Consider the following 57,671-nt stretch of genomic DNA (forward strand, 5'->3'; position numbering starts at 1 on the left):
CGAAGTATTCGGCTTCGTTGGCGTGAGCGGCGAAGGGCAGCAACAGGCACAGGCAAAGCATGAGACGGTAGAGGGCCTTGGGCATGGCGCGGGGGTCCCTTTGGAGGATTTGAGGTTTTTGGGGCCGCTCTGCGGCCCTTCGCGAGCAAGCTCGCTCCTACGGATAAGGCGTGGCGAGTGTAGGAGCGAGCTTGCTCGCGATGGGGGCTGTATCAGTTGCCCTTCACCGCATAATCCGGCCGCTTGTCGTTACCCGGAATGAACGGGCTCCACGGCTGCGCCCGCAGCGGCTGCTCGGTCTGCCAGACCACGTTGAACTGACCGTCGTCCTGGATTTCGCCGATCATCACCGGCTTGTGCAGGTGGTGGTTGGTCTTGTCCATGGTCAGGGTGAAGCCGGACGGCGCCTTGAAGCTCTGGTCGGCCAGGGCTGCGCGGACTTTGTCGACATCGGTGGACTTGGCCTTCTCGGCTGCCTGCGCCCACATGTGGATGCCGACGTAGGTGGCTTCCATCGGGTCGTTGGTCACCGCCTTGTCCGCGCCCGGCAGGTTCTTGGCCTTGGCGTAGGCTTTCCAGTCGGACACGAACTGGGTGTTGACCGGGTTCTCCACCGACTCGAAGTAGTTCCACGCCGCCAGATGGCCGACCAGCGGCTTGGTGTCGATGCCGCGCAGTTCTTCCTCGCCCACCGAGAACGCCACCACCGGAACGTCTGTGGCTTTCAGGCCCTGGTTGGCCAGCTCTTTGTAGAAGGGCACGTTGGAGTCGCCGTTGACCGTGGAGATGACCGCGGTCTTGCCGCCGGCGGAGAACTTCTTGATGTTCGCGACGATGGTCTGGTAATCGGCGTGACCGAACGGGGTGTAGACCTCTTCGATGTCCTTGTCGGCCACGCCTTTGGAATGCAGGAAGGCGCGCAGGATCTTGTTGGTGGTGCGCGGGTAGACGTAGTCGGTGCCGAGCAGGAAGTAGCGCTTGGCCGCGCCGCCTTCTTCGCTCATCAGGTATTCCACCGCCGGAATGGCCTGCTGGTTCGGCGCCGCGCCGGTGTAGAACACGTTCGGCGACATCTCTTCACCTTCGTACTGCACCGGGTAGAACAGCAGCCCGTTGAGTTCTTCGAACACTGGCAGCACCGACTTGCGCGACACCGAGGTCCAGCAGCCGAACACCACGGCCACTTTGTCCTGGGTCAGCAATTGCCGGCTCTTCTCGGCGAACAGCGGCCAGTTCGACGCCGGGTCCACCACCACCGCTTCCAGCATCTTGCCGTTGACGCCGCCCTTGGCGTTGATCTGCTCGATGGTCATGAGGGCCATGTCCTTGAGCGAGGTTTCGGAGATCGCCATGGTGCCCGACAGCGAATGCAGGATGCCGACCTTGATGGTCTCGGCGGCCTGCAGGGTCCAGCTCATGCCCATCGCGGCAATGGATGCACTGAGGGTAAAGGCCTTGATCAGACTACGACGCTTCATGGTGCTCTCTCTCCGTTGAGTTCTTGGGTGTTGGCGACTCGCGGAAAGGGCTTTTGCAAGTGGTGTGCCGTCTTGTGTACAAGACGGAGACGGTGGGGTTTTGGGGGCATCGCGAGCAAGTTCGCTCCTACAGGGAAGGCGCTAGACCGTGGGTTGGGGGGTGCCCTGTAGGAGCGAGCTTGCTCGCGAAGGACCGCAGCGCGGTCCCAGGGACAGGAGCCAGACTGGTGCCACGCATCAATTCGATGCACAGCAATGAGGCGAAAAAAAGGGGCCGGCTGGCCCCTTCGATAACGTTATCAGTTGCCTCGCACGGCAGTGCGCGGATGGCGCCTGTTGCGCACGAACTGGTAGGTCACGGTCAGCAACACGAACCACAACGGCGTGACGATCAGCGCCTGGCGGGTGTCGCTCTCGAAGCTCAACAGCACCAGGATCGCGGCGAAGAACACCAGGCACGCCCAGCACATGAAGCGACCGCCAGGCATCTTGTACTTCGACGCCGCATGCAGCGCGGCGCGGTGCGTGCGGTACTTCAGGTACGACAGCAGGATCAGCGACCAGACGAACATGAACAGGATCGCCGAGACGGTGGTGACCAGGGTAAAGGCCTCCACCAGGTCCGGGATCACGTACATCAGCGCGGCGCCGAGCAGCAGGCAGGTGCAGGAGAAATACAGGCCGTTTGCCGGCACGTCACGGCTGGAGAGCTTTTCGAACGCCTTGGGCGCGTCGCCTTCCTGGGCCAGGCCGAACAGCATGCGGCTGGTGGAAAACACGCCGCTGTTGGCCGACGAGGCGGCGGACGTCAGCACCACGAAGTTGATCACCGCCGCGGCGGCCGGCAGGCCCGCGAGGATGAACAGTTCCACGAACGGGCTCTTGCCCGGCACCACGTCACGCCATGGGGTCACCGCCATGATGGCGATCAGGGCGAAAACGTAGAACATGATGATCCGCAGCGGGATGGAGTTGATCGCCCGTGGCAGGGTGCGCTCCGGGTCCTTGGCTTCGGCGGCGGTGGTGCCGACCAGCTCGATGCCGACAAAGGCGAACACGGCGATCTGGAACCCGGCGAAGAAGCCCATCAGTCCGTGGGGGAACATGCCCTCGTCATTCCACAGGTGGGCGAAGCTGGCGGTGTTCCCGGTGGGCGACTGGAAGCCGCTGAACACCATGTACAGGCCGGTGCCGATCAGGCCGAGGATGGCGACGATCTTGATCATCGCGAACCAGAACTCGATCTCGCCGAACAGCTTCACGGTGATCAGGTTCAGCGACAGCAGCACGCCGACACAGGCCAGCGCCGGTATCCATTGCGGCAGGTCGGGGAACCAGAACTGTGAGTACGCGGCGATCGCGATCACATCGGCGATGCCGGTGATGATCCAGCAGAACCAGTAGGTCCAGCCCGTGAAGTAGCCGGCCCAGGGGCCGAGCAGGTCGGCGGAGAAATCGATGAAGGATTTGTAGTTGAGGTTCGACAGCAGTAGCTCGCCCATCGCCCGCATGACGAAGAACAGCATGAAGCCGATGATCATGTAGACGAAAATGATCGACGGGCCGGCGAGGCTGATGGTCTTGCCCGAACCCATGAACAGACCGGTGCCGATGGCACCGCCGATGGCGATCAACTGGATGTGGCGGTTGGTGAGGTTGCGTTGCAGGTGGTGTTCCTGCGAGTCCTTTGTGAGGTCTTGATTCATTGCATGCATTCCATAAATTGCAGTCTTCTTGTGCGTGAAGCGGCGGGTAGGCTAACACGCAAACCCGCAACCTAGACGCGGCAAAGTGACTCGACTTTAGGGGCATGCGCTTGAGCGAAGATGAAGCTGGCGTCTTGCGGACGCCTCGGTTTTCTTATGGCTTGAGCCCGAAACTAGACGACAGGCGCTCGATATGATCCCCGATTGCCCCTTTTAGACCGATCGCCTTGAGGTCAGGTGCTTCTTCCGCCAATCGATGAAGAAATGCCCTCATATCGTTCTTGATCCGGGCTGGCAATTCGATGGGCTCATCCGTCAATTGACCGCTTAACAGCAGTACATCGTTGCGGTGTTTGCGGATGGTCTTGCTGTCGATCTGTACACCGTCTTGCCTTCGTGCCGAGAGGATGAGCCAGGCATGTGCCTTGAGCGGGATAAGCCTGTCAGCGCCAATGAAAGTCACCTCCTCATTGTGTTGCCGACCCTCCAGGAGGAATGCGTAGTAGGGCTCTTCAAGAAGGATCGCGGACAGGCTTGATACCGATTCGTCTGTCGGTATCGGTGTCAGCGTGGCGTTCTGTGGGTGTTCCAGGCCTTCAGGTGCGCGGGAAAACAATTCCAGTTGTACCGGGTAGGCGTCGTTACCGGGATTTTGAAACCGATAAAAGACGGGGCGTTCGCCACCGATCTGACGTATCTGGTAATCACCGGCCTTGATGAAGTCCCAGAAGTGGCCAACGAATTCTGCGTTCAGTGCCTCGATGACCAGAACGATGTCCAGGTCCTTGGTCGCCCGGAATGGCAGACCGGCTTCATCCATCGTCAGCCAGGAAGCAACACCGCCAATCAAGACGTATTGGTCGCGCCAGGCCCTGAAATGCTGTCCGAAAATGTCTAACCCTCTGATCCCAGCCATGCGACCTCTTCCCTGATTGCATCCAGCGCTATTTGCACACGCTCATCCGGACTGTCCTCCAGGCTGAGTAACAAGGAGGCCTGGTCCGCGATCTCGTTTTCTATCGTGAGGCTTCGGTAGGACCAGATTTCCACCCATGCTCTGACGTCGTCCACCGAGTCGGCTACCTTGAATGCCTTCTCTTTCAGCATCAAATCGAAGGTGTTTCGGATCATGCCGTACACCGGCTGTGCCGGCCCGGCCAGTAGCGTGTAGCTGGCCAGTGCCGTTTCACCCGCCAGAAACAAGCCGTCGCTGATATGAAGCGGTCTGTCGATCGGGATTGTTCGTTTTACCGGCGAGCGCATCCATTGGCGGGTACTTTTGAACACCGTGGCCGGGTCGGCGGTGAACGAGTAGACGTTGGTTACTCCGCGGCGTTGAGCGGCCTCAATGATGTTCAGTGCCAGTAGTTGATCGATCACTTTGGAAAGCGTGACTCGGCTGTACTCGAAATTGCCCATGATTGCGCTGGAGGTGTAGAGGCTGTCACTGTCCCATCCCTCATACAGACGGCCCAGCAGCATCGCTTGAGTCGCCGGAAGCAGGGTGGACACCTCTTGCTCGTTTCTGCGTTTGCGAACGTGCTCGCGCAGATCCATTGCCAGTTCCGGGATGAACATCTGTGAGCCGGGCTGGATGAAGTTGAGGTGGTGAGTAATCAGGCTTCGTCGGTCAGCGGACGAGAGCGATTTACAGGCGTAGACGACCACCTTGTCGGTGGCTTTCTGGACCTGCTGGATGTGTTTGCGCAGCGTCACTGCGCCAGGGTATGCATCTTCGCGGGACAGCAGCAGAAGCATCGATAGCGAGGGGCCCGATTTGCTGCCTAGCCATAAGGTCAGGTCAGCCAGCGTGTAGGTATCCCTGATGTGAAAGGGAAGCTTGGCTACTGAAGCGGTTTTCAACTGGACTTCCGCATTCAGCAAGGAGCCAACGTAGAGTCTGATGTCGTCACGAAGAGCTGGCATATTGAATGACCTTGTAAACCCGTTTTTGCAATGTAATCCAAGATGGTTAACAGATCAAAAAACAGGTTTACAAGGTTTTCAGCGGTCGGGATCTCAAACCCGCGCCGTCAACAACCGCCTCCCGAACACTTTGTCCAACCCCCACACCACCAGCATCGACACCCCCACCAGCGGAAACGCTACGCCCAGCACCAGCATGACCACAGTGGCGGTCTTCCAGCGTGGCAGGTCGTGACGCAGCGGCGGTACGCCGAGGCCGCCTTCGGGGCGGCGTTTCCACCACATCACCAGGCCGCTGACCGAGCCCAGCAATACCATCAGGCAGATCAGCAGGATCAGCATCTGGTTGAACCAGCCGAACATCTTGCCTTCATGCAGCATGACCCCCAGTTCCGTGGCCCGGGCCACCGGGCTGTAGTCTTTCCAGCGCACGTCCACCAGAACCTTGCCGGTGTATTGGTCGACATGCAGGGTGGCGTCGTTGCGCGGGTCGTCGGCGAATACGGCGATGGTGAACACGCCGCTGGCCGTGGTAGGCGGGGTGATGCTGTAGCCGGGTTCGACGCCGCGTTGGTTGGCCAGCTCCTCGACCTGTTGCAGGCTGACCTGCGGCGCAGCCGGGGCGTTGTCCATCGCCATGTGCCCCTGGTGCTCGGCATGGGCACCGGACGACTGCGGCATCGGCGTGTTTTCCACCGCCCAGGGCACGGTCTGGCGGGCGGCGGTGTTGAGGGTGCGGGCTTCCTGGTCGGAGGTCGGCACCTCGTTCCACATCGCTGCCGGAAAGCGGTTCCACAGGTCGGCGTATTGCTTGCCCCAGAAGCCGGTCCAGGTCATGCCGCTGAGCAGCATCAGCAGCAGGACCAGCGAACCCCAGAATCCGCTGACCGCGTGCAGGTCACGCCAGAGCAGACGCCCGCGGGCGCTCAGGCGCGGCCACAACACGCCGGCCATTCGCCCGCCCCGCGGCCACCACAGATACAGGCCGGACACCACCAGGACGATGCCCCAGCCCGCGGCCAGTTCCACCAGGCGGTCGCCCGTGGTGCCGATCATCAGTTCGCCGTGCAGCGCGCGAGCCACGGCTTGCAGGTTGCTCTTGGCATCCTGCGCGCCGAGCAGCGTGCCGGTGTACGGATCGACGAATACGTTGAGTTCCTGCTCGCCGTTCTTGACCACGAACTGTGCGCTGCGGTCGGCGGCCGGCGCCGGCAGGTACTGGCTGACCTGGCCCTGTGGATAAGCGGCCTTCACGGTGTGCAGCAGGTGGTCGGCGCCATGCCGGTGGTGACCGGCCTCGACCACCATCAGCGAGCGGTACATCAGCGGATCGAGCTGTGGCTTGAACAGGTAGATGATCCCGGTGATGGCCAGCAGGATCATGAACGGCGCCACGAACAACCCGGCATAGAAATGCCAGCGCCAGGCCAGGTTGTAGAAGGAAAACGAAGGTTTGCTCATGGAGCGCTCCCAGGTGGTGGGCGCGGCGACTGGCCGCGCCCGGGTTAGATCAGAAACTCAGGTCGACCTTGGTCCAGAGCGTACGCCCCGGCTCGCTGACCGGTTCAAAGCCCGAGTAGCCGAAGCCGGCGTTGCCCGCCAGGTTCAGGTGCTCGGCGTAGGCTTTGTCGAACAGGTTGTCGACGCCGGCGCTGAGCTTGAGGTTCTTGCTCACACGATAGGCGCCGTTGAGCGAGAACACGCCGAAACCGCCGGTTTTCTCGAAGTCCTTGCCGACGATGTTGCCGTAGTTTTCCGAGATGCGATTCTGCGCCGAGACCAGTCGCCACAGGGCGCCGGCACTCCAGTCGGATTCGCTGTAGGTCAGGCCGAGGCGGCTTTCCAGCGGCGGCATCTGCGGCAGGGCCGAGCCGTCGCTGCTGTTCTTGCCCCAGGCGTAGGCCAGGGTCGCATCGGCTTTCCAGTTGCTGGTCAGTTGATAGGCGACACCCAGTTCGCCGCCCATGATCCGCGCGTCGACGTTGCCGGCGCGGGAGACGCTGGTGCCAGCGGTGTAGTCGTAGAGGATGAAGTCGCGGACCTGGCCGATATAGCCCGAGGCCCAGGCTTCCAGGTCTTCGGTCTTGTACTGGATGCCGAAGTCCAGTTGCGTGGTCTTCTCTGGCTTGATCGCATCGAAGGCATTGACCGAGCCGGCCGGGCCGAACGTGGGCGAGAACAGCTCCCAGTAATCGGGGAAACGCTGCACATGGCCGATCCCGACGTAGGCGGTGGCCGGCGCGTCGACCAGATCGTGCTCGTAGCGCAGGAAGCCGCTGGGCAGGGTGTCGGCGCGGGTGTTGCCGGCGGTGCGGTTGGGCACGGTCATCATTCCGGACGTGACGGTCTTGCGGAAATCCCTGGCCGAGGCGCGGTCCAGGCGGGCGCCGCTGACCAGGCGATCCTGGCTGTCCAGCTCCCAGGTCAGCTCGCCGAACGCGCCGTAGTTATGGAAATCCGCGTCCTTGGTCCACGGCTGCTGCTTGTGCACGTCGATGCCCATGCCACCGCGCTTGCGGTGTTCGTTGGTCTGGGCGTCGATGCCGGCGACCAGACTGACGTCTTCCCAGCGCCAGGTGCCCTTGATGCGCGCGCCCATGGTGCGGCGGTCGACGTTGCTGGCCATGGGGCCGGCCATCATCCCGGTGCCGGAGGTGGTGCGCAGGCTGTAGTTGTCCATCACATGGTCGGCGTAGTTGTAGTAGACCTGCGCTTCGAGCTTGTCGAAGACCTCGCCGATATTGGACTTCTCGAAACGCAGGCCGAGGCTTTCGCGCTTGAACTGCGAACCGTCCATGCCACGCCCGGCGTAGCGTGCTTCACCGTCGCCGCGGCCAGCGGTCAGCTCCAGCAGGGTGTCGCTGTCCGGGGTCCAGCCAACGGCGACGTCGCCGTTCCACTTGTCCCATTTCGACGGCACGGTGTCGCCATGGCCGTCTTCATAGTCGTCGGAGCGCGACTGGTTGCCGACGAAGCGCACGTAGCCCTGGCTGCCACCGGCGGCGGCATCCAGCACCTTGTCGAAACGGCCATTGGAGCCGGCCAGTAGGCTGGCGTTGACCCGGGTGCCCAGCTCGCCGAATTTCTCCGGCTCGCGGTCGAAGAGGATGGTTCCGGCGGACGCGCCCGGGCCCCACTGCACGCTTTGCGGGCCCTTGATCACGGTGAGGCGGTCGTAGGTTTCCGGGGAAATGTAGGAGGTCGGCGCGTCCATCCGGTTCGGGCAGGCGCCGAGCATCAGGCCGCCGTTGGTGAGGATGTTCAGCCGCGAGCCGAACATGCCGCGCAGCACCGGGTCACCGTTGGTGCCGCCGGAGCGGATCGCCGAGAAACCGGGGATGGTCTTCAGGTAGTCGGCACCGTCGCTGGCCGGGACGGGCTGGCGCGGGTCCTTGGGGTTGGTGACCACGGTCAGCGGCGAACTGGGCGCCACGGCGGTGATGACCGTGGGGCTGAGTTCCGGCTGGCCGTGGTCATGGCCTTCGTGGCCGGTTTCCGCGGCCAGGGCCGCGGGAACGAAGAGGCTGCCGCACAGCAGCGCAATGGTCCCGCGCAGGGACAAACGATAGACAGGGGTGGAGCTGGACATAGGTCTTCCAACATCGATCAGTCATGAAGGTGCGCACGCACGCGGCGATAGGCCGGTGACGAGCGCTGTTTCGGAATGTTCAGACGACGTTGCGGGAAGGTGGCGCGCGGCTGCGGGCGCCGGGGAAGAACGCCGGGCGCGGATGGCCCTGGCGGGGTAGAACGACAAGACGGTGGCTGGCCGGGACGGCCTCGCTGTTGAGCAGGCTCAGTTGCTGCGGCAGTGCCGGGCAATGGAAGAACAGGCTGCAATAGCCGCACTTCTCCCACATGACGTGCAGCGACGAATCGCCGCCACCATGGTGCGCCTCGCCGTGATGGCCCGCCGCGTCGTCCGTGCCTGCGCCCATGTCCATGTTCATCGACATGGAGGTGCTGTGATCCATCGGCATCGACTGGGAAACCAGCGGTCCGATGAAGATCATCAGCATGGCGAACAGGCTCAGCCAGCCCGCGCGCAGTGTCCTGTGGTCAGGGCGCGGGGGCCGGTGGCGTCCGGTGCGGGCGAGGCTCATGGCGAGCGGCGCTCAGGGATCAGTGCTGGTGCTGGTGCTCGTCGCTGCCTTCAGGCGGCTGCTTCTGCACCGCGACGTCCACGGTGATATCGCCGGCCTTTTCGAAGTGCAGGGTCAGCGGGAAGCGCTTGCCGTCGACGAGCAGGCTGCGGTCCTTGGGCTGCATGATCATCACGTGGTAGGCGCTCGGGCTGAACACCACTTTGCCGCCCGCCGGCACGGCGACGTTGGCGACTTGCTGCATGCGCATCACGTCGCCGGTCATCACGTGTTCGTGCAACTCGGAACGGTCGCTGATTGGGGTGTCGACGCTGAGCAGGCGGTCGTCCTCCTTGCCCTTGTTGTCGATGATGAAATAGGCCGCCACGTTGGGTGCGTTCGGTGGCAGTTGCAGCGACCACGGGTGGGCGATATGCAGGTCACCCTTGGTGTATTCGTGGGCACTGGCGAAGCTGGCGGGCAGCAGCAGGGCAGCCAGCATCAGGACGTTCTTGAGCATGAAAAATCTCCGGTCGATTCAGATTGTTCGCAGGTATCAGCGTAGTGAATCAAACGGCGGGAGAGGCGCGGGGATTGAGCGAGGGCCACAGTTCACGGGGCGTGGGCTGGGTGGGCTGGGCGATGGCCAGCGGGGTGGCGAAGGCGTATGTCGGCAGGACCAGTTGCGGCGCCTGGCCCGGCAGCGCCAGCAACGGCGCGGCACCGGAGCAGCACCAGCAATGCTGCATCACGGCGTGATCGTCGTTTTGCGGGTCGGCTTGGCCGAGGGAAACGGCGATCAGCTTGGTGCCGCCGGTGGAACAGAAGGCGCCCCACAGCAGTTGCTCGGCGGGCGCCCTGGCGGCGTTGGCGGACAACGGCATCGCCAGCAGATTGAACAGCACTGCGAAGCAGGCGATCCAGGCAAGGGCGGGCCGGTGTGCGGGCATGGGTTGATCCGGTGGGATTCGAATGATGGCTATTTAGCCTGAAACTCCCGGGGATGTAAAAAATGGGGGTGTGATGAAGTGTCGCAGTCGATTCGCAAGGTGTGGGAGCAACTGCGCAGACCATCGCGCCGAACCGTCGCGATGGCCTGCACAGCAGGTCAGGCCTTCGCCCGACCCAGCATGCCCCTGACCGCCTCTTGCAGGTCCGCCGGCAACACCACCAGCTTGGCGTTGTTGCTGGCCGCGAGGCTTTCCATGGCGCTGATGTAGCGTTCGCCCAGCAGGTACATGGCCGGGGTCACGTCATTGCCCACGGCGTTCTTGACCAGGGTGATGGCCTGGGCCGAAGCCTCGGCCAGGTTGACCTGGGCGGCGGCATCGAGCTTGGCCGATTCCTGACGCGCCTGGGCTTCGAGGATCGCCGCCTGCTTGGCGCCTTCGGCGCGGGTCACGTCGGCTTTACGCTCACGCTCGGCCGCGGCCTGGCGTTCCATGGCCGACTGCATGCTCGGCGAGGGCTTGATGTCCTGGATTTCCACCGAACGCACGGTGATGCCCCAGTCTTCGGTCTGCTCCGACATCGCGTCGCGCAGGCGCGCCTTGATCTGCTCGCGGCTGGACAGCGCTTCGTCCAGTTCCATGGCGCCGACGATGGCGCGCAGCGAGGTCATGGTCAGGCTGGTAACCGCGTAGGCGTAGTTCACCACGCCGTAGGCGGCTTTCTGCGGGTCCACCACCTTGGCGAAGCACAGGGCGTTGGCGACGATCACCGCGTTGTCCTTGGTGATGATTTCCTGCTGCTGCACGTCGAGGATGATGTCCTTGGTCGGCAGGCGGTAGGCCACCACGTCCATGTACGGGATGAGGATGTTCAGGCCCGGCTTGAGGGTGTTGTGGTAGCGCCCCAGGCGCTCGACGATCCATTCCTCGCCCTGCGGCACGATGCGTACGCCCTTGAACACCGTGATGAGGACGAACAGGGCGATGGTGGCGGTAATGATCAGACTGGTCATGACATTTCTCTTCCTTTGATGGTGTCTTGAAACGCTTTCAGGCCTTGCCGACCCGGACAATGTTGCCTTCGATTGCGAGGATGCGGACCCGCTCGCCGGAGGCGATGTCGCTGTTGGCGATGCAGACCCACTCTTCATTGCCGAGGATCGGCTTCTGGAAACGGACGCGGCCTTTCTGGAATTCCGAGACGGGCGCGGTCAGCAGGCCGACTTCGCCGATCACTTCGTCGGCGGTCCAGCGGTTGTCCGCCTTGCGGGGTTTGAACACCTTGAACCAGAGGGCGACGGTGAGGGACGAGAGCACCACCCAGATCATCAGCTCGCTGGCCAGGGACAGGCCCGGCACCAGCCCGGCGATCACGCCGACCGCCACGGCGCCGATGCCGAACCAGATGATGAAGAAGGTGGGCAGTACCAGTTCCAGCAAGATCAGGCCAAAGCCCAGAACGAGCCAGATCCACCATTGCAGTTCCATAGTCGAAGCCTTGCGTAGGGAAAAGGATGAGGCATTGGAATCGCTTGCTGGTGTGTTGGCAATACCCGAGTGGTGCACTGGCCTATTACAGGAGGTGTCCGTCAGCCAGCGCGGCGAGCAGCGCGGCCGGGTCGGTGAAGTGACGGTCGACCTCGGGCAGTGCCGGACGGCCGAGAATCAGCACCGGCACGCCGCGCTCGCGGGCCACCTGCAACTTCGGTTCGGTGGCGCCGCTGCCGCTGTTCTTGCTGATCAGCACGTCGATCTGGCGGCGTTCGAACAGCTGCCGCTCGTCGTCCAGCAGGAACGGTCCACGGGCGCCGATTACTTCGCAGCGGTCGTTGCCGGGGCAGGCGTCGAGGGCGCGCAGGGTCCAGAACTGATGGTCGGGTATTTCATCCAGATGTTGCAGCGGTTCGCGGCCGAGGGTGAACAGCGGGCGGCGGAAGGTGTGCAGTGCGGCGATCAGTTCGGCCCAGTCGGCGACCTCGCGCCAATCGTCGCCGGCCTGGGCCTGCCACGCGGGACGGCGCAGGGCCCAGCAGGGAATGCCGGCGAGGGTCGCGGCGCGGGCGGCGTTGGCGCTGATTTGCGCGGCGTAGGGGTGGGTGGCGTCGATCAGCAGGTCGATGCCTTCGGCGCGCAGGTAGGCGGCCAGGCCGTCCGCGCCGCCATAACCGCCGACGCGCACCTGGCACGTCAGGTCATCCGGCACCCGGCCGATCCCGGCCAGGCTGTAGACGTGCTCGGGCCCCAACTGACGGGCGATGCGCAGGGCCTCGGTGACGCCGCCGAGCAGCAGGATGCGCCGGCTCATTGCACACCCGCCTTGCCGACGATGCCGCCCTGGCGGTCGATGGCGAACACTTCGACCTGCACCTGCGCCGGCACCACGCTGCGGGCGAAAGCCAGGGCATGGGCGCAGACCGCATCGCCCAGCGGCACGCCGGCGGCATGGGCCAGGGCCAATGCCTGCTGGCTGGTGTTGGCCTGGACGATGGTCGCTTGCAGCGCCGCATCGGCGCCGACCGCCGCGGCCCATTGCGCCAATTGCGGCAGGTCGATGCTGGAATGGCGGCTGTGCAGGTCCATGTGCCCGGCGGCCAGTTTGCTGATCTTGCCGAAGCCTCCGCACAGGCTCAGGCGCGCCACCGGCACCTTGCGCAGGTGCTTGAGCACCGCGCCGACGAAGTCGCCCATCTCGATCAGGGCGATTTCCGGCATGCCGTAGACCCGGCGCATGGTGTCTTCGCTGGCGTTGCCGGTGCAGGCGGCGATGTGTTCGTAGCCGTTGGTCTTGGCGACGTCGATGCCTTGGTGGATCGAAGCGATGTAGGCCGAGCAGGAGAAGGGCCGGACGATGCCGCTGGTGCCGAGGATCGACAGCCCGCCGAGAATGCCCAGGCGCGGGTTCATGGTTTTCAGCGCGAGGTTTTCGCCGTCTTGCACGTTCACCGTGACCTCGAAACCGCCCGTGTAGCCGCAGCTTGCGGCGAGGTTCAGCAGGTGCTCGGTCATCATCCGCCGCGGCACCGGGTTGATCGCCGGTTCGCCCACCGTCAGCACCAGTCCGGGCCGGGTCACGGTGCCGACGCCTTGGCCGGCGACGAAGCGCACGCCGGGTTCGTCCAGCAGGCGCACGCGGCTATAGAGCAGGGCGCCGTGGGTCACGTCGGGGTCGTCGCCCGCATCCTTGAGCGTGCCGGCCTCGGCGCCCGCCGCGTGCAGGCGGCAGAACTCCAGGCGCATCTGCACCTGCTTGCCCTTGGGCAGGGTGATTTCCACTGCGTCGTGCGCTTGCCCGGTCAACAGCAGGCGCGCGGCGGCGAGGCTGGTGGCGGTGGCGCAACTGCCGGTGGTCAGGCCGCTGCGCAGCGGCGCCGGCTGTTCGGCGGTTTCGTCACGCATGCTTGATGGCGTCTAGCAGGGTGATCGGCAGCGCCTGGCGCCAGGTGTCGAAGCCGCCCAGCGGCTGGGCGTGGGCGACATGAATGCGGGTCAGTTCACCGCCGTGGCGTTCGCGCCAGTCCATCAGGCGTACTTCGCTTTGCAGGGTCACCGCGTTGGCGACCAGCCGGCCGCCGGGGCGCAACTGCTCCCAGCAGTGTTCCAGCACGCCGGGCACGGTGACGCCGCCGCCGATGAAGATCGCGTCCGGGCGTTCCAGGCCGTGCAGCGCGTCCGGCGCGCGTCCGCGCACCAGTTGCAGACCCGGTACGCCGAGGGCGTCGCGGTTGAGTTCGATCAGTTGCTGGCGGCCGTCGTCGGCTTCGATCGCCAGGGCGCGGCACGCCGGGTGCGCGCGCATCCACTCGATGCCGATCGAGCCGCTGCCGGCGCCGACATCCCAGAGCAACTCGCCCGGTTGCGGGGCGAGGCGGGCGAGGGTGATGGCGCGGACATCGCGCTTGGTGATCTGTCCGTCATGCTGGAAGGCGTTGTCCGGCAGCCCGGCGAGGGGCGACAGGCGCGGCGCGTTGGCGTCGGCGCGGCATTCGATGGCGACCAGATTAAGGTCGGCGATAGCGTGCTCATTCCAGTCGCTGGCGCTACCTTGCCGGTGACGTTCGGCGCTGCCGCCCAGGTGTTCCAGCACCTGCAACTGGCTCGGGCCGAAGCCGCGTTCGCGCAGCAATGCGGCGATCGCGGCGGGGCTGTCGCCATCGTTGCTCAGCACCAGCAGGCGCTGACCGCTGTAGAGGTGGGCGTTGAGTTGCGCCAGCGGACGGGCGACCACGGAAACAATGACCACGTCCTGCAACGGCCAGCCGAGGCGGGCGGCGGCGAGGGCGCAGGAGGAGGGCGCGGAAATCACGTTCAGCTCATCGGCCGGGACTTGCCGCGCGAGGCTGGCGCCAACGCCGTAGAACATCGGGTCGCCGCTGGCCAGCACGCACACCGGCTCGCCGCGCAGGGCCAGCACCGGCGCCAGCGAGAACGGGCTCGGCCAGGTCAGGCGCTCGGCCTTCAGGCAATGGGGCAGCAGGTCGAGCTGGCGTGGGCTGCCGAACACCCTGGCGGCGTGCAGCAGGGCGCGCCGGGCTTGCTTGCCGAGGCCGCTGAAGCCGTCTTCGCCGATTCCTACTATGGTCAACCAGGGCGCCATGCCGTTCCTCTTTTCCGGGCCTATCCGACCGGCAGGCTTGGCCCGCCGCCGGGCAAAGCAGGCATAATACCGCGCCTTCCGATGCCCAGCCCCATTTCACGATTGACGGGTGAACCCTTGAATCAGTCCCAGCCCGCTCCTGCCATTCGCCCCTCGGCCTGCCCGGGGCTGTGGCGCATTGTCCAGGCACGCGACGGTGGCATCTCGCGGATCAAGCTCGATGCCGGGCACCTGGATGCCGACCAGGCCGAAGCGGTGGCCGAGGCCGCCGAGCGTTTCGCCGGTGGCGTGATCGAGGTGACCAACCGCAGCAACCTGCAGATTCGTGGCGTTGGTAACGACCCGCAGGGTCTGATCGCGCACCTGCTGGCGGCTGGCCTGGGCCCGCGGGTCGCCGCCGGTGACGACGTGCGCAACCTGATGCTCAGCCCCGCCGCGGGCCTCGACCCGGCCCTGCTGTTCGACACCCGCGCGCTGGGCGCGCAGATACTCGACCTGCTGCAGACCACGCCGCGCTTCCATGCGCTGTCGGCCAAGTTCGCCGTGCAGCTCGATGGCGGCGAAGACCTGGCGATGCTCTGGCACCCCCATGACCTCTGGCTGTCGCCGCTGCGCCTGGATGGCGAGCTATGGCTGGGCTTCGGCCTGGCGGGTTGTCCGGGTCAGGATGCGCCGGTGGCCGCCGTGCCGCTGGCGGCGGGGCTGGCGCTGGTGCGGGCGGTGCTGGAGCGGTTTCTCGATCTGGCCGATGCCGGTCAATCGCGGATGCGCCAGTTACTGGAGGCGCTGTCCACCGACGCCTTTCTCGCCGGCCTGCCGTTGGCGCTGCGCCGCGACGCCGCGGTGCTCGACTGGCGCCGCCCCAGACGTGACCTCGCGCGCCACCTGGGTGTCTATCCCCAGCAGCAGGCCGAGCGGGTCGCGGTGGGCGCGATGGCGCCGCTGGGTCGCCTGAGCGCGGCGCAATTGCGCGGCGTCGGCGGGCTGGCCCGAGAATTGGGCGACGGCAGCCTGCGCATGACCCCCTGGCAGAGCGTGCTGCTGCCGAACATTGCCGTTGGCCGCGCCGAACGGGTGCTGGCCGCCTTGCTTCACCTTGGTTTGATCACCGACGCCGCCGAGCCGCTGGCCGGCGTGGTCGCCTGCACCGGCTCGGCCGGCTGCGCCAAGGCCCTCGCCGACACCAAGGGCGATGCGCTGCAACTGGCCTTCAGCCTGCGCCAGCCCGTTCCGGTGGCCGGCATTCACTTGAGCGGCTGCGGCCGCTCCTGCGCCATGGCGCATACCGCGCCGGTCACCTTGCTGGCGGTCGGCCCCGGTCGTTACGACCTGTATTTTCACGACCCGGCCCTGCCGGGCCCCGGCGCTGTCGCCGGGCGCAACCTGACACTGGAAGAAGCGGGCGCCACGCTGGACGCCCGCCCACGGAGCAACCCTCGATGATTGATTACATCCGCGACGGCCAGGAGATTTATCGCAACTCCTTCGCCATCATTCGCCAGGAGGCCCGCCTGGAGCGGATTCCGGCCGACCTGGAAAAGCTCGCGGTACGGGTGATCCATGCCTGCGGCATGGTCGAGGTGGTCGATGCCCTGCGCTTTTCCGAAGGCGCCGGCAAGGCCGGGCGTGAAGCCCTGGCCGCTGGCGCGCCGATTCTCTGCGACGCGCGGATGGTCGCCGAAGGCATCACCCGCGCCCGCCTGCCGGCCAACAACGAGGTGATTTGCACCTTGCGCGACGACAGCGTTCCGGACCTCGCCAAGGAACTGGGCAACACCCGTTCGGCGGTAGCCCTGGAGCTGTGGCGCCCGCACCTGGAAGGCAGCGTCGTGGTGATCGGCAACGCGCCGACCGCGCTGTTCTACCTGCTGGAAATGATCGACGCCGGCGCACCGAAACCGGCGCTGATCCTCGGCTTCCCGGTGGGCTTCGTCGGCGCGGCGGAGTCCAAGGCGATGCTGGCGGCGGACAGCCGTGGCGTGCCGTTCGTGATCGTCGAAGGGCGTCTGGGCGGCAGCGCCATGGCTGCCGCCGCGGTCAACGCCCTCGCCACGGAGGTTGAATGATGCAGGCCCGCGGACGTTTGCTCGGCCTGGGCGTGGGCCCCGGCGATCCCGAGCTGATCACCCTCAAGGCCCTGCGTCTGCTGCGTGAAGCGCCGGTGGTGGCGTACTTCGTCGCCAAGGGCAAGCGCGGCAATGCCTTCGGCATCATCGAGCAGTACCTGCAAAGCGAGCAGACCCTGCTGCCGCTGGTTTATCCGGTGACCACCGAGGCGCTGCCGGCGCCGCTGTCCTACGAGCAGGTCATCAGCGATTTCTACGATGCCGCCAGCATCGAGGTTGCCGCGCACCTGGACGCGGGCCGCGACGTGGCGGTGATCTGCGAGGGCGATCCGTTCTTTTACGGCTCCTACATGTACCTTCACGATCGCCTGGCCGAACGCTATGACGCCCAGGTGATCCCGGGTGTCTGCTCGATGCTCGGTGGTGCTTCGGTGCTCGGCGCGCCGCTGGTGTACCGCAACCAGAGCCTGTCGGTGTTGTCCGGCGTGCTGCCCCATGACGAACTCAAGCGCCGCCTGGCCGATGCCGACGCGGCGGTGATCATGAAGCTCGGGCGCAACTTCCCCAAGGTCCGCCAGGTGCTGGCCGAACTGGGTCTTGATGGCCGCGCGCTGTATGTGGAGCGGGCGACCATGGGCAACCAGAAGATCGTCGCGCTGGATGAGGTCGACCCGGCGTCGTCGCCGTACTTCTCGCTGATCATCGTTCCCGGCGAAAGGTGGCAAGGCTGATGACCCGACGCGCACCGGCCATTGTCATCCTCGGCAAAGGCAGCCTGGCCACGGCCCGCAAGATCCAGCAGCTTTATCCCGATGCCCTGATCCACGGCCTGGCTGGCCGGGTCGAGGGCGTCGATGTCAGCTATCAGGAGTTCGGCGCGAGCTTGCGCCAGCTCTATCAACAGGACACGCCGATCATCGCCTTGTGCGCCGCCGGCATCGTGATCCGCAGCCTCGCCGGCGTATTGCTGGAGAAGGGCGCGGAGCCGCCGGTGCTGGCCGTGGCCGAGGACGGTAGCGCGGTCGTGCCGCTGCTGGGCGGGCTGGGCGGGGTGAATGTCATGGCCCGGGAAATCGGCGCCGGACTGGGCGTTGCCGCGGCGATCACCACCAGCGGCGAACTGCGCTTCGGCACCTGCCTGCTCAACCCGCCCAGCGGCTATGCCCTGGCGGACCTGGAGCTGGGCAAGCGCTTCGTCTCCGACTTGCTGGCCGGCGAGCGCGTGCGCATCGAGGGCGCCGCGCCGTGGCTCGACGAAGCGCGCTTGCCGCAGGACGAGCAGGCGTCGCTGACCATCCATGTTGGCTGCGCCGAGCGTGAGGCGGCGGCCAACGAATTGCTGATCCACCCGCGCTGTGTGCTGGTGGCGGTTTCCACCTCGGTCGCGGCACCGGCCGAAGCGGTTCGCGCAGCCCTGCACGAGGCGAAGATCGCCGAGGCGTCGCTGGCGTGCCTGCTCGCCAATGACGACGAGATGGCCGCGCCGGCCTTGCACGACGCGGCGCGGGAGTTAGGTGTGCCGCTGCGTTTCGCCCCGGCACAAGCCTCGGTCAGCGCCCTGGCGGCGCGGGCATTGCCGCAGTTGCTGGCACCGCAGGCGGTGGGCGAGGGCCTGGCGATTGCCGTGGCCAACGCGCCGATCGATCCGCAACGCATTGGCCAGGGCCGAGGCCGCGTCGCGGTGATCGGCCTCGGTCCGGGTTCCGCCGAACTCATGGCGCCAGCGGTCAAGGCCGAGTTGGCGCGGGCCAACGATGTGCTCGGCTACGAAACCTATGTGCGCATGGCTGGGCCATTCCGTGCCGATCAGGTGCTGCACTGCACCGACAACCGCGAAGAATTGCAACGCGCCCGTCACGCTTTCGAGCTGGCGGCGCAAGGGCGTTCGGTGGTGGTGGTGTCGTCCGGCGATCCTGGCGTGTTCGCCATGGCCGCGGCAGTGCTGGAAGCGCTGGAAGCCTCCGATGATCCGGCTTGGCACCGGGTCGAGCTGGAAATGCTGCCGGGCATTTCCGCCTCGCTGGCCACCGCGGCCCAGGCCGGGGCGCCGCTGGGGCACGACTTCTGCGTGATCTCGCTGTCGGACAACCTCAAGCCGTGGTCGATCATCGAGAAGCGTCTGGACCTGGCCGCCGAGGCGGACCTGGCCCTGGCCTTCTACAACCCGATCTCGCGCTCGCGGCCCTGGCAACTGGGGCAGGCGCTGGACATCGTCCGTCGCCATCGCGGACCGCAAACGCCCGTGGTGCTCGGCCGCGACATCGCCCGGCCGGGGCAATCGCTCAAGGCCATTCGGTTGGGCGAGTTGCAGCCGGAGATGGTCGACATGCGCACCATGGTGCTGATCGGTTCCAGCACCACCCGCACCTTCGCCCGCGCCGATGGCGGCGAGTGGGTCTACACGCCGCGCTGGTATCCCCAGGCGGACTGAGCACTGCGGGGAAAGGCTTCGTTCCTGACCCTGCTGTCGTCGCAACGTACCTTGGCGTTCCCTCCCCGAGAGGGAACACCTCAAAAAGGACTTTGCCATGACCAACGACAGCAACCCATCTTCGAACACCAGTTCCGCCGCCGTGGTGGAAAACTCCCTTGTGGCCTTCGGCGCCGGCATGTCCGCGCAAAGCCGCATCGACGTGAAAAACAGCTTCCTGTTCGCCACCCTGGTCGCCAATAAACTCCACGACCAGACCGCCATGAGCGAATCCTGGTTCAAGTCCTTCCTCCAGGTCATGGGGGATTGCGGCTGGGTCGTGGCGCACCGCACCCATGAAAAGGAAAGCACCACCGGCCAGTCGCTCAAGGTCGCCAACGTCGCGGTCAAGGCTGTGCAGTCGGCGGCCAGCAGCCTGCTGCTGGGTGGGCCGGTGACCGCCGCGATCAAGGCGCTCGCCGAGGCGGCGATCACCGGCCTTGAGAGCAACGAAAAGGCCTTGACCGTGTTCAAGCGCAATCTGGAAAAACGCACCCATGTCGTCATCGGCCTGGCCTCCTGCACTGAAACCGAGAGCGGCGAAGTGGTGATGGCGCTCGGCGCGGTCCAGCGCTCGGTGCGCAAGGAGGACATCGATGCCCTGGTGTTCGATTGGGACAGCTCCACGTCGGCGACCTACAAGAGCACCGCGGCCCTGTCGTTCAACAGCCAGGTGTATGCCAGCGTGCGCACGGGCGTGGAGCAGCGCCTGGGTGAGCGGGCCGTGGCCAGGATCATGGACTACGACATCTGACCGACGCTGAAGCAGCGGGCCATTGGCATTTTTCTGGAGATGACCGACGTGGATATCGACGGCTACACGATGTGGACCAGCGAGGGCAGCCTGATGCTGGTTGCCCCTCAGGTCGGGGATGTGGAGCGCCAGAATGTGCTGGGCTCGCTGCGTTATGCCCAACGGTCGGCGGACAGTCTGATGACCTCGCGGTTCGGCGAGCACCGGCAATGGTATCGCGCCTATCGCAGTGCCCTCGGCCAACGCGGCTGGCGGGTGACCCACAGTTGCCAGAGCGTCGACGCCGCGCAGTGCCGGACGGTGTTGGCGCCGATGCAGCCGCTGGTGTTGTGGCTGAGTTGCCAGCACCCGGAACTGGGCGCAGTGCTGGAGCGTTGCATCGATGCGCTGGACCCGCTGCAGGCGGGCATCGAGCGACTGAGCGGCGCGGCGCTGCGGCGCTCACCACAAGGTGGCGCCCGTCTGGTGCTGGAAATGGGCGTACTGCGGCCCGGGTTGCGACTCAGCCTGTGCAGCCTCGCCCTGGAAACCAGCGAGACGCCTGGCCGCGACTGGCTGGTGGCCGCGCTGGATGGCGCTGCGTTGCGTGGCGATCTGTCGTTCCAGAGCCTGATGGCCGGGCCCGCCCCGGAACTGCTTGAGACCGGACACGACCGCTTCGCCCGCCTGATGCTCGATGCGGCAACCAGTTGCACCCTTCACTGAGGCAAGAATGCTATGACCGATCAACCGCGGGCAGCCGTCGTCGGTAATGCCCTGATGTCCTTTTTTCCCGATATTCACAAAGACGTCCGCGAGCGTGTGCAGATGGCGATGCTCTTTGCCCAGCGCGCGACGCAGGACGCCCTGGATAACCAGTTGGTGAGCGACGGCTACAGCTTTTACCGACGACAACTGATGTTTCTCGGCTGGGACGCCAGGTCGCCGAGGGAATCCTTCGCCCCCAATCAACAGCGACGCAGAGTGCTGAACGACGTTTTGGGGCAGATCAACGCTACCGCCGACAGCCAGTATTCCGAGATGACCCGTTGGTCCCTCGACGCGCTGCAGGCCAGTGAGGCTGCGCTCTACCGTTTCGAGGCCCGCTCGCTGGCGTTGGAGTCTTTTCAGTTGTTGCCCTGCCGGATCATCAAGCCAGGTTACGTGGATCTGGTGCTGTACCACGAAACCCTGGAGCGCGAGGAGCGACTCAACGGGTTTCTCTACCGAGAACGGGTGGTGACCGGGTCACGCATCGAGCTGGTGCGTTTCAACGTGCGTCTGTTCGAGCAGAAGTTTGGTGCGCGGGTCGGGAAGAGCCTGGAGCAGGCTCTTCAGCAGGATGTCTACGAGCTTTGAGGGGGCGGCTCAGGAAATCAGGTAGCCCTTGATCCCGGTGAAAATGATCTGCGCGGCAAGGGCGCAGACGAACAGGCCCATCAACCGACTGACGATCTGCAGGCCCTGGTCGCCGAGGATCCGCTCGATTCGGTTGGAGAGGTAGAGCACCAGGCCGACGGTGAAGCTGGCCAGCGCGATACTGACGATGGCCAGCAACTTGTCGTCCCAATGCGGCTGGCCGACGCCCATCACCAACAGCGCACCGATGGTGCCGGGGCCGACGGTCAGAGGGATGGTCAGCGGCACGATGGTGACGTCCTGCTGCACGTTGTCGGTCTGCACCGCCGACTTGCCCTGGGCCATGCCCAGCGCGGAAATGAACAGCACGCTGCCGGCACCGATGCGGAAGGCATCGGCGGTAATCCCGAAGACGCCGAAGATCACCCGACCGAACAGGTACAGCAGCACGCTGGCGATCAGCACGCCCATGGACACCTTCCAGGCCAGGTGCTTGCGCTCCTTGCTGGAATAACCGCGGGTCAGGCTGATGAAGCAGGACAGGACGAAGAACGGGCTGTAGAGCACGAGCATTTTCAGGTAAACGCTGAACAACTCATGAAGCATGGTCTGGGCTCGCGAAAGAAGAAAAGGCCGGGCAAGTGTATCAGTGCGACAGCGGTGCATCGGCGGGTGGCCGCGACTGCTCGCGGCGGGCTACCCAATGCTCGATCAGCTCACGCAATTGCGACAGTTCCACCGGCTTGGACATGTGCCCGTCCATGCCGGACAGGCGCGCACGCTCCTTGTGCTCGGCGAGGATGTGCGCGGTCAGCGCCACCACCGGCGTGTGCGGGCTCTGGGTGCTGGCTTCCCAGGCACGCAGTTGCTGGGTCGCGGAGAAGCCGTCGAGGATCGGCATTTCGCAGTCCATCAGCACCAGGTCGTAGTGCTGCGCCTTCATTGCCTTGAGCGCTTCTTCGCCGTTGCTGGCGGTGTCCGGCTCCAGGTTGAGCTTGCCGAGCATGCCGCGGATCACCTTGGTGGAGATGCTGTTGTCTTCGGCAACCAGAATGCGGAAGTCGGCGGGCAGCTCGATGGGGGCCGGGCGCTGGGCAGGCATGAAGCCGGGCGGCGGCACCTTGCTGCGCTGGGAGAGTTCTTCGGCCAGGGTGGTCTTGAGGGTGTAGCCGGCCACCGGCTTGGCGAGGATGCGTTTGACCCCGGCGTTGCGCGCGATGATCTTGCTCGGCGCATTGCTGATGCCGGTAAGCATCACCAGCAGGATGTCGTGGTTCAGGCTCGGGTCTTCCTTGATCTTCGCCGCCAGTTGCATGCCGGTCATGCCAGGCATGTTCTGGTCGAGCAGGACTGCGTCGAAGTAGTCACGCAGGTGCGCCTTGGTCCGCAGCAGGGCCAGCGCTTCCTTGCCCGACGGCACGGCGCTGACGTTCATGCCCCAGGCGCCGCACTGCTGGACCAGCACCTTGCGGCATGTATCGTTGTCGTCCACCACCAGCACCCGGGCGCCGCGCAGCGAAGCATCGAGGTCGGTGGCCGGCTGCTCCAGGCGCTGCGGGTCCAGCGGCAGGGTCAGCCACAGGGTGTTGCCCTGGTTGTGGCTGGTCTTGATGCCGAATTCGCCCTGCATGAGGGTGATCAGTTGCTTGGCGATCACCAGGCCCAGGTGGCCGCCGAGTTTGTTGCTGGAAAGGAAGTGTTTGCTGTGCAGCTCGGCCTGCAACAGGGCGTCGCGTTCGGCGGGCTGCATGGCTTCGCCGCAGTCTTGCACGGCGATGCGCAGGCGTGGGCTGCTGCCACGCTGATCGAGGGCCACCACCAAGAGGATTTCGCCGTGGTCGGTTTTCTTCAAGGCGTTGTCCAGCAGGCTGAGCATGGCCTGGCGCAGGCGGGTCGGGTCACCGCTGATTACCCGCGGCACCTGCGGCTGGGTGAAGCTGATGAGCTCGATGTTCTGCTGCTCGGCTTTGGCGCGGAAGATGCCCAGGCAATCCTCGATCAAGGCGTTGAGGTCGAACTGCACATCGTCCAGTTCGATCTGCCCGGATTCGAGCTTGGAGATGTCGAGGATCTCGTTGATTAGCGTCAGCAGCTCGTTGCCGGCGCTGTGGATGGTTTGCACATAGTCGCGCTGCTTGACTGACAGCGGTGTGCCAAGCAGCAGTTCGGTCATGCCCAGCACGCCGTTCATGGGGGTGCGGATCTCGTGGCTGATCTTGGCCAGGAATTCGGCCTTGGCGTTGATCTCGGCCGTGCTCGCGGCCAGCTCGCGGCTGGCGCTGAAGCGCGCTTCGTTCATGTAGCGCAGGCGTTCGCTGACCGAAAGGTTGAGCAGCAGGCCGCTGAACGCGGTAAGGCCGAGCAGGATGAACAGCAGCCACTGGGTCGGCGTGCGGGTCAGGCCGAGGAGGGCCGGCAAGACCACCAGGCAGCCGACCGTGAAGATCAGCATACCGAGGCTCAGCAGGCGCGCCGGGGAGAAGCCCTTGTACCAGTGATAGAGCGAGACGCCGAGCATGCTCAGGCAACCCAGCGCCACCAGCGCGTAGGTCATCAGGTTCAGCGGCAGGGTATCGACGAACAACAACAGCAGGCCGCAGAACACCACCAGCAGCATCTGGCCCTGCAGCAAGCGGGTCAGGCGGGGTTGGCCAAGCGGGGCGAAGAAGCGCTGGGTGAACACTAGCCCGCAGAGGGTGGCGAGCAGCACGGTCAGGTAGGCCGCGGGCGTCTGCGCCGAGTGCCACAGGTTCCACGGGCCACTGAGGTTGAGCAGGATCAGCGCGCTGAGCATCATCAGCAGGTGGTAGCCGGCCAGCCACAGGCTGGCGGTGGAGCGCGAATAGGCGAAGCGGGTGAGGTTGTGCAGCGCCAGCATGCCGAGACAGCCGAACAGCAGGCCGAACAACAGCGGGCGACGCTGGTCGGCGGCGGCTTCGACCGCGGGCAACAGGCTGATGCCGGGGCGCAGCTGGTGTTCGGACACCAGCCGCAGGTAAACGTCCAGCGCCACGGGGCTGGCGGGAAGTGAAAGCAGGTGATCGCTGCTGCTCAGGGTCAGCAGGCCGCTGTCGCTGCGACGACCGTTGTGCGATTGCTGCAGCAGGTTGTTGCCGTCGAGAACATAAAGATCGAGACGCGAGAGGTCGGGCGCGAACACCCGAATGACCTGCTCATGCTGGCCGGGAGGCAGCCGGTAGTGCAGCCAGAGCGCCTGGTTGGGCTCGGCGGCGTTGAGCTGGTTGAGTTCGATGGGGCTGAACTGGTTGCGGTAGCGTTCGGAACGGATGTCGCCCAATTGCAGATTGGCCTGGCCGTCGAGCAGGACCGCCCAGCCGCTGCTCGATTCGGCCATGGCCGGAAAAAGGCAGAGCAGGGTCAGCAGGCTGACGATGGTTCCAATGGCAATCCTGAGCCAACGCACGACGATTTCCCTTCCTAGCTGAGTGCCGGTGTACCACTATGCGCGGCGTGCCAAGCCGAAGGCAAGGTTTTGCCCGGGCCCTGACGACGAGCCGGGAGCCGCGGCGCAAAGGCGCCGCGCTCCCGCTCAGGCAGGTTACTCCTGATGCTCGCCACGCTCGCGGGCAATGGCACGGTAGCCGATGTCCTTGCGATAGAACGCGCCGTCCCAGTCGATTTCGGCTGCCAGACGGTAGGCCTGTTGCTGTGCGGCTTCGACCGTGTCGCCCAGGGCGGTGGCGCACAGCACGCGGCCGCCGCTGGTCACGACCTGGCCGTCTTTCAGCGCGGTACCGGCATGGAACACCTTGCCTTGCAGTGCGGCGGCGGCATCCAGACCCTTGATCGGTGCGTCCTTGGCGTAGTCGCCAGGGTAGCCGCCAGCGGCCAGCACCACGCCCAGGCTTGGACGCGGATCCCAGACTGCCTCGACCTTGTCCAGCGCCTTGGCCAGGGCGGCTTCGATCAGCAGGATCAGGCTCGACTCCAGGCGCAGCATGATGGGCTGGGTTTCCGGGTCGCCGAAGCGGCAGTTGAACTCGATGACCTTCGGGTTACCGGCCTTGTCGATCATCAGACCGGCGTAAAGGAAGCCGGTGTAGACGTTGCCTTCCTCGGCCATGCCGCGCACGGTCGGGTAGATCACCAGGTCCATCACGCGCTGATGGACATCAGCGGTGACCACTGGCGCTGGCGAATAGGCGCCCATGCCACCGGTGTTCGGGCCGGTGTCGGCGTCGCCGACGCGCTTGTGGTCCTGGCTGGTTGCCATAGGCAGCACGTTGGCGCCGTCGACCATGACGATGAAGCTGGCTTCTTCGCCGTCGAGGAATTCCTCGATGACCACGCGCGAACCGGCTGCGCCAAAGGCATTGCCGGCGAGCATGTCGCGCACGGCGTCTTCGGCTTCGGCCAGGGTCATGGCGACGATAACGCCCTTGCCGGCGGCCAGGCCGTCGGCCTTGATGACAATCGGCGCGCCTTTTTCACGCAGATAAGCCAGGGCTGGCTCGATCTCGGTGAAGTTCTGGTAGTCGGCGGTCGGGATCTTGTGGCGCGCCAGGAAATCCTTGGTGAAGGCCTTGGAGCCTTCAAGCTGGGCGGCGCCAGCGGTCGGACCGAAGCAGTCCAGGCCGCGGCTGCGGAACAGATCGACCACGCCGGCAACCAGCGGGGCTTCCGGGCCGACGATGGTCAGCGAGACGTTCTTCTCGGCGAAGTCGGCCAGTTGTTCCAGCGCGGTCACTTCGATGGCGACGTTCTCGCACTTGGCTTCGGTGGCGGTACCGGCGTTGCCGGGGGCGACGAAGATTTTCTCGACACGCGGGTCCTGGGCAACTTTCCAGGCCAGGGCGTGTTCACGTCCGCCGCTACCGATGATCAAAACGTTCATGTCAAAACCTCAGTGGTTTCCGAAGGGCATGCCTTCGTTTTGTATTCGCTGTACGGGGTCGCACTGAAGCAGATGCCTGCTTCAGTGCGGCCGATTGCCGTAAATCAGTGACGGAAGTGGCGCATGCCGGTGAACACCATTGCGATGCCGGCTTCGTCGGCGGCGGCAATGACTTCGGCGTCGCGCATCGAGCCGCCTGGCTGGATCACGGCAGTGATACCGACCTTGGCTGCGTTGTCGATGCCGTCACGGAACGGGAAGAACGCGTCCGACGCCATGACCGCGCCCTGCACCTGCAGGCCAGCGTGCTCGGCTTTGATCGCGGCGATGCGCGCGGAGTTGACGCGGCTCATCTGGCCGGCGCCGACACCGATGGTCTGGCGGTTCTTGGCGTAGACGATGGCGTTGGACTTGACGAACTTGGCCACTTTCCAGGCGAAGATCAGGTCATGGATTTCCTGTTCGGTCGGGGCGCGCTTGGTCACGACTTTCAGGTCGGCGTCGGTGATCATGCCGATGTCGCGGCTCTGTACCAGCAGGCCGCCGGTCACACGCTTGAAGTCCCAGGCAGCGGCGCGCTCGGTCGACCACTCGCCGCAGGTCAGCAGGCGCACGTTGGCCTTGGCGGCGACTACGGCGCGGGCCTCTTCGCTGACGCTCGGGGCGATGATGACTTCGACGAACTGACGCTCGACGATGGCCTTGGCGGTTTCGCCGTCCAGCTCGCGGTTGAAGGCGATGATGCCGCCGAAGGCCGACTCGGTGTCGGTGGCGTAGGCCAGTTCGTAGGCCTGGCGGATACCGCCTTCAGGGCTGACGGCAACGCCGCACGGGTTGGCGTGCTTGACGATGACGCAGGCCGGCTTGACGAAGCTCTTCACGCATTCCAGCGCGGCGTCGGTGTCGGCCACGTTGTTGTACGACAGTTCCTTGCCTTGCAGTTGCACCGCGGTGGCGATGCCCGTCTCGGACGGCTTGGCCTCGACATAGAACGCCGCGCTCTGGTGCGGGTTCTCGCCGTAGCGCATTTCCTGGGCCTTGATGAACTGGCTGTTGAAGGTGCGCGGGAATTCGCTGCGGCCTTCGGTGCTCAGGGTCTCGGCGGACTGGTTCACGGTGCCCATGTAGTTGGCGATCATGCCGTCATAGGCCGCGGTGTGCTCGAAGGCCTTGAGCATCAGGTCGAAGCGCTGGGCGTAGGTCAGGCCACCGGCCTTGAGGCTTTCCAGCACGTTCGCGTAGTCGCTGGCGTTGACCACGATGGCGACGTCTTTGTGGTTCTTGGCCGCGGAACGGACCATGGTCGGGCCGCCGATGTCGATGTTCTCGATGGCGGTCGGCAGGTCGCAACCCGGCTTGGAGATGGTGGCTTCGAACGGGTACAAGTTGACGGCGACCAGATCGATCGGCTTGATCCCGTGCTCCTGCATGATGGCGTCATCGGTGCCGCGACGGCCGAGGATGCCACCGTGGATTTTCGGGTGCAGGGTCTTGACCCGGCCGTCCATCATTTCCGCGAAGCCGGTGTAGTCGGCGACTTCGACCGCGGCGACGCCGTTGTCCTGGAGCAGCTTGAAGGTGCCGCCGGTAGACAGGATCTCGACGCCGAGCGTTTGCAGCTCACGGGCGAATTCGAGGATCCCGGTCTTGTCGGAAACGCTGATCAAGGCACGGCGGATCGGCAGGCGAGTAGTCTGGTCGGTCATTTCAGATTCCATAACGCGGTGGAGTCAGCAAAAAAGGCGACCTCACTGTGGGAGTCGCCTTTTTGGTTGGGATTCATGCTTACAGCAGGTCGTACTGCTTGAGTTTCTTGCGCAAGGTGCCTCGGTTCAGTCCAAGCAGCTCGCTGGCCTTGGTCTGGTTGCCCTTGACGTAATTCATCACGCTTTCGAGCAGGGGCGCCTCGACTTCAGAGAGCACCAGGTTGTACACGTCCGTGACAGCAGCGCCTTCGAGGTGCGCGAAATAGTTGTGCAGCGCCTTTTCCACACTTCCGCGAAGGGTCTGTCCCTCTTCGCTGGGGGTATTGAGGTGCTGTTTCAGGTTGACGTTGTCGCTCACGGGCGTTGTTCCACTCACTAAAGTCTCGGTCATCATCGTCATGCGGCCACCCCTTGTCCGTCCTCTGTCTCAAGGCTCTGTTCACGTTCGCTGAAGAAAAGGCGAACGTCGGCGCATTGCGCGTGTGTGTCTTCCAAACGATTGAACCGGGCGCGAAACTCCTTGGCCCCCGGTAACGTTGCCAGGTACCAGCCAACGTGCTTGCGGGCGATTCGCACGCCCATCACATCGCCATAGAAGGCATGCAGCGCTGCCAGGTGCTCCAGCAGAATCCGTTCCACTTCCTCCAGCCCCGGCGCGGGCAGTGTTTCGCCTGTGCGCAGGTAGTGCTCTATCTCGCGAAAGAGCCATGGCCGGCCCTGGGCGGCGCGACCGATCAACAGGCCGTCGACGCCGGTGCTGTCGAGCACGGTCCGGGCCTTTTGCGGCGACGTGATGTCGCCATTGGCGAAAACCGGGATCGACACCGCCTGCTTGATGGCAGCGATGGTGTCGTACTCGGCTTCGCCGGTGTACAGGTCGGCGCGGGTGCGGCCATGGACGGCCAGCGCCTGGATCCCGGCCTGCTCGGCGATCTTCGCCACGGTCAGGCCGTTCTTGTTCGCCCGGTCCCAGCCGGTGCGGATCTTCAGGGTCACCGGGACATCCACGGCGGCGACCACCGCGTGGAGAATCTCGCTGACCAATGCTTCATCCTTCAATAAAGCAGAGCCTGCGGCCTTGTTGCAGACTTTTTTTGCCGGGCAACCCATGTTGATGTCGATGATCTGGGCGCCCAGCTCGACATTGGCCCGGGCCGCCGCGGCGAGCATCTGCGCGTCGCCGCCGGCGATCTGTACCGAGCGTGGCTCGGGATCGCCTTCGTGGATCATGCGCAGGCGCGACTTTCGGCTGTTCCACAGGCTCATGTCGCTGCTGACCATTTCCGACACCACCAGGCCTGCGCCCATTCGTCGGCAGAGCTGACGAAAAGGCTGGTCCGTGACCCCGGCCATGGGGGCAAGGATCAGGTTGTTTTGCAGTGTGTATGGGCCGATGCGTACCGCCGACATAGGAGTTCCCTGTTGTGGGGCCGGATCATTAGAGTTCGAAAAAGGGTGGGCATGATACCCGCTCTCGATGACCGGATAAAGATGAATCTGGATAAAATCTGAACAACTCGGCCGCTGGCGCGACCTGCTTCAAGTGGCATGCTTCAAGCGACAAAAGGCAGCAGGATCGCGTGCGATCGGCTCTTTCTTGCCGCTATAAGCTTGCAACTTGCGGCTGCTTTTACTCCGGGGAGCGGAAGCTGAGGCTGTAATTGACGGCCTTCGGGCCCGGATCGAGGATATCCAGGGCGATGTGGATCGGCGTCTGGCTGGGCATCTCGGCCTTGCCGGCCAGCTCGCCGCTGAGATACTCGGCGGGCTTGAAGCGACGACTGGCGATCAGTTGGCCGTTGAGGTCGGCGAAGCGCAGTTCCAGTAGCGGGAACGGCTGGGAGAAGGGCGCGCGGTTGTAGATGATCGCGTCCACCACCAGTGCGCCCTTGAAGTCAGGATGGCTGCGCACCACCAGATTGCTGCTCTTGATTCGGGCGATGTCGACCTTGGACGGCACCTCGCAGCCCAGTGTCGGGCAGACCTGCTGGAACCACGGGCGGTACTGGTCCTGGCGGGCCAGTTCGTCGAAGTGATAGGCAATGTATTGGCCGGCCAGCGCGGCGGCGGCCAGCAGGATCAGGAACAGCCACAGCAGACGCCGGCCCAGGTTGCTACGCGGCTTCTGCCAGTCCAGTTGCAGCGGGTCGTCGACCAGATCGACCAGTGATTCCTTGCGTGCCGGACGGTCGGGCTCGGCGATGGCGCCGAGTTCCGGGTCGCGCCGCTCGCTCAGCGTGGGCTCGTCGTCGTGATCGTTGCGTTGGTCTAGGTCGTCGTCATCCCGGGCCGACAGACGGGTGCCGGCATCCGGCAGGTCGTCGTCTTCGTCCGCGATCACGTGACTGCGCACGGGCGGGGTTTCTTCCGGCTCGGGCAGGTCCAGCGACAACGAAGGCTCGGTGCGGTCGCCCGGCGATGGCTGCTCGTCCGGCTCACGGGTTTCGAGTTGCAGTAGCGGCTCGTCCAGGGACGGCTCGTCCGGCTCGCGCTCCGACGCCGGGGTGCTGAACAGGCCAGCCTCCAGCAGATCGTCGTTGTTGGCATCGTCGCGCTTGGCGCTGAGGCTGTCTTCCCTGCGTGGGGCGGCGTGGAAGTCGACGCTCGGCTGGATCTCGCGCTGCTCCAGGCGGGCCAGTTCGCGGTCCAGATCGAGGTGGTCGAGGTCCAGATCGACGTTGCTCCAGCTCTTCGCCGGCGGGGCCGGCGCCGGCTCGGGAGCGGGCACAGGTTCTTCGACGGGAAGGGCGAGGGCTTCGACGGTTTCGACCGGCACTACCCGCTCAGGCTCGACCGCCTGCGGTTCATCGACGGGCGCAGGAGCGACCGGCGGTTGCTGGGCGGCGCTCTGCTCAAGCAACTGGCGGGCGGCGTTGAACACCTGCAGGCAGTTGCCGCAACGCACGACACCGCGGGCCACGCTCAGTTGATTGTGGCTGACGCGAAAGCTGGTCTGGCAATGCGGGCACTGGGTGACGAAACTGTCGGTCATGCGGCGATCCGGGGTGGGATGAGAACCAGTCTAGTGCAGTTAACGGCGGCGACCACTGATGCGTACCCAACCCTCACGCTCGGCAATCGGGTCCAGGTCGAAGTCTGCTGCGTAGGCCGCGGCCACTTCCTGGCCTTGCTCGGCGAGGATGCCGGAGAGCGCCAGCAGGCCGCCCGGACGCACCAGGCCGCTGAGTTGCGGCGCCAGCGAGACCAGCGGGCCGGCGAGGATGTTGGCCACCAGCACGTCGGCCTGTTGGGCCGGCATGTGCTCGGGCAGGTACAGCTCGAAGTCTGCTTCGGCAACACCGTTGCGCCCGGCGTTGTCACGCGAGGCTTCGAGGGCCTGCACGTCGATGTCGGTACCGACGGCACGGCGAGCGCCCAGCAGCAGTGCGGCGATGGCGAGAATGCCGGAGCCGCAGCCGAAGTCCAGGACCTGGGTGTCTTTCAGGTCCTGACCGTCGAGCCATTCAAGGCACAGCGCGGTGGTCGGGTGGGTGCCGGTGCCGAACGCGAGGCCCGGATCCAGCAGCAGGTTGACTGCTCCAGGTTCCGGCGCGGCGTGCCAGCTCGGCACGATCCACAGGCGCTGGCCGAAACGCATTGGGTGGAAGTTGTCCATCCAGCTGCGTTCCCAGTCCTGGTCTTCGATGACCTCAGCATGGTGCTCGGGCAACTCGGCGCCGGTCAGCAGTTGCAGGTGGGCGAACACTGCTTCCCGCTCGGCGTCGGCTTCGAACAGCGCCAGCAGGTGGGTGTTGGACCACAGCGGCGTGGTGTTCAGGTCTGGCTCGAAGATCGGCTGGTCTTCGGCGTCCATGAAGGTCACGGAAACCGCGCCCACTTCCAGCAGGGCGTCTTCATAGGTTTCGGCCTGTTCCGGAGTGATGGCCAGACGAACTTGTAACCAGGGCATTGGGGTACCTTCACCAGGGTGGTTCAGCGTAGTGCTGTGAAAGCCGGGCAGTGTACGCCAGCTAGGCCGCAAAGTGGATAACAGGCGGCGGGTGGCGTGGATCGATTGCGTCCTAACTATCTATTACCCGGCGCCTGTACCCCTGCCGCACGCTCGCTCCTTTCCTTCGTGAGGAGCCAGACAATGGAAAACAATCTGCAATCGTCTGCGGTGGCCGGAGCGTCGCTGGTGCAGGTAACCCGCTGGGCGACCTGGACCGAAGGTTTCTGGGCGGACCGGCTGACCTTCGCCGAAATCGCGGGTGATCACCTGAGGGTGCATCTGCGTACCTATTACCCGGAAGGTGATGTTGCGCCGTCGTTTCTCGAGGCGCTGTTCGAGGCGTTGCTGCAACGCCTGATTGATGGGCAGGTGGCCACTTACGACGGCAACCTGCGAGGGCCGCTGCGCTGGCCGCAAGCAGCGGACAGTGAAGCGGATGCCGAACGCTACGAGGTGCTGGTGCAGGTGATCGAAGGTGTCGCGGGCGGGGTGGTCGACGATTACCAGCGTGCGCTGCGGCAGCGCTGGGCGGCACGCCCGGACGACCTCGAGCCAACCTCGTCTGTCGGCAGTCTTTTCCTGCAACGGCTGGAGGCTCACTGCGCCAGCATTGATGCGTTGTTTCTGCCGGAGAGCCTGGAGCAACTGGATGGCGTGACCCTGGCGCAGCGTATCGAGGCGCTTGAGGAGCATTGGCAGGCGTCGTTCGAGGCCGGTGACGGACTGCCCGATGCCGAGCGCTCAATGGTTCGGCGCCTGACCCGTTCCGCCTTCGGTGACTGGTTCGCCGCGCTGGGCGAGGCCGACCTTTCGATCTTGCGCGCGTTTCAGCAACGCAGCCTGTTTCTGGAGGGGCAAGTCCAGCACTTGCTGGAGGACGTCACCTCGCTGCACGCCTTTGCCCGGCGAGCGATCATCGACCACGCGCGCGCCACGCTGGGTATCGATATCGAGCCGGATCGCCTGCAGGTGGAAACCCGTGGCAACGCGGCGTCTTCTCCCGTGGCTCGAGTCACTTCGCTGACGGCGCTGGTGGCCGAGGGCCCCTTTGCGCCGGGCCCGCAAAAAACCAGAACGCTACACCATGACCCCAAGGCGTCTCACGCGCCGCTCGCCCAGGCATTTCTGGAATCCTTGCTGCAAACCGTCGATCCGCGCGGCGAATACCGGGCGCGACTCAGCGAGCGCCATGACCACCCTGAACTGACGGTGGCGCTCCTCGATCTCTACGATGCGCGCTTGCAGCAGACCGCGTTTGTCGCGCGCTGCCGAGGGCACCTGAGTGCCGAGGGTCTGGAGCGGGTGCTGCGTATTCGGGAGTCCAACGGTGTCGCTGCGGCGGAGCCGGGCGAGAAGGTGGTCGGCGTTTCCTTGCTGCCGGATCTGCCGTTGGCGGATCTCCTGCTGTTTCATGTGCAAAAGGGCGATCAAGCACCGGAGTCGCTGGTGCTGTATGCGCCCGGCAAGCCCGATGGGCAGGTGTGGATCGAGCTGCCTTCCCTGCGGGCGGTGGCTATCGAGCTGGGTGGCTGGCTGGGCGATGAAGCCGGGCGTGAGTATCTGCTGGGACTGGTCGATGGCGTTCAGCGGCAGCGGGCCGAGGTGTTTTTCGACAAGGTCGTGGAGCGTGCCGACCACTGGGATGTTCAACGCGATCATCGCCGTGCACCGTTTGGCTACCGGGAATCCTGCGAGGCGCTCGTTGCCTTGCGCAAGGCTCATGATCTTTCCCGTGTGGAAACGCAGGAGGCGCCCGCCTGGTTCGGTGCGTTGCCCCTGGCACAGCGTCAGGTAATCGCCGGCCTCAACGAAGACCTGCACCTGCTCAACGATGCGCTGCAACAGGCGGTTGCCGGGCAGGAGACTTTTCAGGCGTTTGCCAAGCGCGCCATCACGGCTGACATCGATGCGTATCTGCGCGGGCACCAGATGGAGGGCGAGGTTGATCCGCAAACCATCCTGTTCGATTTCAAACCCGGCCTTGCCGATTCGACGCCCGGCATCACTCGCTCGCTGCTGGATCTGGCCATGTATGGCTACGACGACAACTGGGGACTGGATAACCCACACATGCCGGTCCGTTCTTCGGTCGGGCAGGACCTGAGCCAATTGCGGGCAGCGGAGTTGGCGCCGTATCTGCGCGGGGCTTTTCTGGGGGATCGTTTCGTGCAGTCGATTCGCGCAGGGTTCCTCGATTCGTCACAGCCGATCTACGCCGAGCGTCGGGCATTACGTCTAGCACTGGTCCAGGCAACGATGCGGCGGGATGTTCACGTCGCGCATGCCAAGGGTCGGCTGACGCCCTTGCAGTTGCAACGCCTGGCGAGTGCTGTCGAGGGGCTCTCACGGCGCCAGCCTGCGCGGGGGCGCGGGGCCGCGGAGGACGTTGCGACCAGCAGCGGCGTGTTCAGGCTCGCGATCAATGGGCGGCAGGCCGTTGGCCTTTACGTGTTCCGGGAGGTCGATGGCGGCGTGGCGCAGGACTGGCTGTACACGCCGCAAGCGCCGGATGGCATCGTCCTGCGCGACTACGGGCGTTTTACCGGCGCCGGTCCTGGCGCCCTGCAGGATTACTTCCTCTCGCACCTGCGCTATGCCGACCATCCGGCCGCTTCCCGCCGGCTCACTCAATTGGCCAAGGGCGAGGCGGCGCGTGATGCGCTGCGTGAGGCGAGCCGGGTCGAAGACTTTCTCGACGAATACGACGATTACCTGCAGCGCCACATCGATGATGTCGAGGCGGTGACCACCAGCCGTCACGACGTTATCTCCGAGCTGGTCGCCAAGGGACTGGTGTATGCCGCCCTGCCATTGAGCCTGGTGTTTCCGCCGCTGGGGTTCGTCCTTGATGCGGTCTTTGTGGTGCTCGGTGCGAGCAAGGCGATTACCGCGCACCGCGACGATGATGCGGCGGGCGCCCTGCAACATTGGCTCGATGTTGCCCTGGGGCTGTGGGGCGTCGCGCTGCCGGGCGCCTGGGTGGCGGTGCGGAAAACAAGACTTGGGGGCATCAGGTCGAGTGAGCATGCCGGGCGTGGAGTGTTCGACGTTCTGGATCAGCATCAGGCTTTGAAGAGCAACCCCGGAAACCTGCGCCGCCTGGAGCAGGACGGTTTGCTGGGCGGCCTGTACCAAGGCTCGTCAACCGGGCCCGACGGGGGACGGCTGCATATTCTCCACAAGGGCAAGTACTTCGAGGTGGTAGCAGATCTGGATAACCAGACGCTGCGCCTGGTCGATCCGCGCTACCCGGCGGCACAGTACAAAATGCCGATTCGCCGGGATCTTCGGGGGCGCTGGTCGTTCAATCCTCAGGTCGGGCTTCGGGGTGGCGGCAACGATGTTCACAACCTGGGGCAGATACGGCGTATCGCCGATGCGTTCCCCGCGCGGACCCGCCCGCTGCCAGCTCGCGGGGCGCTTCAGGGCGAGGGCGTGATCGCCCGGTTTGATGCGGGCGCGAGCGACAACTACCTGTATTCATTGAATGCCCAAAGCTGCGTGGTGGCGTGCCTGTACAACCCGACGACACGGGCGGGGGCGGTGATCCACGTCGATCACAACATCCGCGCACTGGTCGATGACGCCTTGTCCAGCGCGCTGGCGCGCATAGGCCGCGGCGCAGGACACGAGCCGGTCAGGGCCACGCTGGTAGGCGGCGATTGGTTGTCCGGTGGTGCGGATATCGGCGGGCCGCTCAGGTCGGCACTGCTGCGAAAGGGCATCCAGGCGAACTGGGATCACTGGTCCTATTCGTCGTGCATGGGCAACATTTACGGGGTCCGGCTCGATCTGGCCGAGGGTGCGACCACGGTGTTCACCACCACCCGCAATGCGGTGCAAGAGGTGGTCGAGCCGATCCTGCGCGAGGCCAGCCAGGGCGGCAGGGGGATGATGGCCCGGCGTGGCCAACGCTTCATGGCGCGCTTCCGTCAGGAGCCGCTGGTGCAGCGCTCCGACGGTTCGGTGCGTAATCTGGACGGCGCGCTCGCAAGCTCCGCCCTGGTCGATGCCCAGGCCTTGCTGCTGACCACACTGACCCGCTGAAAACGAAAAAGCCCCGCACGGAATACGTGCGGGGCTTTTTCCATTCGACCGCTGGAGGCGGCTGGCTCGTTATTCCGAGGCCAGCTTGTGTTCCAGGTAGTGAATGTTGACGCCGCCCTTGCAGAAGGCTTCGTCACGTACCAGATCACGGTGCAGCGGGATGTTGGTCTTGATCCCGTCAACCACGATTTCGTCCAGGGCATTGCGCATGCGCGCCATGGCTTCGTCGCGGTCTTTGCCGTAGGTGATCAGCTTGCCGATCAGCGAATCGTAGTTCGGCGGTACGGTGTAGCCGCTGTACAGGTGCGAATCGACGCGAACGCCGTTGCCTCCCGGAGCGTGGAAGTGCTTGACCTTGCCTGGGCTCGGAATGAACTTCTTCGGGTCTTCGGCGTTGATCCGGCACTCCAGGGCGTGACCGCGGATAACCACGTCATCCTGGGTGAACGACAGCTTGTTGCCAGCGGCGATGCTGAGCATCTCCTTGACGATGTCGATACCGGTGACCATCTCCGAAACCGGGTGCTCAACCTGCACGCGGGTGTTCATCTCGATGAAGTAGAAGCTACCGTTCTCGTAGAGGAACTCGAAGGTGCCGGCGCCACGGTAGCCGATCTCGACGCACGCCTGGACGCAGCGGGCGAAGACTTCCTGACGGGCTTTTTCGTCGATGCCTGGAGCCGGCGCTTCTTCCAGTACTTTCTGGTGACGGCGCTGCAGGGAGCAGTCACGGTCGCCCAGATGTACGGCGTTGCCCTGACCGTCGGAGAGTACCTGAACTTCCACGTGACGTGGGTTGGTCAGGAACTTCTCCAGGTAGACCATCGGGTTGCCGAACGCTGCACCGGCTTCGGTGCGGGTCAGCTTGGCCGAGGAAATCAGGTCTTCTTCCTTGTGCACAACGCGCATGCCGCGACCACCACCGCCACCGGCGGCCTTGATGATCACCGGGTAGCCAACCTCGCGGGCGATTGCCAGCGCGGTTTCTTCGTCTTCCGGCAGCGGGCCGTCGGAGCCCGGTACGGTCGGAACGCCGGCCTGGATCATGGCGTGCTTGGCCGATACCTTGTCGCCCATCAGGCGAATGGTGTCGGCTTTCGGGCCGATGAAGGCAAATCCGGATTTCTCGACCTGCTCGGCGAAGTCGGCGTTTTCCGCGAGGAAGCCATAGCCAGGGTGAATGGCGGTGGCGCCGGTCACTTCGGCCGCGGCGATGATCGCGGGGATGTGCAGGTAGGAATCCTTGGACGACGCCGGGCCAATGCACACGGACTCGTCAGCCAGGCCCAGGTGCATCAGCTCGCGGTCGGCCGTGGAGTGTACGGCGACGGTCTTGATGCCCAGTTCCTTGCAGGCTCGCAGGATACGCAGGGCAATTTCGCCGCGGTTGGCGATCAGAACTTTTTCCAACATCGCAGGCTCTCCGCGGTTCAAACGATGGTGAACAGAGGCTGGTCGTATTCAACCGGCTGGCCGTCTTCTACCAGAACGGCGTCAATGACACCGCCGATTTCGGCTTCGATGTGGTTCATCATTTTCATCGCTTCGACGATGCACAGGGTGTCGCCTTTCTTCACGCTCTGGCCGACTTCAACGAAGGCAGGCGAGGTTGGCGAACCTTTGCGGTAGAAGGTGCCGACCATTGGCGAGCGGATCACGGTGCCTTTCAGGGTTGGCGCGGCAGCGGCAGCTTCGGCAGCCGGAGCGGCGGCAGCGGCTGCGACAGGAGCCGGTGCAGGAGCGGCGGCCATTGGAGCCGGCGCGTAGTACTGCTGGGCTGGAGTCTTGCTGTGGCGGCTGATGCGCACGGACTCTTCGCCTTCCTTGATTTCCAGCTCGTCGATGCCAGATTCTTCCAGCAGCTCGATCAGTTTCTTGACTTTACGAATATCCATTAATCATCAACTCCCAAGGTTCGGTCAGGGGCGTATGAACGTGATTCAAACGTTCTTGTAAGCCTGGCGATGGCCAGGCTCGCGTTATTCAGGATTTTGCGGCGGCGGCCAGTTGTTCCAGGGCGGATTCCAGGGCCAGTCGGTAACCGCTGGCGCCCAGACCGCAGATCACCCCTACGGCAACATCCGAAAAGTAGGAGTGGTGACGGAACGGCTCGCGCTTGTGCACGTTGGACAAGTGCACTTCGATGAATGGGATGCTCACCGCCAGCAATGCGTCACGTAATGCGACGCTGGTGTGAGTAAAAGCAGCCGGATTGATCAGGATGAAGTCCACGCCTTCGTTGCGCGCGGCGTGGATCCGGTCGATCAGTTCGTATTCGGCGTTGCTTTGCAGGTATTGCAGATGATGGCCGGCGGCGCGGGCACGCTGCTCCAGGTCCTGGTTGATCTGCGCCAGGGTCACGGCGCCGTAGACACCGGGTTCGCGAGTCCCGAGCAGGTTCAGGTTGGGGCCGTGCAGCACCAGTAGTGTCGCCATCTGCGCATCCTTTGATTTTGTCGGACATAAATACAAGCGCGGCGACTATGCCGCAAAGAACCGAGCACTGTCCAGTTAACTGCAATAGCCAGCACGATGACCGAGATTCACGCAAAATATGTGACTATTTTGTTAAGTCCGGTCATTGGTAGCGGTTTTTTAATGGCCCCAGCAGTTATAGACGCAGATCGGCGCGGATGCGCTGCAAATGCTCAGCGAATTCCCCGGCGTTGGTCTCCCCGACCACCCTTGCCTCGGTTTTTTCGCTGCCGTTCGCCGCAAAGAACAACAGCGCGGGCGGGCCGAACAGTTGATAGCGATCCAGCAGGGCGCGTTGTTCGGCGCTGCTCTGGGTGATATCGAAGCGAACCAGTCGGTATTCCTTGAGCAATGGCAGCACGTTCGGCGCATTCAGCACCTCGTGCTCGATGACCTTGCAACTGATGCACCAGTCGGCGTACCAGTCCAGCACCAGCGGTTGGCCGGCGGCTTTCGCCTCGGCCAGCACCCGGTCCAGTTCGGCGGGGCTGCTGATGGTTTGCCAGGTGTCGCTCGCTGTTGGCTGCGCGGTCACGGCGTTGCCGCTGACCGGAAGTGGTCGCAGCGGATCGCTCTGGCCGCTGAGCGCGCCATACCAGCAGGCCAGGGCATAGACCATCAGCACCAGACCGAGCAGTTGTGCCAGACGCTGGCGCGGGGTTTTCGGGATGAACTCGAGGGCGCCGAGGAACAGCGCCACACCCGCGGCCAGCAAGCCCACCAGCAACAGCGTGATCTGGCCGGGCAAAACACGGCTGAGCAGGCCGATCGCCAGGCCCAGCAACAGCACGCCGATGGCGTTTTTCACCGTGACCAGCCAAGGCCCGCTCTTCGGCAGCCAGGCCGCGCCGCCCGTCGCTACCAGCAGCAGCGGGGCGCCCATGCCCAGGCCCAGGGCAAAGAGTTTCAGAGCGCCGCCGACGGCGTCGCCGCTGGCGCTGATATAGAGCAGGGCGCCGGCCAATGGTGCAGACACGCACGGCGAGACCAGCAGGCTGGAGACCACGCCGAGAACCGCCGCGCCCACCAGCGAGCCGCCTTTGGTATTCCCGGCGAGACGGTCCAGACGGTTGCTCACGGCTTGCGGCAGTTTCAGTTCGAACAGGCCGAACATGGCCAGGGCGAACGCCACGAAGAACAGCGAGAACGGCACCAGCACCCAGGCCGATTGCAGGCGTGCCTGCAGGTTGAGGCCGGCGCCGAACAGGCCCATCAAAGCGCCGAGCAGGGCGAAACAGGCGGCCATCGGCAGCACGTAGGCCAGCGACAGCGCAAGGCCGCGCCAGCCGCCGACCTGACCGCGCAGCACCACGCCGGAGAGGATCGGCAGCATGGGCAGCACGCAGGGGGTGAAGGTCAGACCGACGCCGGCGAGGAAGAACAGCAGCAGGCTTTTCCAGTTGCTCTCGGTTGCGACCGGGGCGCCGCTGGTAACCGGTGTTGCCGCGCCGACGCCGGCGATGCTCAGGCGCTCGGTTTCCGGCGGATAGCACAGGCCCTTGTCGGCGCAGCCCTGGTAGGTCACCAGCAGGGTGAACGGGCGTTTATCGTCGGTGCGCGGCAGGTCGATATCGAGGATGCCGTGGTAGACCTCGACATCGCCGAAGAACTCATCGTGCTTGGCCTCGCCCTGCGGCAATTGGGCGCTGCCCAGAACGATGTCGGCGGGTTCGGTGCGGAACTGGAAGCGGTGGCGGTAGAGGTAATAGCCCTCGCTGGCGACGAAGCGCAGCTTGATCCCTTGGGCGTCGCCCTGGATCAGGTTGAGCTTGAAGGCTTCGCGCACCGGCAGGAAATCGGCGCTGTTGTTCAGGGAAGAAGCGCCCAGTGTGGCGCTGGGGCGGCTGTCGAAAAGGCCGGTGGCCACGGCGGGCATGGCCAGGACCAGCAGCAGGAGGCAGAGCAGACGACGCATGATGGTCTCGCGGGTGCGGAGGTGGTCGCATGATAGCGGAGTCTGGGGATTGCTGTGTTGTTGAGGGCCGAACCGCAGCGATTAGGCCCGAAAGCCACCTACAAACGGAACGCCCGAACCGCCGTATTCAGCTCTCCACCAAGCCTCAGCAACTGCTCACCCTGATCCCGTCCTTCGCCGATCCGCTGCAAATTGTCCTCACCCAGACCATGAATCCGTTCACTGTGATCGCGGATCTCGCTGACCGCGCCGCTCTGCTGCGCGGTGACATCGGCGATGCGCTCGGCGGTGTCGGCGATGGTCTGGATCGCAGTGACGATTTCATCCAGCGCACCATCGGCGGCCTGGGCCTGATTGGCGGTGGCTTCGGCGTGTTCGAGCTGGGCGCGCATGCCGTCCACCGACTCGCGCGCCGCTTGTTGCAGGCGGGTGATGAGGGTCTGGATCTCCCCCGTGGCGCCTGTGGTGCGCTGCGCCAGTGAGCGGACTTCCTCGGCCACCACGGCAAAGCCGCGGCCCATTTCGCCGGCCCGCGCCGCTTCGATCGCGGCATTCAGGGCCAGCAGGTTGGTCTGCTCGGCGATAGCGCGAATCACCGTCAGGACGCCGCCGATGGTCGCCGACTCCTGGGCCAGTTCTTCGATCATCTGCGCGTTGCCTTGCACTTCGTCCACCAGCTTGCGCAGCCCGGTCAGGCTCTGGCCGATCACGGCCTGGCCCTGTTCCACTGCTTCACCGGCCTGACGGCTGGCGTCGGCGGCCTGGCTGGCATCGCCTGCGACCTGGACGATCGTGGCTTCCAGTTCACCCAGCGCATCGCGAATCTGCGCGGTATCGCCGGCCTGGCGCTCGGCGCCGTCGTGCAGGGCGCTGCTCATGCCGGCCAGGGCGTGGCTGCTGCCGGCGACCTGTTCGGCGTTATGACGGATGGTCCCCACCAGTTCCACCAGGTAGTCGCGCAGGCGGTTCAGGGAATCCTGAATGTCGTGCATCTCGCGGTTGCTGGGCGGCAGGGCGATCGGCTTGCTGAAATCGCCGCTGGCCCAGTCCGACAGCGCCGGGTCGAGGTTGGTCAGTACCCGCGCCAGACGCCGCTGCAGGCGGTCGATCACCAGGGCGATCAGCAGAATCAGAGCGATCATGACGCCTTGCATCAGGCGCACTTCGCTCTGGATCTGGGCGTGCTGGCTGCGTACGCCGGGCTCCAGATCGGCGATGGCCTGCTGCACAGCGGCGATGCGCGATTGAGTGGTAGCCGCCAGCTCACCGCGGCGCTGGATCTGCTCGCGGGTGCGTTGCAGTTCCGCAGGGTAGCGACTGATCAGGCTGTTGAGTTCGCGGCGCAGGCCGACGGCGGTGTCTTCGGCCTCGCTCTTGCTCTCGCTTTCCAGGCCCATCATGGAGGCGAAATCGTCGGAACCCGAGGCACTGGCTTCCTTGACCCCCAGCAGCGGCAGGCCATCGAGAATGCGCGCCTGCCCGGCAATCAGGTTGAGTTCCCGTTCGACTTCCTCGGCCAGCTCGCTGCGGCCGCTGCTGACCAGCTTGTCGCGGGCCAGGGACAGGCGACTCAGGTGCAGCCCGGCTTCGAACAGCGGCGTGGTATAGCGCGCCGCTTCGCTGTTCTGGCTGTTCTGGCTGTAGCGCAGCCACTGTTCCAGGTTGGCGCCCAGTTCGCGTTCGGCCTGCAACAGCAGGGCCTGCGGATCCCCGGCCAGCTTGCCGGCGGCCAACAGTTCGTTGCTGGTGAAGGTGGCCAGGCTGTCCAGGCTCGGGCGCACGCTTTGCGCCAGTTCGGCCGGCAGTTGGCCCAGTTCTTCCTGCAACTGCTGGGTGGCCTGCAGGGCCGTGGCATGTTGCAGGGCGTCGCCGCTGGCGAGGTAGGTCTGGATGTTGCGCGCCACCCCGTTCTGGAACTGCTGGGACAGGCCCAGGTAACGCTCCATCAGCAGATAGGGTCGCTCCAGCGCGCGTTGCGACCACCACAAGGTGGCGCCCAGGGCGAGGCAGACCAGGACCAGTAACAGGGTGTTCAGATTGGTGAGCAGCTTGAGGCGCATGTGCGTGACTACCAACGGCTGGATGGCAAGTCACTGAACTTATTGCGCTTTTATGACGGGGTTATGACGAAGCGGGCCACTTGGTCAAAAAAAGTGGCCATTTGATTTCATGTCTCGACCCGCAGCACCCGATTGCGCCCGGCGGCCTTGGCGCGGTACAGCGCTTCGTCGGCGGCGGTGGCCATGCTCAGGGCGTCGAGTTCGTCATTCAGTTCCACCACGCCGGCGCTGAAGGTGCAGAACAGGTCCTGCGGCTGAGCGGGGTAGTGGATCTCGGCGAAGCGCCGGCGGATCTCGTCGAGCACTTTGTGCGCGGAGCCGACGTCGGTGTTAGGCATGACGATGGCGAACTCTTCACCGCCGTAGCGGCCGATGAAGTCGGTCTTGCGCAGGCGTTGCTTGAGAAACAGCGCCAGGCTCTTGATCACCCGGTCGCCCATGGGGTGCCCGTGGCTGTCGTTGACCTTCTTGAAGTGGTCGATATCGAGCATGGCGAAGCTCAGCGGCAGGCTCTCGCGGCGGGCGCGGAAGCTGCAGTCTTCGAGCAGTTGTAGGATGTGGGTGTGGTTGTAGAGGCCGGTGAGGCTGTCACGAACCATCCGCGATTTCAGATTGCGGGCGCGGGCGGCGCGGTTGCGCACGGTGGTGATCAGGTGGCGCGAGCGGATCGGCTTGGTCAGGAAGTCGTCGCCGCCTTCGCTCATGGCGTCGAGTTGCTTGTCCAGGTCGTCTTCGGCGGAGAGGTAGATGATCGGCACGCTGACGTAGCGGTCGTTGTGGCGGATCACCTTGGCCAGCTCGGCGCCGGTGCAGGCCGGCATGTACATGTCGAGGATGATCAGGTCGGGCTGGAAATCGGCCAGCTCGGCCATGGTCTGGATCGGATCGGTGAGCGTGCGGGTGACGATGCCGGCATTGTTCAGCAGGCGTTCGGTGTGCAGGCCCTGGGCGCGGGAGTCGTCGATGATGAGGACGCGAAACGGCTCGTACTGGGCGACGCTGGTGAGCAGTTCGACTTTCTCCAGCAGGCTCGACGCTTCGAGGGTGCCGGTGAGAAATTCCTGGCCGCCGGCGCGCACTGCCGCGAGGCGGGTCGGGGTATCGGTTTCATGCAGGCTGAAGAACAGCAGCGGCACGCGCTGTTCCAGACCTTGCTGGGCTTGTTCCGCGAGCTTCAGGCCCTGGCCGGGACCGCCGAAATCCACGTCCATGACGATCGCCGAGGGCAGGCGCTCGCTCATCGACGCGTTGAAGGCGTTGGCACAGTCCAGCGCTTCCACGCCCAAGCCGAAGAACTCCAGTTGCTTGACCAGGCGCTCGGCCCGGTCATGGTCCTGAAGCATGATGTAGACCGGCTTGCGCAGCGGTGGCAGCGGCGTCTGTTCAAGGCGGTCGCCCTGACGCAGGCCGGTGCGCGACAGGCGCTGCATCAAGCGGTTGAGTTCGCTGATCAGGTTGCTGCTCAGCCGCGCGCTGTTGGCTTCGACCGCGTCCAGCACCTCGCCGATGGCGTCGGCCAGCAGGCTGTGTTCCGGTTGCTCGAAACGTACGGCGTAACGTTGCAGGCGCAGATTGGCCTCGCACAGTTCGCCCAGGTCGCCGGTGGACCATTCGCTGCGTTGCAGTCGCTGCCAGATCTCGAGGATCTGCCGGGCCTGATGAATGACCCGCTGGGCAAAGTGTTGCTTTAGTCGCTCGCGATTCGGGTCTTCTGGCTCGGTCATGTCCTGACTACTTATAAAGGTGAGGCAGTTCGAGTGATGGCTCTATGCTAGCACCACTTTCTGAGCAAACGAGTGCCCTGCATCAATTTTTTGACGCCGGAGAACAATTCAGTTCCTGACCCGTGAGTCGTTTATGCGATCCTCTGCCCTTGCTTTATAGTGCTGACACTCAGGCCGCCCCGGCGCCCGCGCATTTTCCGACAATCGTCGATGCGTCGGCACCAATGCCCGGAGGTTGCGGTCGAACCCTGGAAATGCCCCTGACCGATAAGGACAACGCCATGCTTGACTGGAAAAACCGTACGGGCAGCGCCGAAGCGCGCGAGGAGCGCAGCGCTGGTCGTTCCACGCCGAAAGACAGCTATTTCCGCGGCCTGCTCAGCCGTTCGCTGGCGGTAGTGATCGGCCTGTACCTGTTGGTGACGGTCGGCCTGGGTTGGTACTGGAGCGAGGAGCCGGCGCTGTTCCCCGTGCAGCAGAACGCCCAGATCGCCGCCGAGCAGAGCGGCCAGCAGATGGTGATCGGCTACACCACCATCGAAACCCTCAAGACTGTCGCCGGCACCCTGCTGAACAAGCCGGGCGGCTACATCTCCAACGACCGCTTCCCGCCGGGACTGTGGATGGACAACATGCCGAGCTGGGAATACGGCGTGCTGGTCCAGGTCCGCGATCTGTCCCGCGCCCTGCGCAAGGACTTCGCCCGCTCGCAGTCGCAATCGACCGAAGACGCCGATCTGGCCAAGGCCGAGCCGCGCTTCAACTTCGACAACAAGAGCTGGATCCTGCCGTCGAGCGAGTCCGAGTTCGAAGAAGGCATCAAGTCCCTGAGCCGCTATCAGGCTCGCCTGGCCGCCGCTGACAAGGGCGCGATCTTCTACACCCGCGCCGACAACCTGAACAACTGGCTGGGCGATGTCGCCACCCGTCTGGGCTCGTTGTCGCAGCGCCTGTCGGCCAGCGTTGGCCGGGTCAAGCTCAACAGCACCCTGAAAACCGAGGCGGTGGTCGCGGGTCAGGCACCGCAGCTGGATGAAGAGCTGGTTGAAACCCCGTGGATGCAGATCGACAACGTGTTCTACGAGGCCCGCGGTCAGGCCTGGGCGCTGTCGCACCTGCTGCGTGCCATCGAGGTGGACTTCGCCGACGTGCTGGCGAAGAAGAACGCAACCGTCAGCGTGCGGCAGATCATCCGCGAGCTGGAAGCTTCGCAGGAAGCGCTGTGGAGCCCGATGGTGCTGAACGGCAGCGGCTTCGGCATGTGGGCCAACCACTCGCTGGTCATGGCCAACTACATTTCCCGGGCCAACGCCGCAGTCATCGATCTGCGCCAGTTGCTGTCCCAGGGCTGATGAGCATCAGCGAAGCGGAGGCGGCGCATCGGGCCGCCTCGGACCTGGAACGGGTTGCCTGGGTCGATGAGGACGACCGCCTGCTCGGCGAGTTGCCGCGCGCCGAGTTGCGCGAGCGTGGCCTCATCGGCCGCTGCACCTTCATCCTGCTGTTCAACGGCGCCGGTCAGTTGTGCGTTCATAAGCGCACGCTGAGCAAGGCCATTTATCCCGGCTACTGGGATGTGGCCGCGGGCGGCATGGTCGCGGCGGGCGAGGAATACGCCGACTCGGCGGCGCGGGAACTGGCGGAAGAGCTGGGGGTGAGTGGCGTCGAGCTGCGCGCCCATGACCACTTTTTCTTCGACCAGCCGGGCAACCGGCTCTGGTGTTCGGTGTTCTCGGCCGTCTGGGACGGGCCTTTGCAGCTGCAGCCGGAAGAGGTCAGCGAAGCCCGTTTCGTCAATCTCGAAGTGATCCGCGAAGAGTCCCGCCACCTGCCGTATTGCCCCGACTCCCTGGCTGCCCTGAACCGGGTTTTCGACCGTCAAGCCTGACGTCGCGAAAATCGCCCAAAATGGCGCAGTTCTGTACTTAGCAACCGGCGCATTTGCCGTTACACTGCGCGGCCTTTTTCACCCTGCCGCGACCCGCTCACGGCAGGTGCGCTGCCCCTGCCAGAGTGGGGCTTCGCGGTCGATGTCCTGCCAGGGACAGCGACCAGTTTTTGTCCTCAACACAGAGGATCAAAAGTGGCCAAGAAAGCCTCATCATTTTCCGCCCTCGGCGGCCTGGTGTTCTCCACTGATGCAGGTCGGCACTGTCCGGACTGCAGCAAACCCATCGATGCCTGCATCTGCAAGCAGACGGTCATCCCCGAAGGTGATGGCATCGCCCGTGTGCGCCGCGAAAGCAAAGGTCGCGGCGGCAAGACGGTGACCACCATCAGCGGCGTCCCGCTGCCAGCCGAACAGCTCAAGGACCTCGCCACCACGCTGAAACGGCGTTGCGGCACAGGCGGCGCGTTGAAAGACGGCGTCATCGAAATCCAGGGCGACCATGTCGAGTTGTTGCTGGCCGAGCTGATCAAGCAGGGTTTCAAAGCGAAAAAATCCGGCGGCTGATCGCCTGCCTCGCTCTTGCGTGTCCGCAGCTTGTGCAGGGCGGGCGCAGGGCCGAGGCCCCCGGGACTTTTCGTCCAGCGTCTAAACTCGTTGCCTTGTGAGGGGTCTATGCCTGAACAGGGAAAATCGTCATTTTCATTTTTTACACTGCGCCATCCCGCTTGGCCGGTGTTACCTGACTTTCTTGAATAGGGGACTTCGATGTCCGTACGACGCACACGCAAAGACGATGGCAGCCAATGGACCGTGGCCGATAGCCGCAGTGTTTATGGGATTCGCCATTGGGGCGCGGGATATTTCGCGATCAATGAAGCGGGGCGTGTCGAAGTTCGCCCCAATGGCCCGGGCAGTGCGCCGATCGACCTGTTCGAACAGGTCGACGAACTGCGCAAGAGCGGCCTGTCGCTGCCACTGCTGGTTCGCTTCCCCGATATCCTGCAAGACCGCGTTCGCCAACTGACCGGCGCCTTCGACGCCAACATCGCGCGCCTGGAATACCAGAGCGAGTACACCGCGCTGTACCCGATCAAGGTCAACCAGCAGGAAGCGGTGATCGAGAACATCATCGCCACCCAGAATGTTTCCATCGGCCTGGAAGCCGGCTCCAAGCCGGAGCTGCTGGCGGTGCTGGCGCTGGCGCCGAAGGGCGGTACCATCGTCTGCAACGGCTACAAGGACCGCGAGTTCATTCGCCTGGCGCTGATGGGCCAGAAGCTCGGCCACAACGTCTTCATCGTCATCGAGAAAGAGTCGGAAGTGGGCCTGGTGATCGAAGAGGCCGCCGAGCTCAAGGTCAAGCCGCAGGTCGGCCTGCGTGTGCGCCTGTCGTCGCTGGCGTCGAGCAAATGGGCTGACACCGGTGGCGAGAAATCCAAGTTCGGCCTGTCCGCGGCGCAACTGATCTCCGTGGTCCAGCGCTTCCGTGATGCCGGGCTCGACCAGGGCATTCGCCTGCTGCACTTCCACATGGGCTCGCAGATCGCCAACCTGGCGGACTACCAGCACGGCTTCAAGGAAGCCATCCGTTACTACGGCGAACTGCGCGCGCTGGGCCTGCCGGTCGATCACATCGACGTCGGCGGCGGCCTGGGCGTGGACTACGACGGTACCCACTCGCGCAATGCCAGCTCGATCAACTACGACATGGACGACTACGCCGGTGTCGTGGTCGGCATGCTCAAGGAATTCTGCGACGCCCAGGGTCTGCCGCATCCGCACATCTTCTCGGAAAGCGGTCGCTCGCTGACCGCGCACCACGCCGTGCTGGTGGTGCAGGTGACCGACGTCGAGCGTCACAACGACGACGTGCCGGAAATCGAGAACAAGGAAAGCCTGCCGGAAACCGTGCAATGGCTGGTCGACCTGCTTGGCCCGACCGATATCGAGATGGTCACCGAGACCTACTGGCGCGCCACCCACTACATGAGCGACGTGGCTGCGCAGTACGCCGACGGCAAGATCACCCTGGCCGAGAAAGCCCTGGCCGAGCAGTGCTACTTCGCCGTCTGCCGGCGCCTGCACAACTCGCTCAAGGCGCGTCAGCGTTCGCACCGCCAGGTGCTCGACGAACTCAACGACAAGCTCGCCGACAAATACATCTGCAACTTCTCGGTATTCCAGAGCCTGCCGGACACCTGGGCCATCGGCCAGGTCCTGCCGATCCTGCCGCTGCATCGCCTGGATGAAGAACCGCTGCGCCGCGCGGTGCTGCAGGACCTGACCTGCGACTCCGACGGCAAGATCAACCAATACGTCGACGAGCAGAGCATCGAGACCAGCCTGCCGGTGCATGCGGTCAACGAGGGCGAGGACTACCTGCTGGGGATCTTCCTGGTCGGCGCCTACCAGGAAATCCTCGGCGACATGCACAACCTGTTCGGCGACACCGACTCGGTGAACATCTACCAGAACCCGAACGGCAGCGTGTACCACGCCGGTATCGAAACCCACGACACCATCGAAGACATGCTGCGCTACGTGCACCTGTCGCCGGAAGAACTGATGACCCACTACCGCGACAAAGTCGCCAGTGCGCGCATCAGTGCCCGTGAGCGGACCCAGTTCCTCGACGCACTGCGGTTGGGGCTGACGCGGTCTTCGTACCTGTCGTCGTAATATCGCTGGTGTGAAACGGCCCGCCCTCGGGATTCCGGGGGCGGGCCTTTTTTTGGGGCGTCAGGTGCTTGCCAACAGCTTTGTTGCGCTCGATCTTGAGGGTGCTAAAAGTCTTCCGGCATACGCCTGACTACTGCGCAAACCACCCATCCCGCCGCTGCAACCACCACCCCATTGCCCCCAGCGTCACCCCGCGCAAGGCCATGAACAACAGAAACGCCAACCACAACCCATGATTCCCCAGGTCGCTGGCGAACCAGGCGAAGGGCAGGGCGATGACGACGCTGAGCAACATGGCATCGCGCATCTCGCGAGCGCGGGTAGCGCCGATGAACAGGCCATCGAGCAGGTAGCTCCAGACGGCAATCAACGGCCGCAGCGCCAGGTACGGCAGGTATTCGAAGGCGGTTTCGCGAACGCTGGGGATGTCGGTCTGCATCTGGATGAACAGGTGCCCGCCGAGCAGGAACAGCACGGCAAACCCCACGCTGGCGATCAGTGACCAGCCACCGGCGATCACCAGTGAACGGCGTAACGCCGGACGGTCGTGAGCACCGATGGCGTGGCCGCACAGGGCTTCGACGGCGTGGGCCAGGCCGTCCAGCGCGTAGGCGGTCAGCAGCAGGCCATTGAGCAGCAGGGCGTTGGCGGCCACGGTCGCTTCGCCCATGCGCGCGCCTTGCACAGTGATGAGGAAGAACACCCCTTGCAGCGCCAGGCTGCGGATAAAGATGTCGCGGTTGACGCTGAGCATCGGGCGCCAGCTCTGCCAGCGCGCCAGCAGCGGCCAGATGACGTGGCCGGGAAACGCGCGTAATGACGGTCGCGTCAGCGCCAGTCCGATCAACGCCGCGGCCCACTCCGCAATCACCGAGGCCCGCGCCGATCCGGCCACGCCCCAGTCCAGCCCGAGGACGAACCACAGATTGAGAACGATGTTCAGCAGGTTGGTGGTCAGCAGGATGATCAGCGGCGCGCGGGCGTTCTGCGTGCCGAGGAACCAGCCGACCAGGGCGAAGCTGGCCAGCGCCGCCGGCAAGCCCAGCAGGCGGATCCGGAAAAACTGCAGAGTGCCTTGCTCCAGCTCCGCGCCGGGCTGCATCAGGCCCACGGCGAGGTGACTCAACGGGATGGCGAGCAGACCGAGCAACAGGGCGAAAAACAGCGCCAGCAACAGACCCTGAACCAGCACCTGGCGCAGCGCCGCGCCGTCGGATCGCCCGGCGGCCTGGGCGGCGAAACCGGTCGAGCCCATGCGCAGGAAACCCAGCACCGACACCAGCAGGGTGTACAGGCTGGCGCCCACCGCCACGGAGCCGAGCTGGTGGGCGTGGGGCAGGTGGCCAATCACCGTGCTGTCGACCAGGGCCACCAGTGGCACCGAGATGTTGGACAGGATCATCGGCGCAGCCAGGGCCCAGACCTTGTGGTGGGTGGGGCGGTGGCGCCAGTCGGCGAAGAATGAGGGCATGAAAAGTCCTTGATGTGACTGAGGCGCAGTCCTCGTTGTGAGCAGGTTCGCTCCTACAGAAGGGCAGCGCAGCAGCCTGAATCGGCACATTCTACCCACCTCGCCGCACTTTGCCGGGTGAACCCTGTCTCATCCCGCGGGCATTGGCCGGTGAAGCCGCCAGCCTTGATATATAGTTTCCCGTCTGATCCTGCTGCCAAAGAGTTATCCCCATGCTCAACAAAGGACTGTGGCTGGCCTGCGCGCTGGCGCTGCTCAGCGCCTGTGATTCGTCATCCGTCGATAAACCCGCGCCCGCCGAGAAGGCCGCCGCAACCGCTCCTGCGGCTACGCCGACCACCGTCGATGTCGCCGCGCTGGCCCAGCGCTACGCCGGCCGTGAGCTGAACGTGGTGGACGTCTCGGAGGTGCAGCTCGACGGCGCCAGTGCGCTGTCGGTGACATTCTCCGCGCCGCTGGACGCCGACCAGCCGTTCGCCGAGCGCCTGCACCTGGTGGACACGGTCAAGGGCAAGGTGGATGGCGCCTGGGAGCTGTCCAACAACCGCATGGAGTTGCGCCTGCGCCACCTGGAACCAAAGCGCAAGCTGGTGCTGACCATCGATGCCGGTCTGCTCAGCGTCAATGGCCAGCGCCTGGCCGGTGAATATGTCAGCCGCCTGGAGACGCGTGACATGGAGCCGAGCATCGGTTTCGCCAGTCGCGGTTCGCTGCTGCCGACTCGCCTGGCCGAGGGCCTGCCGGTGATCGCCCTGAACGTCGCCAAGGTCGATGTCGAATTCTTCCGCATCAAGTCCGAGTCCCTGCCGACCTTCCTCGGTTCGTGGGGCCGCAACAGCGCGTTGCAGAGCTACGAGGCCAATGAACTGCTGCCCATGGCCGATCTGGTCTACGCCGGTCGCTTCGAACTGAACCCGGCAGCCAACACCCGCGAAACCCTGCTGCTGCCCATGGCCGGGATCAAGCCATTGCAGGAAGCCGGCGTCTACCTGGCGGTGATGCGTGCCTCCGGCACCTACAACTATTCGCAGCCGGCGACCCTGTTCACCCTCAGCGACATCGGCCTGTCGGTGCACCGCTACAGCAATCGCCTCGATGTCTTCACCCAGGCGCTGGAGGGTGGCAAGGCCCTGAGTGGCGTCGAGCTGGACCTGCTCGACAACGAGGGCAAATTGCTCGGCCAGGGCAAGACCGACAGCAGTGGCCACGCGCAACTGCCGCTGCCACCCAAGGCCGACGTGCTGCTGGCGCGCCAGGGCGAGCACACCACGCTCTTGCGCTTGAACAGTGCCGCGCTGGATCTTTCCGAATTCACCGTCACCGGCCCGCAGGCCAACCCGTTGCAGTTCTTCGTCTTCGGCCCGCGCGACCTCTATCGTCCCGGCGAAACCGTGCTGCTCAATGGCCTGCTGCGCGACCAGGACGGCAAGCCGGTCAACGCCCAGCCGATCAACGTGGAAGTGCGTCGGCCGGACGAGCAGGTCAGTCGCAAGTTCGTCTGGGAAGCCGATGCCAACGGTTTCTATCAGTACCCACTGCAACTGGCCGGCGAAGCGCCGACCGGGCGTTGGCAATTGCTGTTCGACCTCGGCGGCGGCAAGCGCCAGGTTCACGAATTCCTCGTCGAAGACTTCCTGCCCGAGCGCCTTGCGCTGGAACTCAAGGGCAGCGATACGCCGCTGAGCCCCGACGAGACCGCCGAAGTCAGCGTCAACGGCCGCTACCTGTATGGCGCGCCGGCGGCGGGCAACCGGCTCAGCGGCCAGGTCTATGTGCGGCCGCTGCGCGAGGCGGTACCGGCATTGCCCGGCTACCAGTTCGGTTCGGTCACCGAAGGCGAGTTGAGCCACGACCTGGAGCTGGAAGAAAGCACCCTTGATGCCAATGGCGAGGCGACGATCAGCATCGCCAGCGAATGGGCCGAGGCCCGCTCGCCGCTGCAACTGACGGTGCAGGCCAGCTTGCAGGAGTCCGGTGGCCGGCCGATCACCCGGCGCCTGGAACAACCGATCTGGCCAGCGGAACGTCTGCCGGGCCTGCGCGGTTTGTTCGAGGGCGAGGAAACCGATGGCGATGCCCCGGTGGAAATCGAACTGCTGATGGCCGACCGCGACGGCAACAAGCTCGCCGCAGAAAACCTGCGCGTGCGCCTGGTGCGTGAGCGCCGCGACTATTACTGGAACTACTCGCAGAGCGACGGTTGGAGCTACAACTTCAACGAGAAACAGCTCACCGAAAGTGAACAGAGCATCAACGTTCCCGCCGGCAGCACCACCAAGCTCAGTTTCCCGGTGGAGTGGGGCCCTTACCGTGTCGAAGTGGAAGACCCGGATACCGGCATCACCAGCAGCCTGCGCTTCTGGGCCGGCTACCGCGCCCAGGACAACGCCGACGGCGGCGCGGTGCGCCCTGACCAAGTGCGTCTGGCCCTCGACAAGCCGGCCTATAACGATGGCGACACCGCCACCGTGACGGTCACCCCGCCCGCTGCGGGCAAGGGCTACCTGATGGTGGAAGGCAATGACGGCCCGTTGTGGTGGCAGGAGATCGACGTCCCCGCCGAGGGCAAGGCCTTCGAGGTGAAGCTCGACCCGAAATGGGCGCGGCATGACCTCTATGTCAGCGCGCTGGTGATCCGCCCGGGCGAGCGCAAGGCCAACGTCACACCGAAGCGCGCCGTGGGCGTGCTGCACCTGCCGCTGGATCGTGCCCAGCGCAAGCTGGCGCTGACCCTCGACGCACCCGCGAAGATGCGGCCCAAGCACCCGCTGACCGTCAACATCGAAGCGCGCAATGCCGATGGCAGCGTGCCGAAGCAGGTCCAGGTGCTGCTGGCGGCAGTGGACGTCGGCATTCTCAATATCACCAGCTACGTCACCCCTGATCCGTTCACCGGCATGTTCGGCCGCAAGGCCTACGGCGCTGACCAACTGGATATCTACGGGCAACTGATCGAAGCCGGCCAGGGCCGTCTCGCCAGCCTCGCCTTCGGTGGTGACGCCGGCATGGCCAAGGGCGGCAAGCGTCCGGACACCAGCGTGACCATCGTCGCCCTGCAAAGCGCGCCGGTGACCCTCGACGCGCAGGGCAAAGGTCAGGCGACCGTGGAGATTCCCGACTTCAACGGTGAATTGCGCCTGATGGCTCAGGCCTGGAGCGAAGACCGCTTCGGCGTGGCCGAGGGCAAGACCGTGGTTGCCGCGCCGCTGATCGCCGAACTGTCGGCGCCGCGTTTCCTCGCCGGTGGCGACCGCACCAGCCTGGCGCTGGACCTGTCCAACCTCACCGAACAACCGCAGACCCTCGCGGTGGCGCTCGCCACCGAAGGCCAGTTGGACCTGCTGGGCTCGTCCCATCAGACGCTCAAGCTAAAGCCCGGCCAGCGCGTCACGTTGCAAGTGCCGGTGCAGGCCAAGGGCGGCTTCGGCCAAGGCCGCGTCACCGTGCGCGTCGATGGCCTGGTGCTGCCGGGCGAGACCGACACGGGCTTCTCCCGCGACTGGACCCTTGGCGTGCGCCCGGCGTATCCGGCGCAACTCAAGCACTACCGCGTGGCGCTCAAGGACGAGCCATGGAGCTTGCCGGAGCAGGATCTGGCGCTGTTCGAGCAGGCGGGACTGGAAGCGACCCTGGCGTTGTCGAGCCGGCCGCCGCTGAACCTCGCCGAACAGATCCGCGCGTTGAAAGCCTATCCCTATGGTTGCCTGGAGCAGACCACCAGCGGCTTGTACCCATCGCTCTACGCCGATGCCGCCACCCTCAAGCGCCTCGGCCTGACCGGCGAGCCGGCCGCAGACCGCCAGCGCAAGATAGAGATGGGCATCGAGCACTTGCTGGGCATGCAGCGTTACAACGGCAGCTTCGGCCTGTGGAGTTCCGATGGTGACGAGGAGTATTGGCTGACTGCGTATGTCACCGACTTCCTCCTGCGCGCCCGTGACCAGGGCTTCGCCGTACCGCCCGAGGCCTTGAAGAAGGCCAGCGAGCGACTGCTGCGATATGTGCAGGAGCGCAACCTGATCGAGGTCAACTACAGCGAGAACGCCGAGCACAGCCGCTTTGCCGTGCAGGCTTACGCCGCGCTGGTGTTGTCCCGCAGCCAGCAGGCGCCGTTGGGCGCCCTGCGCAGTCTGTTCGAGCGTCGCGCCGATGCCCGTTCCGGTCTGCCGCTGGTGCAACTGGCGATCGCCCTCGACACCATGGGCGACAAGCCTCGTGGCGAGCAGGCCTTGCAGGCCGGGCTGGCGGTCACCCGCGACAACGCGTGGATGGCTGACTACGGCAGCCCGTTGCGGGACCAGGCGCTGATCCTCGCCTTGCTCGACGAGTACAAGCTCGCCAGCAAGGTGATTCCGGATCGCCTGTTCCAGCTCTCCGATCAGTTGGCCGCCAGTCCGTGGCTGTCTACCCAGGAGCGCAACGCCCTGTTCCTCGCCGGTCGTGGTCTGGCGCAACAACCCGAAGGGCAGTGGAAAGCACAACTGGACAGCGCCGGCGAAACCCGCGAGCTGAGCCCGACGCAATCCGGCCTGCACCTTGAGGGCGCGTTACTGGCTTCGCCGCTGACCGTGCACAACGAAGGCGAGCAGACGCTTTACCAGCGCCTGACCTTATCTGGTTACCCGCGTCAGGCACCGGCAGCCAGTGGCAACAACATGAGCATCCGTCGCGAGTACCTGGGCATGAATGGCCAGGCGCTGGATTTGCGTTCGCTGGAAAGCGGCGACCTGGTGCTGGTGCACCTGGCGATTCAGGCCAAGGCCCGGGTGCCGGATGCGCTGGTGGTGGATCTGCTGCCGGCGGGACTGGAACTGGAAAACCAGAACCTCGCGCAAAGCGCCGCCAGCCTGGAAAACGCCAGCAGCGCGGTCAAGCAATGGCGTGAGGCGATGGAGAACGCCAACGTGGTTCACCAGGAGTTCCGTGATGACCGCTATGTGGCGGCGTTGAACCTCGATGGTTATGGCACCACCCACCTGCTGTATCTGGCGCGGGCGGTAACCCCGGGCAGTTACCGGATTCCGCCGCCGCAAGTGGAGTCGATGTACCGGCCGGACTGGCAGGCTGTGGGCGATGGCGCTGGAGAGATGGTCATCAAGGGCCGTTGAAATCAATGGGGGCCGCAAGCGCGGCCCCCACTGTTCAATGCACTACCCAACTCAACACCCACAACCCCAACAATGCCCAGATGATTCCGGCAATCACCGATGCCCGCATGAACGCCCTGACCGCTGAATACAACAGCAGCAACCCGATGATCAGAATCAGGATGCTGATGAGCGACGTGTCCATGCCCAAGGTGCTTGCCAGGCCGTCGATGAACTTCGTTCCGGCGTTGGCCAGCAGCGCAAACAGCCCGCTTAGGGCGTCCACCACGAAGTGGATGACGGCGCCTATCGCTTGTCCCAGCCACTCGAAAAAACTTTCTACATGCATGGTTGTGTCCTGATGATCGTCACAGCGTTCACGCTGCCTTCCAGCCTTTGGCTATCGCCAGGCCATTACGGTTCCCTGATGGAGTGCTTCCGATGTTCAGCGTAGCCCTGCCGCGTGGTCGCAAGGCCCGCGTGGCAACCCTGGTGCTGCTGGCGGGACTGGGGCTGGTGGCGCTGCTGTGGTTGGCCGACCGGATCTGGCCGTTGCCGCTGCCCGAGGATGATCTGGCCCGGGTGGTGCTGGCCGAGGACGGTACGCCGTTGTGGCGCTTCGCCGATGCCGAAGGCGTCTGGCGTTACCCGGTCGGTGTCGAGGAAGTCTCGCCGTTGTACCTTCAGGCCCTGCTCACCTATGAGGACCGTTGGTTCTATCGCCATCCCGGGGTCAACCCGCTGGCACTCGGGCGTGCGGCCTGGCAAAACCTCAGTGGAGGCCGGGTGTTGTCGGGCGGCAGCACCTTGTCGATGCAGGTGGCGCGCCTGCTCGATCCACACTCGCGCACCTTGCCCGGCAAGCTGCGCCAGCTCTGGCGCACGTTGCAACTGGAGTGGCATTTGTCCAAGCGCGAGATCCTCGAGATTTATCTCAATCGCGCGCCCTTCGGCGGCACCCTGCAAGGCGTGGCGGCGGCAAGTTGGGCGTACCTGGGCAAGTCACCGCTGCACCTGACGCCCGCCGAGGCGGCGCTGCTCGCGGTACTGCCGCAAGCGCCCAGCCGCCTGCGCCCGGATCGCCATCCGCAGCGCGCCACCGCCGCCCGCGACAAGGTGCTGCAGCGTCTCGATGAATATCAGGTGTGGCCGAGCCAGCAGATCCACGAAGCCATGGAAGAACCACTGCTGCTCGCCCCGCGCCAGGAGCCGGCACTGGCACCCTTGTTGGCGCGACGCCTGAACCGTGCAGACAGCCCGCCGCTGATTCGCACCACCCTCGATGCCGTGTTGCAACGGCGCCTGGAAGACCTGCTGATCGGCTGGCGTGCGCGGCTTCCCGAGCGGACTTCGGCGGCGATCCTGGTGGTCGAGTCGCAGACCATGGCGGTGCGCGCTTACCTCGGTTCGGTGGACCTCAATGACGAGCGTCGTTTTGGTCACGTCGACATGATCAGCGCCTGGCGCTCGCCGGGCTCGACCCTCAAACCGTTTCTCTACGGCATGGCCATGGACGACGGCCTGATCCACTCCGAATCGCTGTTGCAGGATGTGCCGCGGCGTTATGGCGACTATCGCCCCGGCAATTTCTCCATGGGCTTCAGTGGTCCGGTGGCGGCTAGCTCGGCGTTGTCGCTATCGCTCAACCTGCCGGCGGTGCAATTGCTGGAAGCCTACGGGCCGAAGCGCTTCGCCGCGCAACTGCGCGCCGCAGGTGTTCCGCTGGCGCTGCCGGCGTTGGCCGAGCCGAACCTGTCGCTGATCCTTGGTGGGGGTGGCAGCCGCCTGGAAGATCTGGTCGCTGGCTACAGCGCCTTCGCCCGCGACGGCATGAGCGCCAGCCTGCGTCTGCAACCGGATGCGCCGCTGCTGGAGCGGCGCCTGCTGTCGCCGGGCGCGGCGTGGATCGTGCGGCGTATTCTCAGCGGTCAGGCCCGCCCTGACCGTGATCCGCATGCCGAACTGGTGCAGCGTCCGACGCTGGCCTGGAAGACCGGCACCAGCTACGGCTTTCGCGATGCCTGGTCGATCGGGGTCGGGCCGCGTTACCTGATTGGCGTCTGGATCGGGCGTCCTGACGGCACGCCGGTGCCGGGGCAGTTTGGCCTGGCCTCGGCCGCGCCGTTGATGCTGCAAGTGCACGATGTGTTGAGCAACCGCGACAGCCAGCGTGGCATTGCCGCCCCTGTGCCGGCAGTGCCGGCCAATGTCGGGGTGGCAGCGATCTGCTGGCCGCTGGGCCAGCCGCTGACGCGCAGCGATCCCAATTGTCGACGCCAGCGGTTTGCCTGGACGCTGGACGGCACCACCCCGCCGACACTGATGGCGCAGGACCAGCCACTGAGTGTCGGGTTACTGGAGCGGGTCTGGGTCAATGATCGGGGTTTGCGGGTCGATGCGGCGTGCCCCGGCGCGCAGTCGCGGGATATCGCGCTCTGGCCCGCG

General features: G+C 64.9%; 45 protein-coding genes (2 of these 45 running past the window's edge). 14 read left to right on the forward strand and 31 right to left on the reverse strand.

Annotated elements, in window-relative coordinates; genetic code table 11:
• The 15 genes from urtB to cbiE form a co-directional block, all read right to left on the reverse strand.
• Positions 1-85 carry the start of an urea ABC transporter permease subunit UrtB gene (gene urtB, locus CKW37_RS12600; protein ID WP_095156007.1) on the reverse strand. 1,415 nt of this gene lie to the left of the window's left edge, so only the first 85 of its 1,500 coding nucleotides appear in the window; its start codon is at positions 83-85; its stop codon lies off the left edge, out of view.
• 127 nt (positions 86-212) lie between these two features.
• The gene (gene urtA, locus CKW37_RS12605) at positions 213-1,478 is read right to left on the reverse strand and encodes an urea ABC transporter substrate-binding protein (RefSeq protein ID WP_095156008.1); all 1,266 of its coding nucleotides are present in this window, start codon (positions 1,476-1,478) and stop codon (positions 213-215) included.
• A 299-nt stretch (positions 1,479-1,777) separates the two neighbouring features.
• Positions 1,778-3,184: a D-serine/D-alanine/glycine transporter gene (gene cycA / locus CKW37_RS12610; protein ID WP_095156009.1), complete on the reverse strand. Its 1,407-nt coding sequence runs from the start codon at positions 3,182-3,184 to the stop codon at positions 1,778-1,780.
• Positions 3,185-3,338: 154 nt separating this feature from the next.
• Positions 3,339-4,100 (reverse strand): hypothetical protein, encoded by a 762-nt coding sequence (locus CKW37_RS12615; protein WP_095156010.1) that lies wholly within the window; start codon positions 4,098-4,100, stop codon positions 3,339-3,341.
• Positions 4,079-5,110 (reverse strand): hypothetical protein, encoded by a 1,032-nt coding sequence (locus CKW37_RS12620; protein ID WP_095156011.1) that lies wholly within the window; start codon positions 5,108-5,110, stop codon positions 4,079-4,081. Before CKW37_RS12620 ends, CKW37_RS12615 begins: the two co-directional genes overlap by 22 nt.
• 93 nt (positions 5,111-5,203) lie before the next feature.
• Entirely contained in the window at positions 5,204-6,571 is a 1,368-nt protein-coding gene (locus tag CKW37_RS12625; protein WP_095156012.1) for a PepSY domain-containing protein, read from the reverse strand.
• 49 nt (positions 6,572-6,620) lie between these two features.
• On the reverse strand, positions 6,621-8,699 hold the full coding sequence (locus CKW37_RS12630; RefSeq protein ID WP_095156013.1) for a TonB-dependent copper receptor: 2,079 nt from the start codon (positions 8,697-8,699) through the stop codon (positions 6,621-6,623).
• 79 nt (positions 8,700-8,778) lie between these two features.
• Positions 8,779-9,213, reverse strand: coding sequence for a DUF2946 domain-containing protein (locus CKW37_RS12635; RefSeq protein WP_095156014.1), 435 nt, complete (start codon positions 9,211-9,213; stop codon positions 8,779-8,781).
• 19 nt (positions 9,214-9,232) lie between these two features.
• Positions 9,233-9,712, reverse strand: a complete 480-nt coding sequence (locus CKW37_RS12640; protein WP_095156015.1) for a copper chaperone PCu(A)C — start codon at positions 9,710-9,712, stop codon at positions 9,233-9,235.
• A 49-nt stretch (positions 9,713-9,761) separates the two neighbouring features.
• Positions 9,762-10,142, reverse strand: coding sequence for a DUF2946 domain-containing protein (locus CKW37_RS12645; protein ID WP_095156016.1), 381 nt, complete (start codon positions 10,140-10,142; stop codon positions 9,762-9,764).
• 158 nt (positions 10,143-10,300) lie between these two features.
• Positions 10,301-11,155, reverse strand: a complete 855-nt coding sequence (locus CKW37_RS12650; RefSeq protein WP_095156017.1) for an SPFH domain-containing protein — start codon at positions 11,153-11,155, stop codon at positions 10,301-10,303.
• A gap of 37 nt (positions 11,156-11,192) precedes the next feature.
• Positions 11,193-11,630 carry an NfeD family protein gene (locus tag CKW37_RS12655; protein WP_095156018.1) on the reverse strand — a complete coding sequence of 146 codons (438 nt, stop codon included), beginning with the start codon at positions 11,628-11,630 and terminating at the stop codon, positions 11,193-11,195.
• 85 nt (positions 11,631-11,715) lie between these two features.
• Positions 11,716-12,447 (reverse strand): cobalt-precorrin-6A reductase, encoded by a 732-nt coding sequence (locus CKW37_RS12660; protein ID WP_095156019.1) that lies wholly within the window; start codon positions 12,445-12,447, stop codon positions 11,716-11,718.
• Complete coding sequence (locus CKW37_RS12665; RefSeq protein ID WP_095156020.1) at positions 12,444-13,538, reverse strand: cobalt-precorrin-5B (C(1))-methyltransferase; 1,095 nt, start codon at positions 13,536-13,538, stop codon at positions 12,444-12,446. Before CKW37_RS12665 ends, CKW37_RS12660 begins: the two co-directional genes overlap by 4 nt.
• The gene (gene cbiE, locus CKW37_RS12670) at positions 13,531-14,736 is read right to left on the reverse strand and encodes a precorrin-6y C5,15-methyltransferase (decarboxylating) subunit CbiE (RefSeq protein ID WP_095156021.1); all 1,206 of its coding nucleotides are present in this window, start codon (positions 14,734-14,736) and stop codon (positions 13,531-13,533) included. The genes CKW37_RS12665 and cbiE overlap by 8 nt, the downstream gene beginning before the upstream one ends.
• A gap of 81 nt (positions 14,737-14,817) precedes the next feature.
• Between cbiE and cobG the strand changes: the two genes are divergently transcribed.
• From cobG to CKW37_RS12705, 7 genes are all read left to right on the forward strand, one after another.
• Positions 14,818-16,179 (forward strand): precorrin-3B synthase, encoded by a 1,362-nt coding sequence (gene cobG, locus CKW37_RS12675; RefSeq protein ID WP_095156022.1) that lies wholly within the window; start codon positions 14,818-14,820, stop codon positions 16,177-16,179.
• Positions 16,176-16,802 carry a precorrin-8X methylmutase gene (locus CKW37_RS12680; RefSeq protein WP_095156023.1) on the forward strand — a complete coding sequence of 209 codons (627 nt, stop codon included), beginning with the start codon at positions 16,176-16,178 and terminating at the stop codon, positions 16,800-16,802. The genes cobG and CKW37_RS12680 overlap by 4 nt, the downstream gene beginning before the upstream one ends.
• The gene (locus CKW37_RS12685) at positions 16,802-17,533 is read left to right on the forward strand and encodes a precorrin-2 C(20)-methyltransferase (RefSeq protein ID WP_095156024.1); all 732 of its coding nucleotides are present in this window, start codon (positions 16,802-16,804) and stop codon (positions 17,531-17,533) included. The genes CKW37_RS12680 and CKW37_RS12685 overlap by 1 nt, the downstream gene beginning before the upstream one ends.
• Positions 17,533-19,233, forward strand: coding sequence for a precorrin-3B C(17)-methyltransferase (cobJ, locus tag CKW37_RS12690; RefSeq protein ID WP_095156025.1), 1,701 nt, complete (start codon positions 17,533-17,535; stop codon positions 19,231-19,233). Before CKW37_RS12685 ends, cobJ begins: the two co-directional genes overlap by 1 nt.
• A 97-nt stretch (positions 19,234-19,330) precedes the next feature.
• Positions 19,331-20,026: a hypothetical protein gene (locus CKW37_RS12695; protein ID WP_095156026.1), complete on the forward strand. Its 696-nt coding sequence runs from the start codon at positions 19,331-19,333 to the stop codon at positions 20,024-20,026.
• Between the two features lie 39 nt (positions 20,027-20,065).
• The gene (locus tag CKW37_RS12700) at positions 20,066-20,731 is read left to right on the forward strand and encodes a hypothetical protein (RefSeq protein ID WP_095156027.1); all 666 of its coding nucleotides are present in this window, start codon (positions 20,066-20,068) and stop codon (positions 20,729-20,731) included.
• Positions 20,732-20,743: 12 nt separating this feature from the next.
• Positions 20,744-21,364 carry a hypothetical protein gene (locus tag CKW37_RS12705; RefSeq protein ID WP_095156028.1) on the forward strand — a complete coding sequence of 207 codons (621 nt, stop codon included), beginning with the start codon at positions 20,744-20,746 and terminating at the stop codon, positions 21,362-21,364.
• A 9-nt stretch (positions 21,365-21,373) separates the two neighbouring features.
• Here the strand turns inward: CKW37_RS12705 and CKW37_RS12710 are convergent, their stop codons facing one another.
• From CKW37_RS12710 to prmA, 8 genes are all read right to left on the reverse strand, one after another.
• Complete coding sequence (locus tag CKW37_RS12710) at positions 21,374-21,970, reverse strand: MarC family protein (RefSeq protein WP_095156029.1); 597 nt, start codon at positions 21,968-21,970, stop codon at positions 21,374-21,376.
• A 40-nt stretch (positions 21,971-22,010) separates the two neighbouring features.
• Complete coding sequence (locus tag CKW37_RS12715) at positions 22,011-24,788, reverse strand: hybrid sensor histidine kinase/response regulator (protein ID WP_095156030.1); 2,778 nt, start codon at positions 24,786-24,788, stop codon at positions 22,011-22,013.
• Between the two features lie 135 nt (positions 24,789-24,923).
• Positions 24,924-26,219, reverse strand: a complete 1,296-nt coding sequence (purD, locus tag CKW37_RS12720) for a phosphoribosylamine--glycine ligase (RefSeq protein WP_095156031.1) — start codon at positions 26,217-26,219, stop codon at positions 24,924-24,926.
• 104 nt (positions 26,220-26,323) lie between these two features.
• Positions 26,324-27,925, reverse strand: a complete 1,602-nt coding sequence (purH, locus tag CKW37_RS12725; RefSeq protein ID WP_095156032.1) for a bifunctional phosphoribosylaminoimidazolecarboxamide formyltransferase/IMP cyclohydrolase — start codon at positions 27,923-27,925, stop codon at positions 26,324-26,326.
• A gap of 79 nt (positions 27,926-28,004) precedes the next feature.
• Positions 28,005-28,325, reverse strand: a complete 321-nt coding sequence (fis, locus tag CKW37_RS12730; RefSeq protein WP_003186237.1) for a DNA-binding transcriptional regulator Fis — start codon at positions 28,323-28,325, stop codon at positions 28,005-28,007.
• Positions 28,322-29,335, reverse strand: a complete 1,014-nt coding sequence (dusB, locus tag CKW37_RS12735; RefSeq protein WP_095156033.1) for a tRNA dihydrouridine synthase DusB — start codon at positions 29,333-29,335, stop codon at positions 28,322-28,324. The genes fis and dusB overlap by 4 nt, the downstream gene beginning before the upstream one ends.
• A 220-nt stretch (positions 29,336-29,555) precedes the next feature.
• On the reverse strand, positions 29,556-30,917 hold the full coding sequence (locus tag CKW37_RS12740; protein WP_095156034.1) for a DUF3426 domain-containing protein: 1,362 nt from the start codon (positions 30,915-30,917) through the stop codon (positions 29,556-29,558).
• A gap of 39 nt (positions 30,918-30,956) precedes the next feature.
• A complete protein-coding gene (prmA, locus tag CKW37_RS12745; RefSeq protein WP_095156035.1) occupies positions 30,957-31,835 on the reverse strand; it encodes a 50S ribosomal protein L11 methyltransferase in 879 nt (292 codons plus the stop codon).
• Between the two features lie 183 nt (positions 31,836-32,018).
• Between prmA and CKW37_RS12750 the strand changes: the two genes are divergently transcribed.
• Positions 32,019-35,924, forward strand: coding sequence for a dermonecrotic toxin domain-containing protein (locus CKW37_RS12750; protein ID WP_095156036.1), 3,906 nt, complete (start codon positions 32,019-32,021; stop codon positions 35,922-35,924).
• A gap of 69 nt (positions 35,925-35,993) precedes the next feature.
• Here the strand turns inward: CKW37_RS12750 and accC are convergent, their stop codons facing one another.
• The 6 genes from accC to CKW37_RS12780 all read right to left on the reverse strand — a co-directional run bounded on the left by accC (position 35,994) and on the right by CKW37_RS12780 (position 44,098).
• Positions 35,994-37,337, reverse strand: a complete 1,344-nt coding sequence (gene accC, locus CKW37_RS12755; RefSeq protein ID WP_095156037.1) for an acetyl-CoA carboxylase biotin carboxylase subunit — start codon at positions 37,335-37,337, stop codon at positions 35,994-35,996.
• A gap of 17 nt (positions 37,338-37,354) precedes the next feature.
• Positions 37,355-37,819 (reverse strand): acetyl-CoA carboxylase biotin carboxyl carrier protein, encoded by a 465-nt coding sequence (accB, locus tag CKW37_RS12760; protein ID WP_095156038.1) that lies wholly within the window; start codon positions 37,817-37,819, stop codon positions 37,355-37,357.
• Between the two features lie 88 nt (positions 37,820-37,907).
• The gene (gene aroQ / locus CKW37_RS12765; protein WP_095156039.1) at positions 37,908-38,360 is read right to left on the reverse strand and encodes a type II 3-dehydroquinate dehydratase; all 453 of its coding nucleotides are present in this window, start codon (positions 38,358-38,360) and stop codon (positions 37,908-37,910) included.
• A 175-nt stretch (positions 38,361-38,535) separates the two neighbouring features.
• Entirely contained in the window at positions 38,536-40,314 is a 1,779-nt protein-coding gene (locus tag CKW37_RS12770) for a protein-disulfide reductase DsbD (protein ID WP_095156040.1), read from the reverse strand.
• Positions 40,315-40,412: 98 nt separating this feature from the next.
• Positions 40,413-42,374, reverse strand: a complete 1,962-nt coding sequence (locus CKW37_RS12775) for a methyl-accepting chemotaxis protein (protein WP_095156041.1) — start codon at positions 42,372-42,374, stop codon at positions 40,413-40,415.
• A gap of 107 nt (positions 42,375-42,481) precedes the next feature.
• Positions 42,482-44,098, reverse strand: coding sequence for a diguanylate cyclase (locus CKW37_RS12780; protein WP_095156042.1), 1,617 nt, complete (start codon positions 44,096-44,098; stop codon positions 42,482-42,484).
• 281 nt (positions 44,099-44,379) lie between these two features.
• On the opposite strand from CKW37_RS12780, the gene CKW37_RS12785 reads away from it, so the two are divergent.
• The 4 genes from CKW37_RS12785 (at position 44,380) to speA (ending at position 48,668) form a co-directional block, all read left to right on the forward strand.
• A complete protein-coding gene (locus CKW37_RS12785) occupies positions 44,380-45,450 on the forward strand; it encodes a DUF2333 family protein (protein ID WP_095156119.1) in 1,071 nt (356 codons plus the stop codon).
• A complete protein-coding gene (locus CKW37_RS12790; protein ID WP_095156043.1) occupies positions 45,450-45,986 on the forward strand; it encodes an NUDIX hydrolase in 537 nt (178 codons plus the stop codon). Before CKW37_RS12785 ends, CKW37_RS12790 begins: the two co-directional genes overlap by 1 nt.
• Positions 45,987-46,181: 195 nt before the next feature.
• Positions 46,182-46,553 (forward strand): translation initiation factor Sui1, encoded by a 372-nt coding sequence (locus CKW37_RS12795; RefSeq protein ID WP_095156044.1) that lies wholly within the window; start codon positions 46,182-46,184, stop codon positions 46,551-46,553.
• A 201-nt stretch (positions 46,554-46,754) separates the two neighbouring features.
• Positions 46,755-48,668, forward strand: coding sequence for an arginine decarboxylase (speA, locus tag CKW37_RS12800; RefSeq protein ID WP_095156045.1), 1,914 nt, complete (start codon positions 46,755-46,757; stop codon positions 48,666-48,668).
• Positions 48,669-48,798: 130 nt separating this feature from the next.
• Here the strand turns inward: speA and CKW37_RS12805 are convergent, their stop codons facing one another.
• Positions 48,799-50,139, reverse strand: coding sequence for an MATE family efflux transporter (locus tag CKW37_RS12805; protein WP_095156046.1), 1,341 nt, complete (start codon positions 50,137-50,139; stop codon positions 48,799-48,801).
• Positions 50,140-50,351: 212 nt separating this feature from the next.
• Here CKW37_RS12805 and CKW37_RS12810 point away from each other — a divergent pair, with 212 nt between their 5' ends.
• Entirely contained in the window at positions 50,352-55,247 is a 4,896-nt protein-coding gene (locus CKW37_RS12810) for an alpha-2-macroglobulin (protein ID WP_095156047.1), read from the forward strand.
• Between the two features lie 34 nt (positions 55,248-55,281).
• On the opposite strand, the gene CKW37_RS12815 is transcribed toward CKW37_RS12810, so the two are convergent.
• Positions 55,282-55,575 carry a hypothetical protein gene (locus tag CKW37_RS12815; protein WP_095156048.1) on the reverse strand — a complete coding sequence of 98 codons (294 nt, stop codon included), beginning with the start codon at positions 55,573-55,575 and terminating at the stop codon, positions 55,282-55,284.
• 92 nt (positions 55,576-55,667) lie between these two features.
• Here CKW37_RS12815 and pbpC point away from each other — a divergent pair, with 92 nt between their 5' ends.
• Positions 55,668-57,671, forward strand: partial view of a peptidoglycan glycosyltransferase PbpC gene (gene pbpC, locus CKW37_RS12820; protein ID WP_095156049.1) — the 5' portion only. Its footprint extends 351 nt past the window's final position; only the first 2,004 of its 2,355 coding nucleotides appear in the window; the start codon lies at positions 55,668-55,670; its stop codon lies beyond the right edge, outside the window.

It is taken from the genome of Pseudomonas sp. Irchel 3E13, assembly GCF_900187455.1.
Classification (GTDB): domain Bacteria; phylum Pseudomonadota; class Gammaproteobacteria; order Pseudomonadales; family Pseudomonadaceae; genus Aquipseudomonas.

Excerpts from the sequence above, each read along its gene's own strand:
- prmA (WP_095156035.1), bottom strand. The coding sequence starts at position 31,835 with ATGCCCTGGTTACAAGTTCGTCTGGCCATCACTCCGGAACAGGCCGAA.
- cobG (WP_095156022.1), top strand. The coding sequence starts at position 14,818 with ATGCCCAGCCCCATTTCACGATTGACGGGTGAACCCTTGAATCAGTCC.
- cbiE (WP_095156021.1), bottom strand. The coding sequence starts at position 14,736 with ATGGCGCCCTGGTTGACCATAGTAGGAATCGGCGAAGACGGCTTCAGC.
- CKW37_RS12710 (WP_095156029.1), bottom strand. The coding sequence starts at position 21,970 with ATGCTTCATGAGTTGTTCAGCGTTTACCTGAAAATGCTCGTGCTCTAC.
- urtA (WP_095156008.1), bottom strand. The coding sequence starts at position 1,478 with ATGAAGCGTCGTAGTCTGATCAAGGCCTTTACCCTCAGTGCATCCATT.
- CKW37_RS12740 (WP_095156034.1), bottom strand. The coding sequence starts at position 30,917 with ATGACCGACAGTTTCGTCACCCAGTGCCCGCATTGCCAGACCAGCTTT.
- CKW37_RS12645 (WP_095156016.1), bottom strand. The coding sequence starts at position 10,142 with ATGCCCGCACACCGGCCCGCCCTTGCCTGGATCGCCTGCTTCGCAGTG.
- purD (WP_095156031.1), bottom strand. The coding sequence starts at position 26,219 with ATGAACGTTTTGATCATCGGTAGCGGCGGACGTGAACACGCCCTGGCC.
- CKW37_RS12685 (WP_095156024.1), top strand. The coding sequence starts at position 16,802 with ATGCAGGCCCGCGGACGTTTGCTCGGCCTGGGCGTGGGCCCCGGCGAT.
- CKW37_RS12680 (WP_095156023.1), top strand. The coding sequence starts at position 16,176 with ATGATTGATTACATCCGCGACGGCCAGGAGATTTATCGCAACTCCTTC.
- speA (WP_095156045.1), top strand. The coding sequence starts at position 46,755 with ATGTCCGTACGACGCACACGCAAAGACGATGGCAGCCAATGGACCGTG.
- CKW37_RS12700 (WP_095156027.1), top strand. The coding sequence starts at position 20,066 with ATGACCGACGTGGATATCGACGGCTACACGATGTGGACCAGCGAGGGC.
- cobJ (WP_095156025.1), top strand. The coding sequence starts at position 17,533 with ATGACCCGACGCGCACCGGCCATTGTCATCCTCGGCAAAGGCAGCCTG.
- dusB (WP_095156033.1), bottom strand. The coding sequence starts at position 29,335 with ATGTCGGCGGTACGCATCGGCCCATACACACTGCAAAACAACCTGATC.
- CKW37_RS12815 (WP_095156048.1), bottom strand. The coding sequence starts at position 55,575 with ATGCATGTAGAAAGTTTTTTCGAGTGGCTGGGACAAGCGATAGGCGCC.
- accC (WP_095156037.1), bottom strand. The coding sequence starts at position 37,337 with ATGTTGGAAAAAGTTCTGATCGCCAACCGCGGCGAAATTGCCCTGCGT.
- CKW37_RS12805 (WP_095156046.1), bottom strand. The coding sequence starts at position 50,139 with ATGCCCTCATTCTTCGCCGACTGGCGCCACCGCCCCACCCACCACAAG.
- CKW37_RS12640 (WP_095156015.1), bottom strand. The coding sequence starts at position 9,712 with ATGCTCAAGAACGTCCTGATGCTGGCTGCCCTGCTGCTGCCCGCCAGC.
- purH (WP_095156032.1), bottom strand. The coding sequence starts at position 27,925 with ATGACCGACCAGACTACTCGCCTGCCGATCCGCCGTGCCTTGATCAGC.
- CKW37_RS12785 (WP_095156119.1), top strand. The coding sequence starts at position 44,380 with ATGCTTGACTGGAAAAACCGTACGGGCAGCGCCGAAGCGCGCGAGGAG.
- CKW37_RS12650 (WP_095156017.1), bottom strand. The coding sequence starts at position 11,155 with ATGACCAGTCTGATCATTACCGCCACCATCGCCCTGTTCGTCCTCATC.
- aroQ (WP_095156039.1), bottom strand. The coding sequence starts at position 38,360 with ATGGCGACACTACTGGTGCTGCACGGCCCCAACCTGAACCTGCTCGGG.
- CKW37_RS12810 (WP_095156047.1), top strand. The coding sequence starts at position 50,352 with ATGCTCAACAAAGGACTGTGGCTGGCCTGCGCGCTGGCGCTGCTCAGC.
- CKW37_RS12615 (WP_095156010.1), bottom strand. The coding sequence starts at position 4,100 with ATGGCTGGGATCAGAGGGTTAGACATTTTCGGACAGCATTTCAGGGCC.
- fis (WP_003186237.1), bottom strand. The coding sequence starts at position 28,325 with ATGACGATGATGACCGAGACTTTAGTGAGTGGAACAACGCCCGTGAGC.
- CKW37_RS12705 (WP_095156028.1), top strand. The coding sequence starts at position 20,744 with ATGACCGATCAACCGCGGGCAGCCGTCGTCGGTAATGCCCTGATGTCC.
- CKW37_RS12790 (WP_095156043.1), top strand. The coding sequence starts at position 45,450 with ATGAGCATCAGCGAAGCGGAGGCGGCGCATCGGGCCGCCTCGGACCTG.
- CKW37_RS12620 (WP_095156011.1), bottom strand. The coding sequence starts at position 5,110 with ATGCCAGCTCTTCGTGACGACATCAGACTCTACGTTGGCTCCTTGCTG.
- CKW37_RS12665 (WP_095156020.1), bottom strand. The coding sequence starts at position 13,538 with ATGCGTGACGAAACCGCCGAACAGCCGGCGCCGCTGCGCAGCGGCCTG.
- CKW37_RS12780 (WP_095156042.1), bottom strand. The coding sequence starts at position 44,098 with ATGACCGAGCCAGAAGACCCGAATCGCGAGCGACTAAAGCAACACTTT.
- CKW37_RS12770 (WP_095156040.1), bottom strand. The coding sequence starts at position 40,314 with ATGCGTCGTCTGCTCTGCCTCCTGCTGCTGGTCCTGGCCATGCCCGCC.
- cycA (WP_095156009.1), bottom strand. The coding sequence starts at position 3,184 with ATGAATCAAGACCTCACAAAGGACTCGCAGGAACACCACCTGCAACGC.
- CKW37_RS12630 (WP_095156013.1), bottom strand. The coding sequence starts at position 8,699 with ATGTCCAGCTCCACCCCTGTCTATCGTTTGTCCCTGCGCGGGACCATT.
- CKW37_RS12655 (WP_095156018.1), bottom strand. The coding sequence starts at position 11,630 with ATGGAACTGCAATGGTGGATCTGGCTCGTTCTGGGCTTTGGCCTGATC.
- accB (WP_095156038.1), bottom strand. The coding sequence starts at position 37,819 with ATGGATATTCGTAAAGTCAAGAAACTGATCGAGCTGCTGGAAGAATCT.
- CKW37_RS12750 (WP_095156036.1), top strand. The coding sequence starts at position 32,019 with ATGGAAAACAATCTGCAATCGTCTGCGGTGGCCGGAGCGTCGCTGGTG.
- CKW37_RS12660 (WP_095156019.1), bottom strand. The coding sequence starts at position 12,447 with ATGAGCCGGCGCATCCTGCTGCTCGGCGGCGTCACCGAGGCCCTGCGC.
- CKW37_RS12695 (WP_095156026.1), top strand. The coding sequence starts at position 19,331 with ATGACCAACGACAGCAACCCATCTTCGAACACCAGTTCCGCCGCCGTG.
- CKW37_RS12625 (WP_095156012.1), bottom strand. The coding sequence starts at position 6,571 with ATGAGCAAACCTTCGTTTTCCTTCTACAACCTGGCCTGGCGCTGGCAT.
- CKW37_RS12635 (WP_095156014.1), bottom strand. The coding sequence starts at position 9,213 with ATGAGCCTCGCCCGCACCGGACGCCACCGGCCCCCGCGCCCTGACCAC.
- CKW37_RS12775 (WP_095156041.1), bottom strand. The coding sequence starts at position 42,374 with ATGCGCCTCAAGCTGCTCACCAATCTGAACACCCTGTTACTGGTCCTG.